The sequence below is a fragment of the Devosia equisanguinis genome (genome assembly GCF_900631955.1).
Lineage (GTDB): Bacteria > Pseudomonadota > Alphaproteobacteria > Rhizobiales > Devosiaceae > Devosia > Devosia equisanguinis.
On the sequence record NZ_UZWD01000025.1, the window covers coordinates 55,085 to 110,261 of the forward strand.

The window sequence follows — 55,177 nt, forward strand, 5'->3', positions numbered from 1 at the left end:
GGCTCGGTCGAGCTTCTGAGCCGCGAGGGCGAAATCGCCATCGCCAAGCGCATCGAGGCCGGCCGCGAGACCATGATCGAAGGTCTGTGCGAAAGCCCGCTGACCTTCCAGGCCATTATCATCTGGCGCGACCAGCTCGCCCAGGGCGAAATCCTGCTGCGCGACATCATCGACCTCGAAGCCACCTATGCCGGCCCCGATGCCAAGCAGGCGGCGCCCGAGATCCCGGTGGCTCCGGCCCGTCCCGAGCCCGAGCCGGCCAAGGAAAAGGCCAAGCCTGCGCCCAAGCGCGCCTCGAGCGGCGATGACGACGACTATGTGCCGGAAGAGCCCGAGCCGCCGCAGGATCCGGTCGAGGACGACGACGACGAATTCGACAACGCCCTGTCGCTGTCGGCCATGGAAGCCGAGCTCAAGCCGCAGGTGGTGGAGACCTTCAACCGCATCGCCGAGGCCTATGGCCAGATGCGCGAAATGCAGGATCGCCATGCCGAGGATCGCTCGGCCACCGTATCCGACGCCGAGAACGAACGCCTGGGCGCGCTGCGCGGCGAGGTGATCGCCGACGTGAAGTCGCTGTCGCTGAACACCAGCCGTATCGAAAGCCTGGTCGAGCAGCTCTACGACATCAACAAGCGCCTGGTGCGCTTCGAGGGGCGCCTGCTGCGCCTTGCCGAAAGCTATGGCGTCAAGCGCGAAAAGTTCCTCGAGAACTATTATGGCCGCGAGCTCGACCCCAGCTGGGAATGGGAAGTCGAGAATTTCGATGGCAAGGGCTGGGGCGAGTTTGCCCGCCGCGAAGTCGACACCATCAAGGAAATCCGCACCGAGATCGCCACGCTGGCGACCGAGACGGGCCTCGATATCGCCGAATATCGCCGCATCGTGCACAAGGTGCAGAAGGGCGAACGCGAAGCCGCCATCGCCAAGAAGGAGATGGTCGAGGCCAATCTGCGTCTCGTGATCTCCATCGCCAAGAAGTACACCAATCGTGGCTTGCAGTTCCTCGACCTGATCCAGGAAGGCAATATCGGGTTGATGAAGGCCGTCGATAAGTTCGAATATCGCCGCGGCTACAAGTTCTCGACCTATGCGACCTGGTGGATTCGTCAGGCGATCACCCGCTCGATCGCCGATCAGGCGCGCACCATCCGTATTCCGGTGCACATGATCGAGACGATCAACAAGATCGTTCGCACCAGCCGCCAGATGCTGCATGAAATCGGCCGCGAGCCGACGCCGGAAGAGTTGTCCGAGAAGCTGCAAATGCCGCTCGACAAGGTCCGCAAGGTGCTCAAGATCGCCAAGGAGCCGATCTCGCTTGAAACCCCGATCGGTGATGAGGAAGATTCGAACCTCGGCGATTTCATCCAGGACGTGAACGCGATCCAGCCGATCGATGCCGCGATTCAGTCGAACCTGCGTGAAACCACCACGCGCGTTCTGGCATCGCTGACCCCGCGCGAAGAGCGCGTGCTGCGCATGCGCTTCGGTATCGGCATGAATACCGACCATACGCTGGAGGAAGTCGGCCAGCAGTTCTCGGTGACGCGCGAGCGTATCCGTCAGATCGAAGCCAAGGCGCTGCGCAAGCTCAAGCATCCGAGCCGGAGCCGGAAGCTGCGGAGCTTCCTCGACAATTAGGAGCCGCCCGTGGCGGCTTCCCGTCTCAAACTCACTTCGCTTCGCACCGCTGTTCCGTTCAAGCTGGTGGTGACGTTTTCGGACGGGACGTGGGGAACGTTTAATGCGGCGCCGATGCTGGCGGAGCGGGGCGAGGGGACGGAGCCGTTGCGGGATCGGGCGTATTTCTCGCAGGTCGAACTGGTCAATGGCAAGCCGATCTGGCCGAACTACTTTGACATCTCGCCGCTTTGGCTGCAGGAGGAGATGGACAAGCGTGGTGAGCTGGAGCGACCCCGGCCCGAGCGCAAAAGCAGATATTAAGGAGGCCGCCCATGTCGTTTTTCAAGAAGCTGTTCGGTGGCGGTTCCGCCAGTGCTGAACCGGCCGGGGAAAAGACCCTCGGCGAAGAGACCTACAAGGGCTATCTGATCAAGGCCATCGAGATGAAGGTGGGCAGCGAGTATCAGCTGGCCGGCCTTATCGAGAAAGGTTTTGACGGCGAGTTGAAGACCTATCGCTACATTCGTGCCGACCGCATGAGCTCGGTGGACGACCTCGTTTCGCTGGCCCTGGGCAAGGGCCGCCAGATCATCGACGAGCAGGGCGACGGCATTTTCCGCTGATCGCCTGCACGCCTGTACGTATTGACCGCGAGCCGTCCCGGCTCGCGGTTCGCTTTTGAAAGGACCATAGAAAATGGCCAGGAAACCTACCGCGCGGACCGAGTTCGTGATGTTCGACATCGTCTATGAAGACGGCAGCCAGCGCTCGAACCGCAAGGTGGATGCGAACCTATTGGGTGGGCTCGACGGCGACGAACCCGCCAAGGCCGCCATCGAGGAACAGGACCGCGCCATCTCCGAAAAGTCCGGCGTGCCGCCGCTGGCCATCAAGTCGATCAAGCGCAGCGGGAAGTAGTCCCCGTCACCCCAGGGCCTTGTCGATTGCCGGTTTAACCACTGAGCCGTAGAGCTCGATGGACTTCATGACCTGGTCGTGCGGCAGGGTGCCGACGCTCAGCTGCAGGCCGAAGCGGTCGTGGCCGAACCATTCGTGCTGCATGAGGATCTTGTCGATGACCTCTTGCGGAGAGCCCACATAGTAGGCGCCTTCCGGCGTCGTTCCGGCATCGAACTGTGCCCGCGTTCCCGGAGGCCAGCCGCGTTCGGCGCCGATCTTGCTCATTACCGCATTGTGGGCGGGGAAGGCGGTGTCGCGTGCCTGCTGGCTGGTGGCGGCAATGAAGCCGTGGCCGGAGACGCCAAGCTTGAGCTTTGCGGCGTCGTGGCCGACCTTGGCGCCGGTCTGGCGATAGAGTTCGGTCAGCGGTTGGAACTGGCGCGGCCGTCCGCCGATGATGGCGATCATTAGCGGCAGACCGTAATAGGCGGCGCGGGCGACTGAGTTGGGGGTGCCGCCCACTGCGATCCAGAGCGGCAGGGGTTGTTGTAGCGGCTTGGGATAGATTTCCAGCCCGGGAATGGGCTTGGTGTGCTTGCTGCCAGGCCAGGCTACTTTGCCGCCTTCGCGGATTTTCAGCAGCATTTCGAGCTTTTCCTCGAACAGATCGTCATAGTCGTCGAGGTTAAGGCCGAAGAGCGGGAAGCTCTCGATGAATGAGCCGCGGCCGGCCATGATTTCGGCGCGGCCATTGCTGATGAGATCGAGCGTGGCGAATTGCTGCCAGACGCGAACCGGATCTTCCGAACTCAGCACAGTCACGGCGGTCGAAAGACGGATCGATTTGGTGCGGGCGGCGGCAGCCGCCAGAATGGTCACCGGAGCGGACGCGACATAGTCAGAGCGATGATGTTCGCCGAGGCCGTAAAAGGCCAGCCCCAGCTGGTCGGCCAGCTCGATTTCCTCGATCAGGTCCGCAAGACGCTCGGCGGGCCATTGCAGTCGATTGCCGTTGAGCGGATCGGGGGTGTTCTCGGCAAAGGAATATAGACCAAGTTCCATGAGTGTTCTCCTTGCCGGCAGATGTGGCCGCCTGGGCCCCTGGCTTCAAGAACGCACATGAGTGTTACCGCGCGGCGTGGTGTCCGCGCGGTGTCCAGGATCGATCAGACGTTGCTGGTGTCCGGTGTATAGGCAAAGGGCGAAACCGGGCTCGATGCCGGTTGCGGGGCCTTCTCGCCGGCTTGGCGATGAATTTCTGCGACCAGACCCGGGTCGAGCTTCAGCTTCACTGCCAGCGCTTCGAGATAGGCCTGTTCCGCCGATGTGTCGGCCGAGATGGCAACGAGGGAGGCGGCGTAGATCTCGGCGGCATGCTCGGGGGTGTCGGCGCGGGCCGCCACGGCGTTGATGTCGAGCGGCGAGCTCAGTTCGTCGAACACCCAGGCTTTTTCCTCGGCCGAGAGCGACATGGTCTTGAGCTTGTCGAAGATGACTTCCTTTTCGGTCGCGTCGATGCGGCCGTCGGCCTTGGCGGCGGCGATCATGGCGCGGACCAGGGTCTTGCCCAGTTCTTCATGCTCGGCGGCATTGGCGGTTGAGGGGATAAAGGCATCTTCCGAGGGCGCAGGGGCGGCGCCGGGCTGGCCCTGTTGATAGTTCTGCCAGGCCTTGTATGCGAGGCCGCCCACAGCGGCCAGCGCACCCGCCTTGACGGCAGTGCCGAGCAGCTTTCCCGGCTTGCCGCCGGAGAACAGCATGCCGGCGGCGAGGCCAGCCGCGCCGGTCATGGCGGTGCGCTGTGCATTCTTGTCGGTCTGCAGGGTCTTGATGATCTGGTCGATATTGAACATGGAAGCTCCCTTGGGTTTGGTCTGAGATGGGGTGGAGAAGGTCGTTTCGCAACGGCGCAGGCGGCCGAGAGTGGCCTCGGCCGCGAAATTTCCGGTTGTCTCGTCGGAGGGCACAAAAAAACCCCGGACTGTCCGGGGTTTTCTTTGCCTGGCGGGAGTAACCAGGGACCTATCGCTGATTAAGCGCCGGGAGCAGCGGGTTCAGCAACAGGGGCCGGGGTGGCTTCAACGCCAGCCGGCGTATCGGCGGCCGGAGCCGGAGTTTCCGTAGTCACGGCCGGAGCTTCGGTCATCGGAGCGGCGTCAACGCCGGTCGCCGGAGCTTCAGTCATGGGAGCCGGCGCGATCGCCGGGTCGGTGGTCAGCGGAGCTTCCACAGCGGGAACGCCGTTGACGTCAACAGTGGTCGTCGGGCCGGAGTTAGCCGAGAAGACCAGGTAACCAATGGCCAGCAGGGCCAGTGCAACGATGATGCCGACGAACCAGCCGGTGCCGTTGCTTTCACGGGTATAGACGGTACGGTTGCCGTCCTGGGTGTAGACGGTATCGCGTTCGGGGGTAGCCATCATTTGCTCCTTTGTTTCAACGCTGGCTAAGAAACGCGGAGTTTTGGGGTTCGTTCCCGGAACTGTGATTTGACGCTGAACTTGTGATCTGAATCGCTTTTTGCTTGCTATTACAAAAAGTTAACGCCCTAGACTAGAGGTCTGGAGCGTCGTTCTTTTGTGGCTTTTTTGAGATTTTATCGATCACGGCCAGGAAAAGTGCCGAGATGATGAAGGTCACGTGCAACACGGTGTACCAGAGAATCTGCTCATTGGTGTAACGCGGGACGTTGAGGAAGATCTGCAGGAGGTGGATCGAGGAGATGGCGACGATGGTCGAGGCCACCTTGATCTTGAGCGAGCCAGCATCGATCTGGCCCAGCCAATGCACATCGCCCTCATTGTCAAAACGCGAAACGAAGTTTTCGTAGCCCGAGATAATGACCATCACGACCAGGCTGGCGATCAGTGCGGCGTCGATCAGGCCGAGAATCTTGAGAATGGTTTCGGTCTCGTCGAGATCGAAAAGATGGCTGCCGAAATCCCAGAGCTTGATGCCGAAGGTGACCGCGTAGAGCAATAGCGCGATGCCGAGGCCGATATAGAAGACCACAAGCAGCCAGCGCGAGGCGAGGATGACGCGTTCGACAAGGATTTCGAGGTTCTTCATGGCGGCTCCGGAGCGGGACGCGCATGGATATCAAGCCTATGGCGGCGCGCAAGATGGCAAATGGCGTGCCGGCTGAGCGCAACTAAAAAAGGCCGGGCACTGGGCCCGGCCTTCTATATTCGCGGTTCGTATCAGGCGTCGATGCGCCGGATCGATCAGTTGCTGGCGACCGTGATCAGCGGGGTGATGCGGCGGATGGTGACGCGACGGTTTTCGCGTTCTGCCGCCTCGGTGCGGATCTTGAGGTAGCGCTCGCCATAGCCCTGGGTGGCCAGGTTTTCCGGCGGAATATTGTAGAAGTCGGTCAGAATGCGAGCCACCGTGGCGGCGCGCAGGTCGGACAGACGCAGGTTGGAAATGTCGGAGCCCACGGCGTCGGTATGGCCTTCGATGAGGAAGGTTTCGTTGGGGTTCCGGCTCAGCAGAGCCTGCATGGCATTGGCGACGTTGGACAGCGAAGCGACCTGATCACGGCTGATGGTTGCAGCGCCGGTATCGAAGGTCAGGTTACCGACTTCCAGCTTGCGCACGCTGTCACGGATACGGGCCGAGCGCTTGACCTCGTCGATCGAGTACAGGCGCGCAACCTGTTCCACCGGCGGCTGGCTGAAGAAGGTTTCAACCTCGCGTTCGTCGGCATAGCGGGCGTCGAGCACGTAGTCACGTACCGGGATGTTGAGACGCAGCGGCGGCAGGTCTGCACCCGGATCACGCCACTCCACCAGATTGCTGTCATAGCGATCGTCGAAGGTGGCGAGAACATATTCGCGACCATCCGGAGCAATACGCGAGCGGCGCAGAATGTCGCCATTGCGGTTGCGCACGGTCACGATCTGGGTGCCATCGGGGCGGGTGATCACTTCACGCACGCGGCCATTGCTGAGATTTTCGTAGTAAATCTCGTCCTGCTGCGGATTGTAGAAGCGGTCAGTATCCTGCCCGATGGAATTGACGATCAGCTGCGTACCAACCTGCAGGATCACCTGCGTGATGACGTCACCGGTATTGGCCTCGCGCACCGGCGTCTGCTCGATGACGGTGATGTTGTTCTGCTGGCCGATATTGTTCTGCGTGTTGTTGGTGACGTTGTTCTGGGTATTGTTGGTGGTGTTGTTGGTGACGTTGTTCGTCACGTTGTTAATATTGGTGATGTTGTTGACGTAGTTGTTGACCACCGTCTGGGTGACTGTGGTGTTGCCGGTGGCCTGGATTTCTGTGCCGGACTCGGCGGTGGCCGAAGCAACCGGTTCGGCGGCAAAGGCGCGCATCTGCTCGGACTGGGCCAAGGCGTCCGTTTCCGGTGGCGGCGGGGGCGGCTCGGTGGAGACAGCAGGCGTTGCGGTAGGCGCGACAGGCGCGGGCTGGCCGTCCTGCGTCGGGGCAACGGGGGCCACTTCCTGGTCCTTGGCGCTGTCGAGCACCGGGGCAATCTGCTCTTCGGTCACGCCGGCGGGAAGGTCCTCGATCACTTCGACGGGCTGGCCGGCGTCATTGACGACTTCGGGAGCAGCAGGAGCATCTGAAGGGCGCTGTTCCACCGGCTGCGGGGCCACGGGAGGCTGTTCGGCAGGCTGCTGCTCAGCAGGCGCGGCAGGCTGGACTGCGGCCGGCACTTCGGGCAACGACAGGCCATATTGAGCGAGACAGGCGTTGACATCGCCTAGCCCTGCCTCGGCACACAGGCGCTCGATTTCGGCGCGGGCGGCGGCCATGCGGTTCTGCGCATCAGTCTGGTCAGCACCACCGAGCATATCGGCAAAGGCACCATTGAACAGGTCGACCTGAGCGGCGAGGGCAGCACTGATGTCAGCCTGGGGCTGAGCGACAGGAGCCTCGGGCGCGGGCTGTTCTGCGGCTGGCTGTTCGACCTGCGCGGGCTGTTCGACGGGAGCAGGTTCCTCCACCGGCGCGGGGGCGGGCTGCTCGATAGCGGGTTCGGGCTGCGGGGCTTCGACCGGGGCAGGTGCCTCGACGGCCGGGGCGGGCGCAGGTTCCTCGACCGGTGCGGGCTCTTCAACTGCAGGGGCAGGTTCGGGCTGCGGCTCCTCAATCACCGGCTCGGGCTGGGGTTCCGGCTCGGGCTGGGGAACATCGACCGGGGCGGGTTCTGGAACGGGCTCGGGGGCAGGAGCAGGCGGTGGGGCGCTCTGGCCACCGGAGGCCGCAGCGATACATTCTTCGATGCTGGCGAAGCCATTGACGATGCAGAGCTCGGTGAGCGGGCCCTGGGCAGCGTCGATCGCAGCCTGATCACCCGAAGCCTGTGCTGCGAGATAGGCGCTGACGGCCGACTGCAAATCTGCATCCTGGGCCTGGGCGGCGATCGGGGCAAAGGCCATGAGGCCGATGCTGGTTCCGGTGAGAAGCCAGGTCTTGAGGCGCATAAGCATTATCCTTTTTGTGTTCTTGCACACGTCTTGCCGAGCATGGTGGGGCTTACCTGAACGCATTCTGAACGGTTGACGAAAGACGCTATCCCGGCCCACAGCCCCGGAACTCCCGGAACGCGGGCCTTTGCGGTTGGTTCCGAGATTTTGCCTTCGCAGACGTTCCAAGCAATTGAGACAGGAATGGGGCGAGTGGACGTCTCGCGCCAATGCGGGCCTCCCCGCCAGGGTGCGAGCATGCTAGGAGAGGAGCACATGAGACAGGTCATCGACACCATCCGCATCGAAACCAGCGGGCAACGCCTTTACGAGGTGACGCGGCATGTGCGGGCCTTCGTGCGCCAGTCGAGCATCGAAACAGGTCTCCTCACGGTCTATGTCAGGCACACGTCGTGCTCGCTGCTGATTCAGGAAAATGCCGATCCGGACGTGCAGGTCGACATGCTGGGCTTCTTTGACCGGCTGGTGCCCGAGGGGATGAGCTGGCTCGAGCATACGCTGGAAGGGCCAGACGACATGCCAGCCCATATCAAGGCGGCACTGACGCAGACGTCGATCGGCGTGCCTGTGGCGAATGGGGCGCCGGTATTCGGCACCTGGCAGGGGCTCTATCTCTTCGAGCATCGTCACCAGCGCCATGGGCGCGAACTCGTTCTGCATATCATCGGAGAATGATCTTGGATCTGGCAAGCCTGGCCGCCTACTGGCCCTTTCTACTCGGTCTATTGGCAACCGGTTTCGTGTCGGGGGTGGCAGCGGGCCTGCTGGGCATTGGCGGCGGCGCGGTGATCGTGCCAGTACTCGCCAACGCGCTGCTGCTTTTGGGCTATGATACGGATGTGGTGCAGCATGTGGCGGTGGGGTCCTCGCTCGCGATCATCATTCCCACCGGGATCATGAGCGCGCGCGCCCATTTCAAGCGCGGATCGCTGGATATGCGCATCCTCAAGCTGTGGGCGCCGCTGGTGGTCTTGGGAACACTGGTGGGCGGGTTGATCGCCGGCTGGTTCTCGGGCGATGTGCTGCGCATCATTTTTGCGGTGATGGCGTTCCTGATCGCGGCCAACATCCTTTTCGCCTGGCAAACCCGACTTATGGGGCATCTGAGCGGTTCAGCCACGACGCACCGGGTGATGGCGCTGATCGTCGGCTTTCTCTCCGCCTTCATGGGCATAGGCGGCGGATCGCTGACCGTGCCGACCTTGGTGGCCTTCGGCGAGACCATGCACAAGGCGGTGGGGACATCGGCGGCCATCGGCGTGGGCATCGCCTTGGCGGGAACGGTCGGCTATGTGGCGTCGGGCTGGTCGGTCGCCGGCCTGCCGCCGCTGAGCCTGGGCTATGTCAACTTGGTGGCACTGGTGCTGGTGGGGGGCATGGCGGCGCTTTGCGCACCCCTCGGGGCGGCATTGGCGCATCGGATGAGCCAGCAGACGCTGAAGTATGTGTTCGCCGCGTTCCTGGTGGCCGTCGGGCTCAACATGCTTTGGAAGGTGCTGGCGGGGTAAAGAGGGGTTGGTGGGGACGGGTGACTACGGTGGACCGTCCCCACCGCCCAAGCCCCCTCTGAGAGGGGAATCGGGGAGCTTCGGGCGACGGGGCCAAGATGGCGCCCCGAAGCGATGGGTCTGCATTGGCGCGACGGGTTTGTCCGAAAAGTGGCAAACCCGCCTTAATCCACTGCTTTACTTATCGGTGTTGCCCAATTCCCACTGCACATTCACCGTGACCGCGAAGGTCAGCTCGCCCGCTTCGACAGGAACGTCGGCGCCGGACTGCAGTTCCGCCCTGGCATACATGGCATAGGGCTGCGGGCTGCCGAAGTCCTGGGTTTCGCGAATGGAATCGAGGTCGCCCAGCTCGGCGCCGGCGACGCCGGCATAAAGCTCGGCCTTGGCGCGAGCATCGGCGAAAGCGGCCTTGCGGGCTTCGTTGAGCAGTTCGGACGGATCGGAAACCGAGAAGCTGACGCCATTGACGGTGTTGGCGCCGACGGTCACCGACTTGTCGAGAATGGAGCCGAGGTCTTCAAGATCGCGCACCACTACGGTGACGGAATTGGCGACCTGATAGCCGTTGATCTTGGGCGGAAGGGTATAGCCGAGATCGTCGCGGGCGTCGGAATAGACATAGTTCGGATTGACCGAGAAGCCGGACGTCTGGATGTCGCGAGCTTCGATGCCGGCTTCCTTGAGGGCGGCGATCAGGTCCGCCATGGCGGCGGTATTGGCGTCGAGCGCTTCGCGGGCGGTGGCACCCTGGGTGGTCACCCCGGACATGACGGTGGCCATGTCGGGCGCCGCGCGCACTTCACCACGCCCATCAATAGCAATCGTGCCGGCATAGGCGGGCAGGGCGGTGGCGAGGAGGGCGAAGGGAACGAGGACGCTGCGGATGCGCATGGCAAACTCCTGATAAACATGCTGCTCGGATAAGGGAGGTTTCCCGAGCCAATGCGTCCTTAATGCGGCGCAGATGAACCGAAGTTGAACAAGCCTGTTAGGTTAGGGTGGAAAGGAGCCAAGCATGTGGGAACTCGCCAGCTATGTGGTGACGGTGATCGGCCTGCCCATGGCCATCATGTTCTATATTCTCGACCGGCTGAAGCAACGGGCGCAGGAGGAGGAAGAGACCTATCTGCATCTCAGCGACGAATATGTGGGCTTCATGAAGCTGGCGCTGGAGCATGCGGATCTGCGCCTGCTCGATCCCAAGGCGACCGTTGGCCTCGACGAGGAACAGCGTACGCGCAAATCGGTGCTCTTCGGCATTCTGATCTCGCTGTTCGAGCGCGCCTATATCCTGACCTATACCCAACAGATGCGCGGCGCCGATCTCAGGCGCTGGCGCTCGTGGGAGGACTGGATGCGCGAATGGTGCCGCCGGGAGGATTTTCGCAGTGCCATGGCCGTGCATTTGGCCGGGGAGGATCCCGAATTCACGCTGTACCTCGAAGCGCTGGCCAAAGACGAGGAGGAGGCTGTGCGGACCCAAGCCAGTAAAGTATGATTTATTCGCGATCTGCGCTTGCACTGCCTGGCGCGGCTGGGTTAGTCACAGCCTGACATTTTACTCTGGCCGGCGGAGATGAACGTGAACCACATTCCTCAAGGTGTTCTGATCGGCCGCGCCAAGGTGCCCGGCATCGCCCACCCGGTCGTGGTGACGGTGCGCGACGAGCAACTCGTCGATATCACGGCGCCGGGCCTTGCCACGGTGCGCGACTACGCCGAAAGCGCCGACCCTGCCGGTCTCGTTTCCAAGGCCAAAGGCCGGGTGATCGGCGACGCGCAGGCAATCCTTGCCAATTCGGTTGCTGGCGCCAGCAAGGCCGATCTGCCCACACTGCTGGCTCCCATCGACCTGCAGGCAATCAAGGCTTCAGGCGTGACCTTCGTGGTGTCGCTGCTGGAGCGGGTGATCGAGGAGCAGGCGCGGGGCGACAAATCGCGCGCCGATGCGCTGCGCACTGAAATCCTCGACCTCATCGGCACCGATCTAAGCCAGCTGGTGCCCGGCTCGGATGCGGCGATGAAGGTCAAGGCTGCGCTGATCGAAAAGGGCGTGTGGAGCCAGTATCTGGAAGTGGGCATTGGCCCGGACGCCGAGATTTTCACCAAGGGCCAGCCGATGAGTGCGGTTGGCTATGGCGCCGAGGTGGGTCTGCACCCGATTTCGAGCTGGAACAATCCCGAGCCGGAAGTGGCGCTCCTGGTCACCAGCGAGGGCAAGATCATCGGTGCGACGCTGGGCAATGACGTCAACCTGCGCGACGTCGAAGGCAGGTCGGCCCTGCTGCTGGGCAAGGCCAAGGACAATAATGCATCCGCTTCGCTGGGGCCGTTCGTGCGTCTGTTCGACGGGGATTTCACGCTGGAGACAGTCGAGAACGCCGATATCAGCCTGCGCGTGGAAGGCCAGGACGGTTTCGTGCTCGAAGGCGGTTCCAACATGGCGCAGATTTCGCGCACTCCGGCCTCCCTGGTGGCGGCGACCATCGGCGATCATCACCAATATCCCGACGGGCTGGTGCTGTATCTCGGAACCATGTTCGCGCCGGTGAAGGATCGCGACGGCGCCGGCAAGGGTTTTACCCACAAGGTGGGCGACATTGTCTCGATTTCGACACCGAGCCTGGGTACGCTCTCGAACCGCGTCAACCTCTCGACCAAATGCCCGCCTTGGACTTATGGCACAAGCCATCTCCTGCGCGACCTCAGCCGCGCCGGGCTGCTCTGACATTCCCAATCCTGCCCGGCTGAAGTCGGGCCCGTCCGTTTTTCGAAAGGCTCTTCCATGACCGAACTGCACAAAAACCTCATCGATGGCGAATGGGTGGGCAGCGATGGCGTTGAGAATATCAACCCGTCCAATATCAATGAAGTGGTGGGCGTCTATGCCCGCGCCACTGCCGAGGAAACCAAGCAGGCGATCGCCGCCGCCAAGGCCGCGTTCCCGGCCTGGTCGCGCTCGGGCATTCTCGAGCGCCATGCCATCCTCTCCAAGGCCAGCCAGGAAATCCTGGCGCGCAAGCAGGAACTGGGCGAGCTGTTGAGCCGCGAAGAGGGCAAGACCCTGCCCGAAGGCATTGGCGAAGTGACCCGCGCCGCGCAGATCTTTGACTTCTTCGCCGGCGAAACGCTGCGCCTGGCCGGGGAAATTCTACCCAGCGCGCGTCCGGGACTGACGGTCGAAATCACCCGCGAGCCGGTTGGCGTCATCGGCATCATCACGCCGTGGAACTTCCCTATCGCCATTCCGGCCTGGAAGATGGCGCCCGCCCTGGCCTATGGCAATACCGTGGTCATCAAGCCGGCCGATTTGGTTCCGGGTTCGACCTGGGCCATCGTCGATATCCTGGTGCGGGCGGGCCTGCCCAAGGGCGTGGTCAACCTGGTGATGGGCAAGGGCTCGGTCGTGGGCCAGACCATGCTCGACAGCCCCGATGTCGCTGCGATCTCGTTCACCGGCTCGGTGGGCACCGGCAAGCGCGTGGCCGAGGCCTCGATCAAGGTGGGTCGCAAGTTCCAGCTCGAAATGGGCGGCAAGAACCCGACCATCGTGCTCGATGACGCCGATCTCAAGGTGGCCGTGGAGAGCGTGGCGCAGTCCGCCTTCTTCTCGACCGGCCAGCGCTGCACGGCCTCGAGCCGCGTCATCGTCACCGAAGGCATCCACGACAAGTTCGTGGCCGCTCTGGCCGAGCGCACCAGCAATCTGCGCGTCGGCGACGCGCTGGACAAGAACACCGAGATCGGCCCGGTTGTCGATCCGAGCCAGCTCAAGCAGGACACCGACTATATCGAGATCGGCAAGGGCGAGGGCGCCACGCTGGCCGCTGGTGGCGATCGCGTGAAGAAGGATACCGAGGGCTATTTCCTGCAGCCGACGCTGTTTACCGGCGCGACCAATCAGATGCGCATTGCCCGCGAGGAAATCTTCGGGCCGGTAGCCGCCGTCATCAAGGTGAAGGATTACGAGGAGGCCCTCGCCACGGCCAACGATACCGAGTTCGGCCTGTCGGCCGGTATCGTCACCACCTCGCTGAAATATGCGACGCACTTCAAGCGCAATTCGGAAGCCGGCATGGTCATGGTCAATGTGCCGACCGCGGGTGTCGACTTCCACGTGCCCTTCGGCGGTCGCAAGGGCTCGAGCTACGGCCCGCGCGAGCAGGGCAAGTATGCGGCGGAATTCTTCACCATCGTCAAGACGGCTTACACGTCCGCGGGCTAAGACTGACGGATTGGATTTATGAACGGGGCCCCTGGTGGGCCCCGTTTTTGTTTGCTGCAGTGCGGTGGGGGGAGGCGCCTGTGCGTCTCTGACGGATTACCCCACCTGCATCCTGGGCTGGGTGGCCTTGGCGATCAGGGTGCAGAGCTTGTAGATGCCGATTTCGATCTGCGCGGCGTCGCAGAGCGAGAAGCTCAGGCGCATGGTGTTGCGGCCGGTGCCGTCGGCATGGAAAGCCCCGCCGGGCACGAAGGCCACGTCCTGGGCGATGGCGAGCGGCAGCAGCGCGGCCGCGTCGATCCCCTCGGGCAGGGTGACCCAGATGAACAGGCCGCCATCCGGACGGGTCCATGACACGCCAGGCGGCGCGTGGCGCTCGAGTGCGGACAGCATGGCGTCGCGACGGGTCCTGTAGGTCTGGCGGGCGCGGGCGACGGTGGTGTCGAAACCGGCGACGGCCGCGTGATGGATGACGCGCTGGTTGAACGTGGCGGTGTGCAGGTCGGCGCCTTGCTTCAGCAGCGCCAGCTTGTGGATCAGCGCGGCCGGACCGCAAATCCAGCCAATGCGCATGCCGGGGGACAGCGTCTTGGAGAAGGTGCCGCAGTAAAGCGTGCGCGATGCGTCGATGCCGCCGCAGCGAGCGATGTCGAGCGCGGCGATGGGGGCGATATTCTCGCCCTCATAGCGCAGGTCGGTATAGGCGGCATCCTCGATGACCAGGGCATCGAGCGCCTCGGCCCGGTCGAGCGCCGCCAGTCGCTCGCGCTCGCTCATGGTGTCGCCGCTGGGATTGGCGAAATCGGGGATGAGATAGATCAGCTTGGGTGTAACGCCGTCCATGGCGAGCGGCGCATCCTGCTGGGCGAAGCGGGCACCATGGGCGGTGAGGCATTGCAGGGCCCCCAGATAGGTGGGACGCGAGACGAGGACGGTGTCGCCGGGGTCGAGCATCAGCCGGCCGATCAGGTCCAGCCCCTGCTGCGAGCCGGAGGTGATGAGGATATTGTCGAGCCCAGCCGGGATGCCCTTCCGGGCCATGGATTCGGCGATCCACTGCCGGAGCGGCGCAAAACCCTCGGTGGTCGAATATTGCAGCGCCTCGCGAGCACTGGCCGGACCGGAGAAAATCTCGCGCACTGCAGCATCCACCAGATCGACGCCAAGGAGCGAAGGATCGGGAATGCCGCCAGCAAAGGAAATCATCGAGGGCTTGCCCACCAGCTTGAGCAGCTCGCGGATTTCAGAGGCCTTTGCGGCCTTGGCGCGGGCAGACAGGCGGAAACCGGACGACGACATTTTTCTCGCTCCATGATCGGGGTGGGGCGATGCAATCAGCTTGGCCGATATATGTCAATAGTGCTGACCTAAATTGTGCCCGTCCGCCTACTTGCTGCGCTGCGTCATGGCCACGCCGCCGAGAATGAGTGCGACGCCCAGAGCGCTGGCCCAGAAGGTGGTGGGAGCGCCGCGCGCCAAATCGAAAATCACCCCCGAAACCATCTGCCCGCCAATGACCAGGAGCGCGCTGTTGACGGCGCCGATCCGTGGAATGAGCCAGGATCCAGCGGTGACGAAGATCACGCCCAGGGGGCCGCCGAGATAGACCCACCAGGGGGCGTCCGCGGCGCCTGGGCCGATGAGATTGCCGAAGACAAGGCCGATGGCGGTGAGAAAGACGAAGCCGATAATGTGGTTGAAGAAGGAGGCGATGAGCGGCGAGGTCGAGAGCGCCAGCCGACCATTGAGCTGGCGGCTGAGCCCGACCAGGACGCCCGCCGTTATGGCGTAGAAAACGAAGAGGGTCATGCCGCGCCACCCATGCCGAAGAAGATGATGATGAGGCTACCAGCTGTGATCAGCACCACTGCACCGGCATCGCGCACGGTGAGGCGCCGGCTTGGCAGGCCGAAGAGGCCCCATTTGTCTGCAGCGAGGCTGAACGCGACCTGTCCCGCGAGGCCGAGCGCCAGAGTGCCGGCAAGGGCCAGGGGTGTGTTGACGGCGGTTGAGGTCAGCATGACCGTCGCCGCGCCGGAAATGCCGCCGAGATAGGCCCAGAGCGGGGCCTTGTTGCGCACTGCTGTTACGGCCGCCTTGTCGCGAAACCACAAAAGGCCCAGCACGATGACGGCCGCGACGGTGCCGGTGCCATGCGCCAGCCACGACGAGTACAGCGCGCCGCCATAGCGCCCGGCCTCGGCATTGATGAACACGGCGAAGGTAAGCAGACCGCCAGAGGCAAAGGCAGCCAGCAGATGCAGCGGCTTGGGGCGCTGAGGGGAGAGGGAAGACATGGACACCGACTCGTACAGGAACGGCAAAGGCTAACATGGCATGTCACGTCATGCGCAACAGGGCATTAGCCCCTGCCATGCTGAGCCTTGTGTCGCACTGCGGCGGTTAGTTCCAGAGTTGGCAGAAGATGGCGGCGCCGAGGGTAAAGCCGTTGTCGTGAATGTTGGTCCCGGTTTGGCCGTCCAGATGACCATCCGAGAAGCTCACGCTGTCGCCATTGATAAGGAACGTGCCTTCGGTGCGGTCGTCCAGATCGCTATAGGTGCCGGCATCGTGGATGTTCAGGCCCATGCCGAGCAGAATGGTCGAGCCCGAATAGCAGGCATATTCGCCGGCTGGCAGTGTTGTTTCCGTGGGTGTCACCGGCGCGGTGCCGTCCGCCGATATCAGCATCGAGGCGCTCCATACGTCGGTGAGGGTTTGCGGATCGCCATCCTTGTGGATGGTGCAGGCGCTGCCGTCTATGGCGACGACGGTGGCGAGCGCGCCTGCCGGCGTCTTCACCTTCTGCCCCAGCTGGCAGGCCTGCAAGGCCTGGGCATCAGCGGGAAACACGGTGACGGAGGCGAGCAAGGCGGCAAACAGGGCGGCGACGGCGACAGATTTCATTTGCAAATATCCTGATCCTGGCCTGGACGAATTGGCCCCCCGCGCCACCAACCTAGCGCTATATGCTCAGTGGTTCAATAAAAACTTGCTTGGTCTGACAGGGCTGCTGCGCGTCGGCACGGCCCTGCGGAAAGGTGGCCATTGGGCGCCGAGGCCTTGGCACCAATCGCGCCCCGGTGCGTTGTCGTGGGCTGTTAGATGGGAAAGTGGAGCCATGCCGAAAGCGTCGCGACGGATTGCTATCGTGGGGGGAGGGCCCTCGGCGGTCTATATCGTCAGAAATTTGCTGCAAAAGGCAGGGCGTTTCCACATCACCGTTTTCGAGGCCGGGCAGGCAGTGGGCAGCGGTATTCCCTATGCCGAGGATCAGAACGGGCCGCAGATGATGGCCAATATCACCTCGGTGGAAATCCCCCCGGTGCTGGTGTCGCTGGCGGATTGGTTGCGCGCCGGCGATGGCGACGTGCTGCGCCGGTTTGGCTTGAAGCGTGATGACATTGGAGAGCGCGACTTTTATCCGCGCATCCTCATCGGCGCCTACTATGTCGATCAGTTGAACCGGCTGAAACAGGCTGGAGAGGTGGCTGGCCACCGCGTTATCCTAGAAGCCGGGGTGTCTGTGCACGACATTGAGCCCCGCCCGGATGGCTTTGCGCTCACGGTACAGCAGAATGGCCGGACCGCCCGCCAGGCATTCGATGCCGTGTTCATGGCCACCGGGCATTTGACCGAGATGAAAAAGCCCAAGCGCGTGAGCGGGCTTTATCGTTCGCCCTATCCCACCCAGGCCCTCGAACTTGGGCCCGACAGGGCGGCGCTGGTATTGGGCAGTTCGCTCAGCGCCATCGATGCCGTGATTGCCCTAGCTACACGCTATGGCAGTTTTCGCGGCGATGGTGACGTCGTGGACTATGTGGCGCGGTCGGACCGCCCACTGCGTCTGGTCATGGCCTCGCGCAAGGGCATTTTGCCCGAGGCTGATTTCTACTATCCCATCCCCGAAGAGCCCCTGTTCATTTTCTCGCCGGCCCGCTTGGCGGCGATGACGGCAGAGGGCCGGAGCGGCCTGCTGTCCCGCGCCATGGCGCTGTTCCGGCAACAGCTCGTCGCTGATGATCCGGAATTTGTCGAGCGGCTGGGTATCACCAGGTTTACCCCTGAAAATTTCGCACGGGCCTATTTCAACCTGCGCCAGGCGCGCCACGGTTTTAGTCCGGTATCCGCAAATCTGGCGGAAGCGAAGGCCAACCACGGTCGCAAGCACGTGGTGATGTGGCGCTATACGTTGATGCGCGCGCATGAGGCATTTTCCGGCATAGTGCCCTTTCTCGACCGCGACGATCTCAAGCGCTTCCGGGCGCATATGGCGCCGGTGTTCAGCGACGCCTATGGCTGCGTGCCGCATATATCCATAGAGCGGCTCTTGGCCCTGCACCGCGCTGGCTGTCTCGAGATCGTGGCTTTGGGCGATGGCGGTTCGATCCGCTATGGAAAGGGAAGGTTTGCGCTCGCCGGCTGCGGCCGGGACCAGGATTTTGGGGTGTTGATCGATGCGCGCGGGCAACAGGCAGAGACCATGGCCAGCCTCGGTTTCGCCAAGCTGGATCAGGCGCTTGAAAGGACCGACTTCTTCAGGCGCAGCGGTGCTGGGGGCGAAGAGGATCAGTTCCGGCTGCCCCTCGATCCCCCGCTCAGCCGCGATATTTTCTGCCTCTCGATCCCGCTGATGATGCATCGCTATCCATTCGCCCAGGGGCTGGTGGCCTGTGCGGAAGCGGCGGAAGTCGCTGCCGGCGCGTTATAGGGGCGTTGCTGGCAGCGGATCGCCACCGCCTCAAACACTTTCGCGCAAGGCCGGAACATTTTCACCGGCGCTACCGTTGGCCTGACGACATATCGTCTTGACGCCAGCGAGGAGAATTTCCATGGCGAACCAATCGGTGGGCCTGCATGTCGAAGATAGTGGCGGCACTGGCCGGCCAGTCGTCCTGATCCATGGCTGGCCGTTATCCGGCAAGGCCTGGGAGCATCAGGTGCCTGCCCTGTCGGCGGCGGGGTTTCGTGTGATCACTTATGATCGCAGGGGCTTTGGAGCCTCCGAAAAGCCCGACAGCGGCTTTGATTATTCGACCCTCGCCAATGACCTGGCCGATGTCATCGCCGCCAAGGGGCTCGATGACGTGACGCTGGTGGGCTTTTCCATGGGTGGCGGGGAAGTGGCGCGCTATGTGGCTGAGCATGGCGACAGCAAGCTGCATTCTGTGGTCTTCGCCGCTGCGGTACCGCCCTACATGATGAAAACGCCAGACAATCCCGAAGGGCCGCTGACCGAAGACAAGGCCAAGGAGATGGAGGCCGGAATCAAGGCCGACCGCGCTGCGTTTTTCGAGCAATTCACCAAGGACTTCTTCTCCGCCAATGGCGAATTGAAGGTGTCCGAAGAGGAACGGCAGAAGGCCATTGCGCTCTGCCATCAGTCGGACCAAACGGCGGCTCTTGGCTGCATGGAGGCCTTCGGCACCACCGATTTCCGAGACGACCTAAGGGCTGTCAGCGTGCCGGCGCTCATCATCCACGGCGACGCCGATGGTATCGTGCCGCTGGAGGGTTCCGGCGCCAGGACGCATGCGGCTATTCCAAGCAGTGAATTGGTCGTGGTCCCCGGCGCGCCGCATGGCTTCAATGTCAGCCATGCCGAGGACTTCAACCGCCACCTCATCGCGTTTCTGCGCAAGTAGGACGCGTCGCGAGGCAAGCAAAAAGGGCCCGCTTCTTGCGGGCCTTTTTATTGCGCTGCGCTGGGCGGATCGGCGGCGGGGACAACCCACACCTGTTCGGGCGGTGTGGAGGGAAAGACCCATTTGGTCCAGTTTTCCATAAGCCATTTGCAGCTCACGGCGCCGGTTGGTCCTGCGTCCGGGGGAAGGACTTGCGGAATGCGGCCGGCCTTGTATCCGGTAGCGACCAGCAGGGCATTCTCCTGGTCGGGGATAACGACAAGCATGAATTCAACCCAATCCTCATAGGGCAGGATTGCGGGAAATCTCAGGCGCATGCCAGTGTAGATCATGCTGTCGGGCCAGTCGGCCAGGCGTATGAGAGACATGGGATTTCACATTGTAGGCGAGAGGGGCGAGGCCGCGATAGTAGCAGGCCCGTTGCCTCCTGGCATAGGTGAGCTGAATGGGTAGACACGTGCCAATTTGGATGATGGCGCTGGCCTTTGCGCTGCTGTCCAGCCCCTCATCGGGGCAGGACAGTATCGAGGGGGATCTGCCGGCGGGGGCGCCATTCGACGGGATGAGCGACCACGCAAGCATGTTCGATCTCTACCAGATGGCCCGCATTGCTCTGGACGTGCGCGGCAGGCAGGCGGAGGTCGACACAGCCGGGCTAGCTGCGGCATTGGAGGATGCGCTGGCGGCGAATGGATATGGTGGCTCGCGCATTGTGGTTGGGCCAATTACGGCGGACATGTGCTCGGCCGATGGCGTGATCGAAACGCGGGTCGATCCCGAGGCTGGTGGAGAAGAGCTGTCCGTTGCGGTGGCTAGCGCGGTGTGGATTTCGCAGCTGACGGCAGGCCATGCCGGCGTTGCGGATGACATGGAGTTCGCGCAGGCCTGCCAGGCCGCACCGAATTAGCCTTTGAAAGGTCTGTCGTCGTCGTCCGAGGCGCTCGGCCGAGGCCGAGCGACCGTCCCGCCTAGACGTGTCGGTAACTAGACGAACGCCTCACGCCACCTGCGCGAAGCGTTCGTCGAAGGCGTAGCCGGCGCCGCGGACGGTGCGGATGGGGTCGGCTTCCTTGCCGCGGTTGATGGCGCGGCGGAGGCGGCCAATATGCACGTCGACGGTGCGTTCATCGACATAGACGTCATTGCCCCAGACGCCGTCGAGCAGCTGTTCGCGGGAATAGACGCGGCCGGGATGGCGCATGAGATATTCGAGCAGGCGATATTCGGTGGGGCCGAGATGGACGTCGCGATTGGCGCGGCGGACGCGGTGGGTGGTGCGGTCGAGCTCGAGATCGCCGACCTTGAGTGCGGCCGTGACGAGATTGGGATTGGCGCGGCGCAACAGGGCGTGGATGCGCGCCACTAGTTCCGGCACGGAGAAGGGCTTGACCACATAGTCGTCGGCGCCTGTGGAGAGGCCGCGAACGCGCTCTTCCTCTTCGCCGCGGGCGGTCAGCATGATGATGGGGACGCGGGCGGTTTCATCACGGGCGCGCAGGCGCCGACACAGCTCGATGCCGGAGATTTCGGGCAGCATCCAGTCGAGCAGGATAAGGTCCGGCAGCTTTTCCTGGATGGCATGCTGCGCCTCGTCGCCCGTTTCGGCGGTGACGACACGAAATCCCTCGGCTTCGAGGTTGTAGCGCAGCAGGATGGCGATGTCGCTTTCGTCTTCGACGATGAGGATGGTCGCGGGCATATGGATGTGCTCCGTCGGTCGGCACCATATGGTGCCGTGTATGTGGTTATATCCCGCCATTCGAGCACAGCTCTCATGGCCTTAGCTGCTTGAAAGGCTCCACCGGAGCCTTTCATCTGCTGAGCAGACCGCTCGCTAAGCCTTGATCTGCTGGCGCTGCAATTGCTGTTCTTCGGCGGTCAGCTGCTTGCCGGTGGCCAGATAATAGGCGCGTTCGGCGATATTTGTCGCATGGTCGCCGATACGCTCGAGGTTCTTGGCGCAGAACAGCAGATGCGTGCAGGTGGTGATGTTGCGCGGATCTTCGAGCATATAGGTGAGGAGTTCGCGGAAGAGCGAGGTGTGCATGGCGTCGACTTCGTCGTCGCGGTTGCAGACTTCCACCGCTTCCTTGGCCTCGCGATTGGCGTAGGCGTCGAGCGCATCCTTGACCTGGCGCAGAACCAGCGCGGTCATGTTCTTGACGCCGTTGTAGAAGGTCGGCTGCAAATTGATGCCTTCGAGCTTCAATGAACGGCGGGCCAGCTGCTTGGCCATGTCACCGATGCGTTCGAGGTCGTTGGCAACGTGAATGGCTGTGATGATCGAACGCAGGTCTGATGCCATGGGCTGGCGGCGGGCAATCATCGAGACGGCCATGTCATCGATCTTGCGCTGCATGTCATCGATGCGCTGATCGGCGATGATGGTGACATCGGCGAGTTCGCGGTCGAGCTTGAGCAAGGCGCGGGTGCCGTTCTCGATGGCAACCTCGACCTGGCCGCCCATTTCGGCGATGGCCTGGGCGAGCGTGGCAAGCTCTTCATTATAGGAGGTGACGATGTGTTCGGCGCCGGTATTTGGCATGTCTGTGTCCTTTCCCGCGCTTAGCCGATGCGGCCCATGATGTAGTCCTGGGTCTGCTTGTTCACCGGGTTGGTGAATATCTCTTCAGTGTCGCCCTGTTCGATGAGATTGCCCAGATGGAAGAAGGCGGTTTTCTGGGAGACGCGGGCGGCCTGCTGCATCGAGTGGGTCACGATGACGATGGTATAGTTGGCGCGCAGCTCGTCGATCAGCTCTTCGATGATCGCGGTGGCGATCGGGTCGAGGGCCGAGCAGGGCTCGTCCATGAGGATGACTTCTGGGCCGACGGCGATGGCGCGGGCAATGCACAGGCGCTGCTGCTGGCCACCGGAGAGGCCGGTGCCGGGCTCCTGCAGGCGGTCCTTCACTTCTTCGAACAGGCCGGCCTTGCGGAGCGAGGAGGTGACGATTTCGTCGAGGTCGGTCTTGCTGCGCGCAAGGCCATGGATGCGCGGGCCGTAGGCGACGTTGTCATAGATCGACTTGGGGAAGGGATTGGGCTTCTGGAACACCATGCCGACGCGGGCGCGCAGTTCGACCACGTCCAGGTCCTGGGCGTAGATGTCCTGCCCGTCGAGTTCGATCTTGCCACCGACCTTGGCGCCTTCGATGGTGTCGTTCATGCGATTGATGCAGCGCAGGAAGGTCGACTTGCCGCAGCCCGACGGCCCGATGAAGGCGGTGACGGCGCGGTCGGGGATGTCGATCGAGATGCCGTGCAAGGCCTGCTTGGCGCCGTAATGGACGGTCACGTCGCGGGCGGTAAGACGAATATTGGGCTCGATCATATCCATGGGGTCCAGTTTGGCGCTGAGGCTCTTGGCAGCGGTCGGCTTAACTTTTCCAGCAAGCAAATCCATTTTGAGGCTCCTTCGCGGATTGTAGTCCTGCGGACTTCAATCCGCTCGTTGTTTCTTTGGCATGTCCTGGTCGAAAAACCGGCGACCACTTTTTCGGGACAAGCCCCTAAGCGCGCTTTTCAAGGCGGGATCGCAGGAAGATTGCGATGGCATTGAGGGTGATCATGAAAGCCAGCAGCACCATGATGGCGGCGGATGTGCGCGGCTCGAAGAAGTTGCGGTTCTCATTGCCCTGCCAGAGATAGATCTGGACGGGCAGGGCCGTGGCCTGCTCGATGGGCGTGGCGGGCACGGCGGCGACGAAGGCATTCATGCCGATGAGCAGCAGCGGCGCGGTCTCGCCCATGGCCTGCGCCACACCGATGATGGTGGCGGTGAGGATGGACGGGAAGGTGACCGGCAAGACGTGGTGGAACACCATCTGTGTCTTGCTGGCACCCATGCCGAGCGCGGCCTGGCGCAGGGCCGGGGAAACGCCCTTCAAGGCGGCGCGGGTGGCGATGATGATGGTGGGCAGGGTCATCAGGGTCAGCACCAGACCACCGGCCAGCGGGGCGGAAAGCGGCAGGCGGAACCAGTTGATGAAGACGGCGGCGCCGAGCAGGCCGAAGACGATGGAGGGCACGGCGGCGAGGTTGTTGATGTTGACCTCGATAAGATCGGTAAGGCGCGACTTGGGCGCAAACTCTTCGAGATAGATGGCGCTGCCGACCCCGAGCGGAACGGCGAGCACGATGACGATCAGCATCATCCAGAAGGTGCCCATCAGCGCGCCGAGAAGACCGGCGGATGCCGGGGCGGAGCGGCTGTCGACATTGGTGAACAGCGACCAGGCAAAGCCCTGGGTGATGATGCCGTTGGCTTCGAACGTATCGATCAGGCTGCGAGCGGCGGGGGGAAGCTGCTGCTGGGTGTCGCCCAGGTCACGGTTGATATTGCCCTTGACCCAGTTGTCGGCATTGGCCGAGGCCAGCAGGTCGACTTCGGCGGTCTTGCCGAGCAGGTCGGGATTTTCGACGAAGAGCTGGCGCACGCGGTGGCGGGCGTCGGTTTCGACGACGGTCAGCAGCTGGCGGCTATCGATCTCAAGATCCGCCGGCGCGGCTTTGCGCAAGGCAGCCTCGATGACATTGTTCCAGTTCAGCATCGCCACCTGGCGTTCCCAGGCGAGGCGGGCAGAGCGGAAATCGGCATCGGACTGGCCCGCAACGCGCACCGGGGCGGGCTCGACCTTGATCAGTTCGGGATCGAAGCTGACCTCGAGATGAATGTTGGACTGGGTAAAGGCGGGGATGCCCTTGCGCAGCACGTCGGTGAACAAGAGGGCCACGAAACCCAGCGCCAGGCAGATGGCAATAATGCCGAAGGCGCGGAAGAGACGTTCGCCCGCATGGCGACGGTTGAGGCCGTCACGCACCAGTTTGCGGCGTTCGGCGGCGGAAGCGAGCGTGGTGTCGGTCATTCGTACTGCTCCCGGAAGCGGCGGACGATGTAGAGGGCGACGATGTTGAGGCAGAGCGTCATGATGAAGAGGGTGAGGCCCAGCGCAAAGGCGACGAGCGATTGCGGGCCGGTAAAGTCGGTATCGCCGGTCAGCTGGTTCACGATCGAGACGGTGATGGTGGATACCGGTTCCAGCGGATTGCCGCGCAGGATCGGGGCGTTGCCGGCGGCGAGCACCACGATCATGGTTTCGCCGATGGCGCGGCTGACGGCGAGCAGGAAGGCACCGACAATGCCGGGCAGGGCCGCAGGCAGCAGCACGTTGCGGATGGTTTCCGACTGGGTGGCGCCCAGGCCATAGGCGCCATCGCGGAGCGAGCGCGGCACCTGGTTGAGAATGTCGTCGGAGAGCGAGGAGATGAAGGGGATGATCATCACGCCCATGACGAGGCCCGCAGTGAGCGCCGAGGTGGCGCTGATCGGCAGGCCGATGGCATTGCCGAAATCACGCAGAAAAGGACCGACCGTCACCAGGGCGAAGAAGCCGTAGACGATGGTGGGGATGCCGGCGAGGATTTCGATGATCGGCTTGACGATCTTGCGCACATTGGCGTGGGCATATTGATTGAGGTAGATGGCGGCCATCAGCCCGACCGGCACGGCCACCAGCATGGCGATGGCCGAGATCATCAACGTGCCCGAGAGCAGCGGCAGCAAGCCATACTGGCCGGCATCACCGGCACCCGTGGAGCTGAACTTGGGGGCCCAGACGGTGCCGAAGAAGAAGTCCAGCGGGTTGATGAAGGTAAAGAAGCGGAAGGCTTCGGTGACCAGCGAGGCGACGATGCCCAGCGTGGTCAGGATCGCGACGCCGGAACAGGCGATGAGCAGCCAGGAAATGAAGCGCTCGACCTCGTTGCGGGCCCGCAGCCGCGGGGTGATGCGGCGCTGCGCATAGAGCAGGCCGAGAACGCCCAGCCCGGCGGCAGAGGCGATCATGATGAGGAAGGAGAGGAGCTGGAAGCGGGCGAGGTTCTCGCCGGCAGCCTGCTCGAAGGGGCGGAGTTCACCGGTGACGCCAAAGCCGGAGGCCAGGTCGCGGATGCGCTGCATCTGCTGGTTGAGGCCAGTCTGGTCGAGGCTCTGCAGCACGTCGCTGGGGATCTGCGAGACGGTGTACCAATGGGTGACGCCGGGCGAGAAAAAGGCCCAGATCGCCAGCACCAGCAGGGCAGGAACCAGGGTCCAGAGCACAACCAGTGTGCCGTGATACTGGCCGCGGGAATGGACGCGCACGCCGTTGGGCGTGGCCAGCGATCGGCTTTTGGACCAACCGAGCTGATAGGCAAAGCCCAGCAGCACGAGGAGAAGTCCGGCGACGATGATTGTGTTCACTTTGACGCTTTCCTGGCTGGCCCGGAAGAGAAGCGGGCCGCCGGGTGATCCGGCGGCCCCTCAGAGCGATTACTTGGCGGCCTGGAAGGCGGCCAGGACTTCGGCGGTCTTTTCAGCCGGCTGCGGGATCAGACCGGCGGATTCAAGAATGCCGCCCTGGCCCGAAACGGCGTCGGACAGGAAGTATTCGGTGTATTCGGCAAGGCCCGGAATGGTGCCGATATGCTGACCCTTGACGTAGAAGTACAGCGGACGGCTGACCGGATATTCGCCCGAGGCGACGGTGTCGAGCGACGGGGTGACGCCGTCGATGGTGGCGACCTTGAGGGTGTCCTTGTTCTGCTCGAAGAAGGACAGGCCGAACACGCCAACAGTGTTGGGGTTGGAGGTCAGGCGAGCCAGGGTCTCGGTGTAGTCACCCGAGATCTCGACCACGACGTCCTGGCGGAAGGTGGTTTCGACGGCTTCGAGTTCTTCCTTGGACAGGCCTTCCGGCAGACCGGCAGCTTCGGCGCCCTTCTTGACGACCTTCTCCTGGAACACTTCACGGGTGCCGTGGTTGGAGCCCGGGATGGCAAGAGCGATCGGCTGGGCCGGCAGGGACGCGTCGATCTGGTCCCAGGTGGTGTAGGGATTGTCGACGAGCTGGCCGTCGACCGGCACCTTGGCAGCAATGGCCTTGAACACCTGGACCGGGGTCAGGGCGAAATCGGCGCCTGAAGCGGCGGAGGCGAAGACGATGCCGTCGAAGCCGAACTGGACTTCGCGGATGTCGGTCACGCCATTGGCGGTGCAGGCTTCGCGCTCGCTGTCCTTGATCGGACGGCTGGCATTGGCGATGTCGATGGTGTTTTCGCCGACGCCTTCACAAAACTGGCGGAAGCCGCCGCCGGTGCCGCCCGAACCCACGACCGGGGTCTTAAACTCGGGGAAGGTGGCGCCGAACTCTTCGGCCACGATCGAGGCGAAGGGGAGGACGGTGGACGAGCCGGCGATCTGGATGGTGTCGCGCGACTGGGCAAAAGCCGGGGTGCCGAAGGCGGCGAGCGCGATCACGGCGGCGCTGGCGAAAAGTGCGGTTTTCATTGAAAGTTCCCTTTCGGAATTCGGTTTCCAACATGGCCAGCCGAAGGATCGGGCCGCCTTGTGACGCGGCAGACCATAGGAGTGCTCGGCGACAGTTTTATTGCGGTTGCGTGACTGGTTTGTGACGGTGCAAGATATTGAAAATATGGATGTTTTTCCGCGCTCCGCATTGCGTATCCGCGTTTTGTGACATGTTGTCACCAGCGCTTTGAGGGGGGACTCTGACGCAGGCTTGCCGTGGCGGTGGGCGTGGGAGGTTCTGCCTGCTCTAGCGCAGCAGCGGGCGCAGGTCGGCCTGAAGCTTGCGCATCAAGGGCAGGAAATGGGCGATCATGCGTGAGGTCGGGGCGCGGGCAGTCTGGGCGCCGATATTGAGGGCGGCGACCACCGCCCCACCGGCATTGAACAGCGGCACGGCGATGGAGCAGAGGCCCAGCTCCAGTTCCTGGTCGATCACCGCAAAGCCCTGGGCGGCGATGACTTCCAGCTCGGTGACAATATCAACGAGATTGGCCTTGGTGTGGGTCGTGTAGGCCACGATATCCGAGCGGGCGAGGATGGATTGTGCTTCGCCCGGAGGCAGTGCGGCCAGCAGGATGCGGCCCATCGAGGTGCAATAGGCCGGCAGCCGCGCGCCGGGCGCCAGATTGATCGACATGACGCGGCGGGTCGAGGCACGGGCGACATAGAGGGTATCGGTGCCGTCGAGCACCGCCGCCGAAGTGCTCTCATTGGTCGCGCGGGACAATTCTTCGAGAAAGGGCTGGATCAGCCGGGGCAGCGAGGTGGTCGCGAGATAGGAGTGGCCCAGATGCAGCACCCGCGGCGTCAGTTCGAAGAATTTGCCGTCATAGGTGGCATAACCGAGATGGGCGAGCGTAAGGAGGCACCGCCTCGCCGTGGCCCGCTCGAGCCCGGTGCGCTGCGCGACCTCGGTGATCGACATGCGCGCATGTTCCTCATCGAAGGATTCGATGACGGCGAGGCCCTTGATCAGGCCATTGATGAGGTCACCCTGGCGCATGCGTTCGCTTTTCGACATTTGTGCGAATGGCGCACAGTCTAGTGGTGGGCAGCCGGGATGGGAAGGCTTGGCGCGGCTGGGTCTTATGGTGCGCTATGGCTTCTTGGCGGAAGGTATCACACCCCCTTTGACAGCCGCCCCGACCCTGCTATGAGGCACAGCAAGGGCCTATAGCTCAATGGTTAGAGCCGACCGCTCATAACGGTCTGGTTCCAGGTTCGAGTCCTGGTGGGCCCACCAGGTATAGCGGCGGTTTCCGAGGAATCGGGAGCCGCCGCTTTTGTTTTCGGGTCAGTCGGCGGCGAGGGCCTGGCAGTCGACTTCGATGGCGGCGCCGAGCGGGATGGCCGGGACCACGAGGGTGGAACGGGTTGGCGGGCTGGTGGGGAAGACCTCGCGGAACACTTCGTTCATCGGGGCGAAATCATCGACGCTGGTGACGAGGACCATGCACTTGACCGTCTGGTCGAGTGTGGTGCCGGCCTGTTCGAGAATGGTTTTCACATGGGCGAAGGCCTGGCGTGCTTCGGCCTGGATGCCGCCGGGGACCAGTTCTGACTTGCCGGGAACCGTGCCCAGCACGCCGCCGACATAGACCATGTCGCCGGCGCGGACAGCACCGGAATAGGGCAGGCCATCGACCACCGGCGATGGGTAGGCGATGCGCTCGCCGGCCTGCGCCAGAGGTGCGGCGGCGAAGGAAAGGGCAACAGCGGCAGCGAGGCCGAGCATCTTTAGTTTGTGCATGGTAGTCTCCTCATTGGGTCAGGTTGCAGTCCGGTCGGCCAGGTCGGCGTCATGCAGGCGCCGTTGCCAGAAGGGGTGGCTCGTAAAGCGCCGTTCGCGGGCATAGGTGCTGCGGCGTTCGCCGAGATAGTGTTCGACGCCGAGGCGGAGGCGGGTCGCATAGTCGGCTAGAGCGTCGTGGTCGCCGCCCAGTGCCTTTGCGGCAGCCTTTGCCGCTTCCACACCGGTCCAGAGCGCGGTGGTCATGCCATGGGCCGAGAGCGGGTCGAAGGAAATGGCGGCGTCGCCAACCGCCAGCCAGTCGGCACCGGCCGTCTGCTCAAGCCAGACTGTGCCGGCGCTGGCGAGCCCCGGAGGGCCGGACAGCGCGTAGCCGGCGCTTTCGACCCATTGGCAGATGTAGCGCGTGTCGGCCACGAGCGTCTGCCACAGGTCGGGGCCTTGGCCGATGCGGCGCGGCAAGAGGTCCGGATCGGAGTAGAAATTCAGCGCCAGCCGGCGATCAGCGAGGAGTGTGGCGTACCACCAGCCGCCCGAAACGGCCTCGATGATGGTGGCCGGGGTCGGGTCGATGTCGGTTTCGACCTGTGAGAGAAAGGCATAGGCGGCAACGAGGCGATCGACGCGCTTCTGTCGAACCTGCGCGCGGCCCGACAGGCTTTTGCGGCCCGTGGCATCGATGACGAGATCGGCGGATAAAGTAGCGCCGCTGACGGTGGATAGAGTCCAGGCGCCGGGCTGGCGTTGCACGGTTAGGACAGTGTCGCGGAGGCGGGTGATTTCGGCAAACGCGGCTGTCTCGGCTATCAGGCTCGCTTCGAAGCGTGGCCGGTCGATGACATGACCGAGGCCGCCGGGCTGGGCGGCGGCATGGCGTTCGAGCAGGGCATCGCTGCCCCAGGACGTGTAGCTGGCCTGGGATTGCCGATGGGCGGGATCGGCGAGAAGAGGCGCGAGTCCCAATTCGTCGAGCAAAGGCAGCGCGGCCGCGGCGAGGCTTTCGCCCGGCTTGTCACCGACCGCAGTTTCGGGCGCGATCCATGCGACCTCAATGCCGAGCTGCGCCAACTTCAGAACAGCGGCGCAGCCGGCAATGCCGCCGCCGATAACGGCGACGGGCCAGTGGGATCGTGGCGGCGTTGGCATGGTCGCGATGCCGCGAGTCAGCCCATGTCGCCGTCGTCGGCGACCCAATCAAAACGCTGCTCCATAGAGCCGCGACCGACTTCCACGAACAGCTGTTGCGGGATGGCTTCGGGGCGGTCCGGATCGGTCGGGCCGGGGCGCTGCACCACGAAGCCCATCTGTTGCCAGACGGCGATCATGTTGCGGATGCCGTCCCAATAGCTGGCATTGGCGTGATAGCCGATGCCCGGCACGCCGCGGGCCCACCAGACGCGGTTTTCGAAGAATTTCACCCGCTGCTCGGCGCTGAGATCGGTGCGCATCAGCTGGTTGTAGTGCTCCTCGGGCAGCACATCGACCGGCAGCAGGGCCGGCCACCAGACCGGCACCGGGAAATCGGTCTGCATGGCGACGCGCTGGCAGCTGAAGGCGTCGGGTTGCCAGGGCAGACCCATCCAGCGGGTGAGATCGCCGGCCATTTGCGGGCCGATCGGGGCGTCCTCACCGGTCGTGGCGTTGGTGAAATCCAGGATGCGGCCGACATTCTGCACCAGCGAGGCGCGATTGCCACGGGCGATGCGGAAGGCTTCGGCCTCGGGGTCGGCAGCACGGGCATAGAGCGCGGGCAGGCGCAGATAGTAGGAGAGCTCGACGCCGGGATGGAAGGCGCCCCCGGAGCAGGGCTCGAGCGCTGCTTCGGTCAGGGCATGCGGGCGCTGCTCGACCGGCAGCTGATCAAGGTCGGTGACCTGGTCGAGCGCCGCATCGGCAAAGTCGTTGTCGAAGGCACCTTCTGCCCAGAGGCGCAGGCGTTCATATTGCAGTTTCGGGAACTGGAACCACTGCAGCGGGCTGCCATTGTGGTCGACGCCGTCGCCCGGCATGAGCGGGATCTTGAAGTGTTCTTCCTTATAGGCGTTGGGGCCCATATTGTAGGGGTCGCGGAAGGCAGAAAACACCTTTTGGCGGAAGGCCTTGTTGGCTTCGCTGGGGTCGGCGAGCTGGGCCAGATAGGCCTCGCTCGAGAAGTCGCCGACATCCAGCCAGCCCTGGCGCAGATTGGAAGCCGCGGACACCCATTCCATCAGTGCCAGGCGCCGGAAGGTGGGATAGATGTGCTGGCGGAAAGAGAGTGGCGTGGCCGGCGGCTCGACCCACTTCTGCTCCCAGTTCATGTTCTCGATCACGTCGTAAAGCGTGCTGATCGAGGGGATTTCCGGGGCGAAATCGGGGCCGACACAGGCGATCCAGGCGCCGTCGGCATCGAGGACCTGACCGTCGGGCAGGGTGACCTTGGCGTCGACCGGGCCATCGCACCAGTCGTCGTGCCAGCCGTCATTGTCGGCAAAATTGGTGATGGCGGTGCCGCGCGGCGAGCGGGAGATACCATCGGCGGGAACCACCAGCAGGCGGCCGTCGGCATCGGTGCGCACCTGGCCCAGGCCGACATCGACGCTGTCCCAGAAGCGGCCCTTCATGGCATAGGCCTCGTCCTCGCCACTCCAGTTGACCTCGGTGCCTGAGATCGTCACCGCGCCGGGATCGATGACCAGCATCTTTTCGCGCTGCTCATTGCTGGCGAAATACTGATTGCGCATGCGGGTCGGCATGCCGGGCGCATTGGCGCCGTTGTCGTGGGCGTTGACGAAGCCGTACCAGGCGGCCTTGGTGTTGGCGACATGGACGCGCCACTCGATCTTGGCATCGGCAGCGGTCAGTTCCTTGATCACCCGGCCCTCGGCGTCGAAGGCAAAAACGCGGAAGCGCTGCACCTGCTTCTTGATCAGCGAACTGCCATCCTTGAAACCGCCTTCGGGATTGGCGGGGACGCCGGGCAGTTCGGGGGCGTAAAACCATTTCTGGCTGCCTCCGACGCGGCTGATGCCGAGGGCGGGATAGATGCCGACACGGGCGATGGCGGCGCCTTCGGACGCGGCTTCGATCGCTGGCGTCGCTGCGACGGCCAGCTTGGGGACGAAGGGCAGGCCGAAAGCCGCCATGCCCGTTACCCCGGCAATGCCCGCCAGGAAATCGCGCCGCCGAATCGTCTTGGTATCAACCATCTGTCCCTCCTCAAAAATCACAATTTCTTAGGCCCGAGAGATTTGCCAATGTGTAAACGGCAGCCTGCGGTCCCTATCGATGTGCCATGACGACGAGACGAAGGCAGCGGCAATTGGACCCTTGCCGAGGGCCATGCGGTTCGGGCACATGGGGCTCAGCGCCGCATTTTTGCTTCGTTCATCGCCGTCCTGCGGATGGCATTGGGGTTCGCCGAACCCAGACTGCCGGATAGACCATGACCACCATTCTTCGGGCCGAGATCGAGACATTTGCTGTCGCGGGGCGCTTTACCATTGCGCGGGGCAGCCGCACCGAGCAGCGCGTGGTGCGGGTAGAGCTCGAACGGAACGGCGTGGTGGCGCTGGGCGAATGCGTGCCCTATGCACGTTACGGCGAAACGCCGGAAGAGACGCTGGCGACCATTTTGGCGCTGGGGCCACAGATCGCCGCCGGCCTGGATCGGACGCAATTGCAATCGGCATTGCCGCCGGGCGCGGCCCGCAACGGCATCGACTGCGCCTTCTGGTCGCTGGAAGCGCGGCTGGCGGGGGCCGATATTGGGCATCTGGCGGGCCTCGACTGGCCAGAGACCATGACCACCGCCTTCACCATCAGCCTCGATACGCCGGAGGCCATGGCTGTGGCGGCGCAGAAGGCGGCGCATATGCCGCTGCTGAAACTCAAGCTGGGCGCAGCGGGCGATCTGGAGCGGTTGGCGGCGGTGCGTGCTGCCGTGCCGAAGGCGCGGCTGGTGGTCGATGCCAATGAAGGCTGGGCCGTGGCGGATCTGCCGGCACTTCTGGCCGCCTGTGCCGACGCCGGGGTGGAACTGGTGGAGCAGCCGCTGCCGGCGAGCGACGATGCAGCCCTGGGCGATATTGAACATGCGGTGCCGATCTGCGCCGATGAGAGCGCTCATGCGCTCAAGGGGTTGGAGGCGCTGGTGGGCCGTTATGACGCCATCAACGTCAAGCTCGACAAGACCGGCGGCTTGACCGAGGCGCTGGCGGTGGCGCGGCGGGCCGAGGCCCTGGGGCTGTCGATCATGGTGGGCTGCATGCTCAGCACCTCGCTGTCCATGCTGCCCGCCTCGGTGCTGGCCGGTTTCGCCCGCTGGGTCGATCTCGATGGCCCGCTGCTGCTGGCCCATGACCGGCCAGGCGGCCTGCGCTTTGCCGAAGGGGTGATCGATCGCTCGGGCGCAACGCTCTGGGGATAGTGTGCATCCCTATTTCGGGTGGGTGACGTCGCGCGTCTTTTGCAACGCGTCGACGGTTTGCTCGTAGCGCAGATGCGCGACGCCGAGGAACAGGCAGTCGACAATGGCCAATTGGGCAATGCGGCTGACCATGGCGCCGGCGCGCAATCGGCTTTCGCGCGCATGGCTGATCAGCCGTTCATCGGCGGCCTGGGCCAGGGGCGAATCGGCTGCGCCGGTGATGGCGATGGTGAGCGCCCCGGCCTGGCGGGCGATTTCGAGATAGCGCACGGTATCGGCAGTGTTCCCGGAATGGGAAAAGCCGATGGCAATGGTTCCCGGCGGCGACAGCAGCGCCGCGGACCACGCCTCATGCGGATCGGCCATCAGGAAGGCGTTGCGGCCGACGCGGAACAGCTTGTGGTGCAGGTCCTGGGCCACAAACTGGCTGGCGCCGATGCCGAAGAGCAGGATGCGCTGGGCGGTGTCGAGGGCGGCGACCACGCGTTCCAGCGCGGTGAAATCGAGGCTGGAGACGGTTTCGTCAATGGCCAGCATTTCCAGCGTTGCGACCTTGGAGGCCATTTCCTGCAGCGTGTCGGAGCGGGCGATCTCCGCGCCCAGCGTCAGGCCGGGCCCATATTGTGCCGCCTCGCGCCCCAACTCGGTGGCCAGCGACATGCGCAATTGCGCATAACCGGAAAGGCCCAGCGTCCGGCAGAAGCGCACAATTGTGGCAACCGAGGTTTTGCAGGCGGTGGCGAGATCGGAAATGGTCTTGTCGAGCACCACGCCGGGATTGTCGCGGATGACCGAGGCCACCCGTTGCATGGCGGGGGTGAACTTGTCGGCGGATGCCTCGATGGTCGACTGAATGCCCACTCTTTTCGTCCCCGCTCTCTCCCAGGCGTCGCGGGCCGGGCAGGGCGACGCGAACGGGCGGAACAGTACAGAAATTTCCGGCGCTGTGAAACAAAAGTTCAGACTTGTTGGAAAGTCTGAAAATCATTGACAGGCAGGCTCCAGACTTCCTAGGCTTCATCCCGAGGTCACGCTCGCCCTCGGCCTCTGCGGCCGGTCGGTTGCGGGAGAGGGAGGGGTGGCCAGGACAGCATTTGCACTCCGCTTCAGGGCGGAACGCTATCCAAAGGAGGGATACGACAATGCAATGGACCACGCCGCGCAAGCTGATCGCCGGACTTGCCATCGCCACCGCGCTTTCGACCTCGGTCTTTGCCCTGCCGGTGCAGGCTGCAAGCCTGCGCATGGCCTGGTCGCAGGACGCCACCGGTCTAGACCCGCACAAGCAGACGGCCTTCTCGTCGCTGCGCCTGCTCGAACTCATCTATGAGCCGCTGGTGCGCCTCGATGCCGAGCTGAACGTCGTTCCCGCCATCGCCACGAGCTGGGAATTCGCCTCCGACGCCAAGACGCTGACCTTCAAGCTCGACCCCAACGCCAAGTTCACCAATGGCGCGCAGGTCACTTCGGCAGACGTGAAGGCCTCGTTTGAGCGTATCCTCGACGAAGCCACCTCCGCCGCTGCCCGCTCCAACTTCCTGTCTATCGCCAGCATCGATACACCCGATGCCGAGACGGTGGTGTTCAACCTCTCCACTGCTGACGTGCCGATCCTGGTCGCCATGGCCACGATCAATGCCGCCATTCTGCCGGCCAGCGAAATCACCGCCGGTAGCGTCGGCACCACGGCTTTGGGTTCGGGCCCGTTCAAGCTCGATTCCTGGGAGCCCAATGCCAAGGAAGTGCTGAGCGCCAATGCCGACTGGGCCGGTGGCGACCTTGCCATCGATGGCATCACCATCTCCGTGCTGCCGGACGAAACCGCGATCCTCGCCTCGCTGCGCGCCGGCCAGACCGATTTCGCTCTGCTGAACGACCCGCTGGTCGCCACCATGGTGCCGAACGAGCCGAACCTCGAGCTCAACCGCGTCGGCGTGCTGGCCTACAACGTGCTCCAGCTCAACCCGTCGCGGGCGCCGATGGACAATCTCCTCGTGCGTCAGGCCATGTCCTGCGCCATCAACCGCCAGGAAATCATCGATGCGGCGCTGGCCGGCGAAGGCAAGGTGACTGGCCCCCTGACCATGCCGGCCTTCGCCCAGGATCCGAGCACGCTGTTCTGCTATGAGCAGGACGTCGAGAAGGCCAAGGCGCTGATGGCCGAGGCTGGTGTCGATGGCTTCACCGCCAAGGTGATCGCCGCTACCGGCGAGCCGCCGGTTGCCGCATCCGAAGCCCAGGTGCTGCAGGCCCAGCTGGCCGAGATCGGCATCAATCTCGAAATCGAGATCATGGAACTCAACGTCTACGTCGACACCTGGCTCAAGGGTGATTTCGACATGGCCGTGGCCCAGAATGGTGGCCGTCCGGACCCGTTCCCGATGTATAACCGCTATTTCACCAAGGACGGCAATCTGGTGAAGGTCTCGAACTTCACCGATGACGAGCTCGATAGCCTGATGAAGCAGGGCCAGGCCGAAACCGATCCGGCCAAGCGCGTCGAAATCTTCCACACCTTCGAAAGCCGCCTGGCCGAGCTTTCGCCCTGGCTGTGGCTCTCGACCGGCTACAGCTACACGGCTCAGCTCAAGACCGTCACCGGCTTTGAATCCTCGCCGACAGGCACGCTGTTCGGCCTGACCAAGGTGTCGATCCAGTAAGATCAGCCTTTTCCGAATTGCTCCTCCCCTCTTCACGGAGGGGAGGGGTTTGGCCTTCCTGGCCAGCCACTCCTGAACGGGAGGCGGCGAGGTGGCTTTGCTGCCCGATTGTGTTTGAATGAAGCAGGTACGGAGAACGACTTGCCATGAACTATGTGGCGCAGCGCCTGCTGACATTCCCCTTCATCCTCCTGGGCGTGTCGATCCTGGTCTTTGTGTCGATCCGGCTGATCCCGGGCGATGCGATCATCGCCATGCTCGGCACCGAGGCCGGCATGATGACCCCGGCGCAGCGCGCGGCGCTGGCGGCCTATTTCGGCATCGACCAGCCGGTGTGGATCCAATATTGGCGCTGGCTGTCCGGTCTGTTCCAGGGCGATCTGGGCATTTCCTCGATCTATGCCAAGCCGGTGCTCTCGGTCATTCTCGAGCGCTTTCCGCTGACCCTGCAGCTGGCGCTGATGTCCATGGTCATCGCGCTCAGCGTCGGCGTGCCGCTTGGCGTTCTGGCCGCGACGCGCAATGAAAAGCCCACCGATCTCGTGGTGCGCATCCTGGCCATGCTTGGCCAGTCGACGCCGGCCTTCGTCATCGGCATTCTCATCATCTATGTGCTCTCGGTCTATTTCGGCATGGTGCCGGCCATGGGTACGTTCACCCCGCTTTTCGTCGATCCGCTGGCCAGTATCGGGCAATTGTTCTTCCCGGCGGTGACGCTGGGCTTTGCCTTCGCGGCCTCGGTCATGCGCATTTCGCGCTCGGCCATGCTCGATGTCTTGAGCGACGACTATATCCGTACCGCCCGTTCCAAGGGCGCCTCGTCAATGAGCGTGGTGTGGCGCCATGCGCTGCCCAATGCGCTCATTCCGGTGGTGACGCTGTCGGGGGTGGAGTTCGGCTATCTCCTGGGCGGCGCCGTCATCGTCGAACAGATTTTCGCGCTGCCGGGCCTCGGCCGGCTGGTGCTCGATGCCATTACGCAGCGCGACTATGCGCTGGTGCAGGGAACCGTCTTGTTCATCGCCTTCAATTTCCTTGTCGTGAACCTTCTTGTCGATCTGGCCTATGTGGCGCTCGACCCGCGCATTCGGTTGGGAGGTCGCTGATGGGCAAGGTGTTTTCCGCGCTGATCCGGCATCCGTCCGGACGTATCGGCGTCTTCATCATCGGCCTCTATCTGATCGCCGCCCTTCTGGGCGCGCTGGGACTGACACCCAACAATGCGCTGAAGCAGTTCATGCTCGACCGGCTGAAGCCGCCCAGCGCCAGCTTCTGGATGGGCACGGACCTGCTTGGTCGCGACACGTTCAGCCGGCTGATGGTCGGTATCGGGCAGTCGATGATCATCGCCTTCCTCTCGGTGGCGGTGGCAACCATTGCCGGAACCATTATCGGGCTGCTCGCGGCCTGGTGGGGTTCGCTCTGGGACGGCATCTTGATGCGCATCATGGATGTGCTGCTGGCCTTTCCGGCAATCCTTCTGGCGCTCTTGATCATCGCCATTGTCGGTCCCGGCACCTTCACCAGCGTCGCCGCCATCGGCATCGTCTATACGCCGATCTTTGCCCGCGTGGTGCGCGGGCCGGCGCTGTCGCTGAAACAGCGTGATTTCGTTGATGCCGCCCGCACCTTCGGCAGCTCGCAGCCCTATATTCTCACACGGCATCTTTTGCTGAACCTGGTCGCGCCGCTGGCGGTGCAGGTGACCCTGGCACTGGCGTGGGCCCTGCTGACCGAGGCGGGCCTCTCCTTCCTCGGGCTGGGCACGCAGCCGCCGACCCCCTCGCTCGGCCTCATGCTATCGGAAAGCAAGAACCTGATGCAGCAGGCGCCCTGGCTGATGATCTTCCCGGCGCTGACCATCATGCTCGGCATTTTGGGGTTCAACCTCACCGGCGATGCCCTGCGCGATATTCTCGATCCGCGCACCCAGAGGAGGACGGCATGAGCACGCTGCTTTCCGTTCGCGATCTGCGCGTCGGCTTCGGCCGCGACCCCAAGGCCAATGAAGTGGTGCGCGGGGTCAGCTTCGACCTCGACCGGGGCCAGACGCTCGCCATTGTCGGCGAGTCCGGTTCGGGCAAGTCGGTGACGGCGCTGTCGATCAATCGCCTTGTCGATTTCGGCGGCGGCATGGTCACCGGCGGCTCCATTCTCCTCACCCGGGAAGACGGCAGCGTGCTCGACGTGGCCAAGGCCAAGGAAAAGACCCTGCGCCACATTCGCGGCAGCGAAGTCGGGATGATCTTCCAGGAGCCGATGACTTCGCTCAATCCGGTGCACACGATCGGGGCGCAGATCGAAGAGGCGTTCAAGCTCAATCGCGGCCTTGTGGGGGCTGCGGCCAAGCAGGCGGCGCTCGATGTGCTCGATCGCGTGCGCATTCCTGACGCCAGGACACGGCTCGGCTATTATCCGCACCAACTCTCGGGCGGCATGCGCCAGCGCGTCATGATCGCCATGGCGCTGGCCAGTGCGCCCCGCCTGCTGATTGCCGACGAGCCGACCACCGCGCTCGACGTGACGGTGCAGGCCCAGATCATGGCGCTGCTCGCCGAATTGCGCGCCGAGACCGACATGGCGATGATCTTCATCACCCACGATATCGGCCTTGTGGCCGGTATTGCCGACCGCATCATGGTGATGCAGCAAGGCGTGGCGGTGGAGCAGAACGATACCGGCGCGGTGCTCGATCATCCGCAGCACGACTATACCAGGCATCTGCTACAGGCCGTGCCGCATTTCACCGCCGGGCAGTCGGTGCGCGACGATGGCGCCCGCACCGAAACCCGGCAGCCGGTGGTGGCAGTGGACGATCTGGTGGTGCGGTTTGCTGTCGGCAAGGGGCTGTTCAAGCCAAAATCCGCCGTGCATGCCGTCGATGGCGTCAGCTTCGAATTGATGCCGGGCGAGACCCTGGCCATTGTGGGCGAGTCCGGCTCGGGCAAGTCGACCACGGCCAAGGCGCTGCTCGGCCTGGTGAGCCGGCAGCGCGGTGAGATCGCAACGGCGGCGGGGCGGTCGAAGCGTCCGATCCAGATGGTGTTCCAGGACCCGTTCGCTTCGCTCAATCCCCGGCTCAATGTCGAGGCGCTCTTGGCCGAGCCGGCCATCGCCAAAGGCCAGAAGCTGGACGACACGCTGCGCAAGCGCATGGCCTTTCTGCTCGAACGCGTCGGCCTGCCACAGGACGCGCTGGTGCGCTTTCCGCACCAATTCTCCGGTGGTCAGCGCCAACGTCTCTGCATCGCGCGGGCGCTGATGCTCAATCCCGACGTGGTGGTGCTGGACGAAGCCGTGTCGGCGCTCGACGTGTCGGTGCAGGCCAAGGTGCTGGACCTGCTGGTCGATCTGCAGCGCGAATTCGGGCTGGCCTATCTCTTCATCTCCCACGACATGGCGGTGGTGGAGCGCATCGCGCACCGGATCGCGGTCATGTATGCCGGGCAGGTGGTCGAGATCGGCGACGCACGCGCTGTGCTCTCCGACCCGCAACACAGTTATACCAAGCGACTGATCTCGGCTGTTCCGGCAGTGGAACGGCGCAAGCAGCATTTTGCCGTCGATGTGACGCAGGTGCCCTCGCTGGTGCGCCCGGCCGGCTATGAGCCGCCCCCGGCAGCCTGGCGCGATGCCGGCGCCGATCATCGCGTGCGGCTGGAGGATGGACGATGAGCGCTGTGCACGATCAACTCGAGCGCGCCTTTGTGCCGCTGGACGCTGCCGTTGAGGCGGGCCGTATTCCCGGTGGCGTCTTGGGCGTTGTGGATGCATCCGGCAATCGCGCCGTGCGCGCCATCGGTTTTGCCGAGATCGTGCCGGAGCGCCGGCCGATGCGGGAGGACACCTGGTTCGATCTCGCCTCGATCAGCAAGGTGGCGTTCACCACCGACCGCATCATCGCACTGGCGGCGGAAGGACGGATCGATCTCGATGCGCCGCTGACCACTGTTTTGCCCGACTATCGGCACTACAATCTCGACAATTGGGAACGCCGGGTGACCTTCCGGCAGTGCCTCGGGCACCAGACACCGTTTCCGGCGGTATTTCCGCTCTATACCTATGGCCGCGATCCCGACTTGTTGCGTACCTTCCTGTTGCAGCACGAATTCGCGGCGGGGCCATCGGTCTATTCCGACATCAACTACATCCTGCTCGGCCTGGCGCTGGAGCGCATCGAGGGCAAATGGATCCGCGATATGGACCCCGGTCCCGGCTTTGCCTGGTCGGCCGATCCGGCCAATGCGGCGGCGACCGAGGACTGCTACTGGCGCCACCGCGTGCTGGTGGGCGAGGTGCATGACGACAATTGCTCGGCGCTGCAGGGCGCCGGCCATGCCGGGCTCTTCGGCACGGTGGCCTCGATGCTCGATTTCGCCGCCGACAAGCTGGCCAATGCCGGTTCGGACGCGCTCATCCGCACGCCGCTTTCGGCGCGTCGCACCCATGGCTGGGAACGGCCCTATGACGGCTGGTCGGGCGGCGAATTGTGCACACCCCAAACCATCGGCCATACCGGCTTTACCGGCACCGGCATCTGGATCGATTTCGCCCGTGGCCAGGCCTGGACCCTGCTGACCAACCGGGTGCACCCCACGCGCCATTTCGACAGCGGCATCTTTGCGCTGCGCCGGGCCGTGGGTGACCTGATCAACGCTGAATAGGAGAGGGCGATGCAGCCGACCTGGGCCATTGGGCTGATGACGGGGACCGTTCTGGACGGAAATATTGACGTGGCCCTGCTGCGCAGCGATGGCGAAAGCGTCGACAGTTTTGGCGCCTATACGCTGGCGCCCTATCCGCAATCGATCCGCGACCTGCTCGAGGAAACCCTGGCACAAGCCCGCGTGTGGAATTTCGAGGGCCCCGAGCCTGCTATCTTCGCTGAAGCCGAGGATGCGCTGACCCGCGCGCAGTCCGCGGCAGTGCTGGATCTGGTCAAGCAGGCCGGCCTCATGCCTCAAGACATCGGCATCATCGGCTTCCATGGCCAGTCCGTGCTGCATCGCGCTCCGCAGCCGGAACGCATCGGCGCGACGCGGCAATTGGGCAATGGCGCGCTCATGCATGAGCTCACCGGCATCAAGGTCGCCTATGATTTCCGCTCCGCCGATGTGCGTGCGGGCGGGCAGGGGGCGCCTTTGGCGGCGCTCTATCATCAGGCGCTGCTCAGGAAGATTGGCGCCACGGATGGCAAGACGGCTGTGCTCAATCTGGGTGGTGTCGCCAATGTCACCTTCTGGGATGGCAAGGACATATTGGTGGCCTTCGATACCGGCCCGGCCAATGCGCCGATCAATGATTTCATCAAGGGCCTGGGCCTGGGCGACATGGACCGTGATGGCGCGCGCGCCTTGCGTGGGACAGTGGACGAAGCGCGGCTCAAAACGCTGCTGACACACCCCTATCTCAGTGCGCCTTATCCCAAGTCGCTCGATCGTTTCGACTTCCTCTCCACCATGGCCGATGGGCTCAATGCCGATGATGGTGCCGCAACGCTCACCGCGTTCACCACCGGCGCCGTGGGCAAGGCGCTCGACCTCTTGCCGCAGCGGCCGGAAAAGCTCGTCGTCTGCGGCGGCGGCCGGCACAATCCGGCGATTATGAAAATGCTGCCCGACCGGGCCGGGGTCGTGGCGGTTCCGGCGGAGGCCGTGGGTTGGCGCGGTGATGCCATCGAGGCGGAATGTTTCGCTTTCCTCGCGGTGCGCGTGCTGCGCGGCCTGCCCATCAGCTTCCCCACCACCACCGGCGCGCCGCATCCGCTGACCGGCGGCGTGCTGGCCGCCTGACGCCATGGATGCGCCGCTTCTGGAGCTGACTGAAACGCCTGATGCGGCCGATCTGGCAGCACTGGGCGCGAACCTCACGGCGTTCAACGATGCCGATGCCGGTCCCTCGGATCGGCGGCCGCTGGCGGTCTTCGTGCGCGGTGAGAATGGGCTGGTGGCGGGTCTGTCCGGCTATACGGGCTGGGGCTGGCTCTATGTGCAATGGCTCTGGGTCGATGAGAGCCAGCGCGGGCGGGGCATGGCCGGACAGCTGCTGGCAAAAGCCGAGGCAGAGGCCAGGCAGCGCGGCTGCCACGGCGCCTATATCGACACGTTTAATCCCCATGGCCTTCACGTCTACCTGAAGGCGGGCTATCAGGTCTTCGGAGAGCTGCCCGATTTTCCCAAGGGCCGCACCCGCACTTTCCTGTCCAAGAGCCTTTCATGAACCAGAGCACAAAAGGCGTCCTGCTGAGCGCCGGCGGCATTGCCATCATGTGCAGCATGGATGCCGTAGCCAAGGCGCTGGGTGCGCAGGTGTCCACCTTCCAGATCGTCTTCGTGCGCTTTCTCGGCGCCGCGATCTGGCTGGCTTTGTGGATCGTGTTGACGCGAGGGCAATGGCCAAAGCTCACGGATCTGGGACGGCAGGCCCTGCGCGGAGCACTGCTGGTGGCGACCGCCACGATGTTCTTCTACGCCGTCGGCCGCCTGCCGTTGGCGGTGGTGGCGGCGCTCGGCATGACGGCGCCGCTCTATGTGACCCTGCTCGGGGCCGTGGTGTTCAAGGAAAGGCTCAACGGGCCGGCTTGGCTGGCCTTGCTGCTCGGCGCGGTGGGTGCGGGGATCATCATTCTGGGTGGCGATGGTGCCGAGTTCGGCGCGGGTGCCGGTGAGCCGCTGGCCTGGGCCGCGGCGCTGCTGGCGCCATTCACCTATGCGCTGGTGCTGGCACTGCTGAAACATCACTCGAGCAGCGAGCAGCCGGCGGCGATGACGCTGGGTCAGTCGCTGGTGGCGGCCCTGCTGGTGCTGCCGCTGGCCTTTGGCCCATTGCCGGAGCTGACGCCGCCGACACTGGGTCTGATGGGGCTGATCGGTTTTCTCGGCGCCGCCGGCTTTGTACTGGTCATAAACGGGCTGCGGCTGATCCCCGTCTCGGTATTCGCGGTGATCGACTATACGGCTTTGCTGTGGGCGGCGGTGCTGGGCTTCGTCTTTTTCGGCGAAATTCCGCAACTGGCTTTCTGGGCCGGCGCCATTCTCATCGTCGGCGCCTGCGTGATCAATACCAGGCGCTCCGCACGGGCAGCGGCGGCCGAATAAGGCGCCGCCGGGCGTCTCAGCCGTATTTGTCTTCGTCCGGCTTTTCGATGGCGCCGCGGCTCTGCAGCTGGAAGGCGACCATGCTCCACAGCAAGGCCCAAGCGGCCCCCAGGCACCAGCCCGCCAGAATATCGCTGGGAAAATGCACGCCCATATAGAGACGGCTTAGCCCGACGATGAGGGTGAGGAAGACCGCGAGCGAGAAGATGAAGATGCGCTGCTGCCGCGTCGGCGCGAAACGCGAGAGCACGGCGCCCAGGGTCAGATAGGTTACCGCCGAAATCAGCGAATGGCCGCTCGGAAAGCTGGAGGTGAACTGGTGCGACATCACCTCGAGCTCGGGGCGGGGGCGATTGTAGCTCATCTTCAGCACGGTGCTGAGAATGGTACCGGTGACGACCGACACGGCCACCACCGCCGCCTCGATGCGCTTGTGGGCCAGCAGCAGGTAGGAGCATACCCCGATAACGATCAGCCCCAGCAGCGCAAAACTGCCCAGGGAGGTGATATCGCGCACCATTTCGTGCATCCAGGTGGGGCCGATCACCTGATTGGGGTTGGCCGGGTCGCGGAACAGCATGAGGATGGAGCGGTCGAAGGCCTCGACCTCGCCTTCGATCATCAGGTCGGCGATGAAGAGAAAGGTCAGCACCAGCCCCGAAACCAGGCCGATGGAGATCAGCAGCCTTGTCTCGTTGGTAACGAACTGGCGCAGTTTCTGGACGAGGGGGGAGCGATTGAGCGTGTCGAACATCTGCTTCTCGGTTTGCCACTGGCAACGCCTGGTGCCACCAGACGTTCCGCGCTGCCCGATCAGGCGCGGCGCGTCGCCGATCTTGTGCTGATCTCGGCGCTCGAAAGCAAGTCATCGATAAAGGCCGGGCGATGGAACAGAAAGCCCTGGCCATAGCTGATGCCGGTATGGTCCTGGAGATAGAGCAGCTCGTTCTCGGTCTCGATTCCCTCTGCCACCACGCTGACATTGAGCGCCTTGCCCAATGACTCGATGGCCCGCAGGATCGATTGGTGGTCACCGCGATTGTCGATATCCTTGATGAAGGAGCGATCGATCTTGATCTCGTCGGCAGTGATATTGGCCAAGAGCGAAAGCGAGGAATAGCCAGTGCCGAAATCATCGATGGATATGCCGATGCCGGCGCTGCGCAAATGCGGCAGAACCTGAGACTGGAAGGCCTCGGCCTTGAGGAAGGATTCCTCGGTGAGTTCGAAGGTGAAACGCTCCGCCCGGCCCGAATTGGTCAATTGGCGGATGATCTGCTTCATGAAGCCGGGGCGCGAGGCCTGGTCGGCGGAGACGTTGAAGCTGTATTTGACACTGTCGCCGAAGCGGGCGTCGAGCGCCGGCAGACGGCCCAAAAGCTCTTCGAGTTGCATGCTGGCAATGCCGTCGAGCAGGCCCAGTTCACTCGCCGGCTGCAGGAAAGTGCCGGGGGCGTGGATGTGGCCGCGTTCGTCCACCCAGCGCACCAGTACCTCAAAGCCGAGGATCTGGCGGGTGCGGGTATCGAACTTGCCCTGCAGCACGCATTTGAACCGCTGATTTTCAAAGGCCTCGCGCAGGCGCTGTTCCAGACGCAGCCGATCCGACATGGCGCGGCCCAGCGAACGGCTGAAGAATTCGGTGCCGCCCTTGGACACGGATTTGGCGCGATACATGGCGGCGTCGGCATTGCGGCGCAGCGCCTCGTAACTGGCGCCGTGGGTGGGATAGAGTGCCACCCCGATCGAACCCGAGGTCTTGATCTGCGTGCCTTCGATGTCGAAGGGCCGTTCGAGCAGCTTGTGGATGCGCGCCATCAGTGCCGAGACGTCGCGCCGTTCCTCATAGGGGTCGAGCACGACGACGAATTCGTCGCCGCTGATGCGGCCGAGAATGTCGGATTTGCGGATCTGGGAGCGAATGCGGTTGGCAACGCCGGTAAGCAGGGCATCGCCCTTGGTGTGGCCGTAGAGGTCGTTGACGCGCTTGAAGTCGTCGAGATCGATGAAGGCGAGCGCCAACTTCTCGCCCTCCGCCTTCTGGGCGAGACGGCTGTCGACCAATTCCTCGATATGGGTGCGGTTGGAAAGGCCCGTCAGCTGGTCGTGGTTGGCACGGAAGGCGAGCGTTTCCTGGCTTTCGGTGAGCTGATGCGTCAGCTGCTTGAGCCGCTGGCTTTCCACCTCGCTGCGCTGGGCGTTGCGCGCGGCGAGAGCGTGTGATGCGAGCAGGGAGAACTTGCCGGCAAGCGCCACATGCGCGCGGTCGAAGCCCGGCTCGCCTTCTTTGCGCAGCAGGATCAGCAGACCCCTGCGCCCGCGCTGACCCAGCGGCAGATACAGCGCCGGCTGATTGCTGGCGAGCCTGCCATCGCCCGACAGCCGGCAGGCATTGAGTTCGTGGCTGGACAGCGTGGTGACGATCCGCCCGCTCAGCACTTTGTTGATGCGGCTATCGGGCCGCCAACGCGATCCGGTGAGGCTGGGATCATTGGATGCCACGCAGTCGAGAATGTCCTCGCTGGGCGAGGCCTGCTCCAGCACGATGGCCAGTTGTGCCTCGAACATGGGCAGCAAGGCGTCGAAGACACTGGCAAAGGGGTCGTCGCCCCCGGGAACCACCAGCAGGGCATCGAGCGCATTGAGCAGGGTGGTGGCGTGCCCCTTTTCGCGGCGCAGCACATCGATCTCTCGCTGCATCGAGACGATGGTTTCCCGCAATTCCTCCGAATTGGCCATGTCAGCGCCCAAACGCAATTGCCGAGATCATGAGATTGCCATGGGCATTGTGTCCAAGCACCTGCCCTTGTTCGCCAAAGGTAAAGCAGCCGATAAAGGGACTGCCGTCAAAACTCTCGGCAATGGTGGTGGCGACCTCGTCCATCTGGTCGTCCACGGCCAGGCGGCAGCCGGCGCAGTAAACGACGAGACCGCCCGCAAGACTTTCAGGACCGCCCGGCAGGCCGTTGGCGGCGGCGGTGGCAACCTTGCCGGCGCGTTCGACCAGCCTGGTCTTGTCACCGCGCATGCTGAACAGGGTTGTGCCCTCGGCGATATCGGCAAAGGTGCAGAGCGAACCATCGGCCAGCACCTGGTCGGGATGGACGACGAGATAATGCGGCACATCGCCAATCTTGCCCACGTCGATACCCAATGGATGCATGGTGGTTTCCATCAGGATATTGCCACCGCCCAGCTTCTCGGCCACCGCGCCCTGGGTCCAGCGATTGTAGACCTGGGCTGCAGGCTCGCCGTCGATGGAGACGATGGTGCGACCGCGGGCGCTGGTGACGACCCCCGAACTGCCGAGCGGTTCATAGGCGACCTTGGTGACGACGCCGCTGGGGCCGGCCGGCTCGTAACCGCCCTGAAAGGCAAAGCTGATGCCGCCCGAGGAGAACAGTACCGCCACCACCAGTCCATGAGCCATGGGACCATCGGGGCCGAGTTGCCTCCAGCGTCCGGCCACGGTGTTGTCGGCAGAACTGCCGCCAATGATGGGGCAGCGGTCGCCGACGACGCGGCGCAGGCCCTCGATCACCAGCTCTTCCTGGCCGGGGGCCTGATACACCCAGACCAGTTCGGGCAGCTCGCCAGGGCAACTGGCATTCGCGAGGGCACGGTGCAGCGTCGCTTCGGCCACGCTGGCAATGTCGCCCTGCAATGAGGCAGTGGCGACGCCGTATTCTCCGTTCGGATCGATGACGGCGAGCAGGCCGATGGAGCCCTCGCCGCCCAGCCCCTGGGCGCTCATGGCGCCGCCGCATGAGGTGCCGCCGATGACGGGCACACCGGCGAAATGGTCTTCGAGAAAGGCGTGGATCAGGCGGTCGTCATGGCGTTCATCGTAGAAGATGCAGGCGAAGGATACCTGATCCCGCAGCCCGGCGCATTGCACCGACAACGATTTCAATGCCTGATCTGTCTCCTCGGCGGCTGCGACAAATGACTGAACCGAAACCATGACTTTGTGCCTTCTGGCGCTGTTATTGGTGTTCGAACAAGCGAATGCCCCAAGGCTATGGGGTCAAAGGTCAACATATACTTATGACACTTGCCTGCTCGCAGACTTCGCGCCGGAAAGGTGAATGATCTGTTTGCCTGCGCTCCTGTGTTTGTCCGCTGGCGCACGGCGCGCTTGGCCGCGATCGGGACTCTCCGCTATAGGATGAGACCGGAAAGGGCCAAGGTATGACCGAAGACAACCATGGTGCATCCTCGCAACGGCGCCAGCGCGTCACGTTGCGCACCATTGCTGAAGCCACCGGGCTCAGCCTCTCCACCGTGTCGCTGGCTTTGCGCGGCGGCTCAACTCTCAAGCAAGACACGCGCGACAAGGTCACAGAGACCGCCCGGCAGCTGGGTTATGTGCCCGATCGCGCCGGCGTGCGACTGCGCACCGGCAAGACCAATATGATTGCCCTGGTCATGGACGGAACCGAGGACTCTGTGGATTTCGCCCGGCAGATGATCCAGGGCATCGGCCAGGCGCTGAAGGGCACGGCCTATCACCTGACGGTGACGCCCGAATTCGACCGCCAGCAATCCACCGACACCATCCGGCACATCCTGCACAACCGCAATGCAGACGGCGTCATCATCACCCATACGGGCCGGCAGGACAGGCGAGTGCAACTGATGATCGAGGCGGGCTTTCCCTTTGTCAGCCATGGCCGCACCGCCTTTCAGGCGCGCCATCCCTATTACGATCTCCATGCGGAGAATTTTGCGGCGCTGGCCGTGGCGCGGCTGGCTGAAAAAGGCTGTCGGCGCGTTGCGCTGATCATTGGCGATAACACCACCATGAACTACCACAACATCGTCGGCAGTTTTCGCGACAGCACGGTCCGGCTGGGGCTCGTGGGCGAGGTGCTGGAGGGCGTGCACACGCCCGCCGACCTGCGCCAATTGGGGCTGGGTTTTGCGCAGGCGGCGCCGGATGCGCGACCGGACGGCATTATCTGCGACAGCGAAATGCGCACCATCGCGTTGATCGGCGGCTTGCAGGATGGTGGCCTGCCGCCGGGTCGCGGGATCGAGCTGATCTACAAGCAGACCTCCGGCATCCTGCCGGCGCTGTCCCCCCATCTCGATGCCATCGGCGAGGATATTCTGGGTGCCGGAGAGGCGCTGACGCGCCTGCTGCTCAGACGCATCGAGGGCGCGCTGGTAACCGAGTTGCAAGTGCTGGCCGAGCCTGTTCCGAACTGGGTCTAGTCTCTAACGCACCAACGCACCGAGCAGTCCATTGAGATCGTCGAGCACCACATCGGCGCCAAAGGTTTCCACCGGTTCGGTGACATAGCCGCCGCGTACCACGATGGCGAAGATGCCGGCGCGGCGGGCGGAGTCGATGTCAGCGGCGCTGTCGCCGACCATGGCGGCATCTTTCGGCGAGACGCCGAGACGCTCACAGGCAGCCAGCAGCATATCGGGCGCTGGCTTGAGGGTGAGACCTGCGCCATCGCCGATAATGGTGCCGAAATAGGGTCGCCAGGCGAAATGGTCGACAATGGTTTCGGTGGCAGTCAGCAGCTTATTGGTCACCAGTGCCATGGGCATGGCCTCTGCGTGCAATTGCTTCAGCACTGCCATGGCGCCCGGCATCGGCACGGTGGCACCGGTAAGATAACGGCCGTAGATTTCGTGCATGTCATTGAGCCGGGTGACCAGGCTTTGCGGGGTGAACTGACGCGCCGTATAAGCGCGCTGGACCAGCACATTGACGCCCCGGCCGATCATGCGGCGCACCTCATCGACCGAAAAGGGCGGCAGCTCGTCGAGACCCATCAGTTCGTTGAGAGCGCCGGCAATATCAGGCACGGAATCGATCAGGGTGCCGTCGAGATCGAACAGCACGGCGCGGCGACCGGAATGGCTCATAGGAATAGGCGTCCTTGCTATAGGCGGAGGGATCAGGGCGAGGCGGGCATGTGGCCGCCCAGCGCCGTGGTGATGGCGGCGGCGGTGTCGATCACCAATGCGCCGATTTCGGGGAGACGGTCGGGCGTCACGCGCGACGCCAGCCCGCTGATGGAAATGGCGCAGAAGGCTTCGCCGCGTGCATTGAACACCGGCGCGGCCACGCAGCGCAGGCCGGTGAGGAATTCCTCGTCATCGAGCGCATAGCCGCTTTGGCGCACGGTGTTGAGCGCGGCCATGAATTCGGCCTGGCCGGGCAGGGTGTGGGCGGTCAGCCGTCGCCAGGGGCCCTTGGGGAGGATTGGCGGCACCGCATCCTCGGGATAGGTGGCCAGAATGGCCTTGCCCATGCCGGTGGCATAGATGGGCGAGCGGCCGCCGACGGTGGAGGTGGCGCGCATGATCTCGCGGCTTTCCACCTGCGCCAGGGTCACCAGCTCGCCCTCTTCGATAATCCCGAGATTGGCGGTTTCACGCGTCCGATCACGCAGGGTCTTGAGGAAGGGAATGGCCACGGCGACGAAATTGCGGTGGCGGGTGAAGGCGGCGCCGACCGCAAAGGCCTGCCGCCCCACATGCCAGAGCCCGTCGCTGCGGTCGAACTCGACGAAACGCCGCTTTTGCAGCGTCGTCAGCAGGCGATGGGCGGTGGAGGCGGACAATTGGCAGCGTTCCGCCAGATCGGTGAGCCGCAATCCATCTTCGTCCTGGCCCAGCGCTTCCAGCAGGCTCAAGGCCCGTTCCACCGACTGGACCGATCCGTCGCGCTTCTCGGTCGGGGCTTTGGCTTGGGTGCTCATGAGGCGATGCTACACTGTTTTCAAAAGCACATTCCACCATGCGGAAAAGAAAAATGCCGCCAATCGACTGACCGAACGGCCAATCCTATGGCTTGAGCTGACGCATTTTGGAAGCGATGGAGCTGGCTGCCATGTCCTCTTATGTCGATCGTTCTGGCCTCAAGGTCGATGCCGGTCTCGCCACATTCGTGGAGAACGAGGCGCTGCCGGGGACCGGGGTCAATGCGGGGCAGTTCTGGGGCGGCTACGCGGCATTGCTGCGCGAGCTCGCGCCCCGCAACAAGGCGCTGCTCGAGACGCGCGACCGGTTGCAAAGCCAGATCGATGACTGGCATTGCCAGAATGGCGGCCAGGCTCTCGACCCCGCCGGTTACCGCGCCTTTCTCACCCAGATCGGCTATCTCGTGCCACAGGGTCCGAACTTCACTATAGGCACCGGCAAGGTCGATGCCGAGATCGCCACTCTGGCGGGGCCGCAACTGGTGGTGCCGGTAATGAATGCCCGCTTCGCGCTCAATGCCGCCAATGCGCGCTGGGGCAGCCTCTATGACGCGCTCTATGGCTCGGATGCCATCGAGCAATCCGGCGATCTCTTGCCGGGCAAGGGCTATAATCCGGCGCGCGGCGCGGCCGTGGTGACGCGGGCGGCGCAGTTTCTGGACCAGGCCGTTCCGCTGTCCGGCGGCAGCCATGCGGGTGCCCGTAGCTATGCCGTGATCGATGGCGCGGTGCGCGTCACGCTCGCTGACGGCACCGAGACCGGTCTCGACGATCCCAGCGCCTTTGTCGGCACGGCCGGGCAGGGCGCCACGCAGTCGCTGCTGTTCCGCCATCACCAATTGCACCTCGAACTGCAGTTCGATCCCGAGAGCCCGATCGGCAAGCTCAGCCCTTCCGGCCTCAAGGACGTGGTGGTCGAGGCGGCGCTGACGGCCATCCAGGACTGCGAGGATTCCGTCGCGGCGGTGGATGCCGAGGACAAGGTGGTGGCCTATCGCAACTGGCTGGGCCTGATGACGGGCGACCTGACCGAGAGTTTCGAAAAGGGCGGCAAGTCTATGACGCGCCGGCTCAATCCGGACCGCAGCTTCGTCGCGCCGGACGGCAAGGCGTTGACGCTGCCAGGGCGCAGTCTGCTGCTGGTGCGCAATGTCGGGCATCTGATGACCACCGATGCGGTGCTGCTGGACGGCGCTGAAACCCCCGAAGGCATTCTCGATGGCATGGTGACGAGCCTCTGCGCCATGCATGACCTGGCCAAGACCTCCGGCCCGCGCAATAGCCGCGCCGGCAGCGTCTACATCGTCAAGCCCAAGATGCATGGGCCCGAGGAAGCCGCCTTCGCCAATGATCTCTTCGACCGCATCGAGGATGTGCTGGGCCTGGCCCGCAACACGCTCAAGATCGGGGTCATGGACGAGGAGCGCCGTACCTCGGCCAATCTCAAGGAGACCATCCGCGCCGTGAAGGACCGTCTGGTGTTCATCAATACCGGCTTCCTCGACCGCACGGGTGACGAAATCCATACCTCGATGCAGGCCGGACCGGTGCTGCCCAAGAACGACATGAAGGGCTCCGCCTGGCTCTCTGCCTACGAGGACAACAATGTCGATGTGGGCCTGGCGGCCGGCCTCTCCGGTCATGCGCAGATCGGCAAGGGCATGTGGGCCAAGCCCGACGCCATGGCGGAAATGCTCGCCACCAAGGCCGGTCATCCCAAGGCCGGGGCCAACACCGCCTGGGTGCCCTCGCCAACCGCCGCCACTTTGCATGCGCTGCATTATCACGAGGTCGACGTACCCAAGGTGCAGGCGGAGCTCCGCCATCGCACGCCGGCAGACCTCGGCAAGATCCTGACCCCGCCGCTGCTTGCGGGCCGCAATCTCTCCGAAGAGGAGGTGCGGCGCGAGCTCGACAATTCCTGCCAGTCGATCCTGGGCTATGTGGTGCGCTGGATCGACCAGGGCATTGGCTGCTCCAAGGTGCCCGACATCAATGACGTGGCGCTGATGGAAGACCGCGCCACCTTGCGCATTTCAGCCCAACACCTGGCCAATTGGCTGTTGCACGGCGTCACCACGCGCGAAGCGGTCGAGGCGGCGTTCCGGCGCATGGCCGTGGCGGTGGATCAGCAGAATGAAGGCGACCCGCTCTACCAGCCCATGGCCCCGGCTTATGAGGGCATCGCCTTCAATGCGGCGCGCGAACTGGTGTTCGAAGGCGTCTCGCAACCCTCGGGCTATACCGAGCCCATCCTCCACCGCCGCCGCCGGCAAGCCAAGGCAGCGCAGCGGGGGTGACCCGGAAAGGCCCCGTGATCAGGCCTTCTTGGAGATGCGCTGGTAGGCGACCTTGGAGACGATGTTGCCCATGCCGATGGCTTCGTTGGTCTTGATGGAGTTCAGCGAATTGGCCACGGCGGCGAATTGCTGGAACCGCTCGTAGCCCGCCTTGCGGCGTTCGCGCCAGACCTGCATCTGCTCGTACGAGGACATCTGGGACATTTTGCTTACACTTGCCATGCCAAAAAGGCTGACAAGAAAAGGTTAGCAAATCCTGAACTGGCCCTAATGCTGGAAGATCACGAGGCCGGCGGCGCCTGCCATCATCGCGCCGGCGGTCTTGTTGAGGCGGCCGAGCGCCCGTTCGCTGCGGAACAGTTCGCGCGCCGCCGAAGCCAGCCAGGCATAGCCGCAGGCAATCACCAGCAGCACCACGACCACGATGGTGGTGAGTTCGATGAAGGCAACGGGGTTCATCTCGCCCAGCGGCACCACCGAGGGCAGGATGGCGAGGTAGAAGACGATGGTCTTGGGATTGCCCATGGTCAGCGAAAAGCCGGCAAGGAAGGTCTTCCAAGGGTCTTCGTTCTTGGGCTTCATCTGTTCGGAGCCGGGGCGGGCGGTCCAGAATTTGTAAGCGATATAAAGGAGATAAGCGGCACCCGCCCAGCGCACCACGGTGAAGACCGGGCCGAACCAAGTGGCGATGGCGGCAAGGCCGAAGACGGCGAACAGGAAATAGACGAGGTCGCCCGCCAGAATGCCCAGCACCATGGGGAAGGCGCCCTTGAAGCCGCCGCCCAGCGCCCGCGCCACCACGGCGGCCACGCCCGGCCCCGGAACCAGCACCGCAATGGCATAGGCAATGGTGAAGGTGGTGAGGGTGAAAACGTCCATCTGCCGGCATCCCGAAATTAGCGGGCGGACCCTACTCCCCGGCTCGCCGATTTGCCAGAGCGCTTGACGTTGCCTTTTCACGCATTATGTTCTGCGCATCGCAACCCGACCGGACGGTACGCAATGGATCGCATCCTCAACGCAAAGCCCACCTGCATTGCCCTTGAGGAAATCTCGATCCATGCCTTTTTCCATTACCCTGTCGCGGTTGACCTATAGCGGTCCTGATAGCCGCACTCTCTTTTCCAATCTTGATCTCAGCTTCGGTGCCGGGCGCACTGGCCTTGTCGGCCGCAATGGCGTCGGCAAGACCACGCTTCTGCGCCTGATCTCAGGCGAGCTCACCCCCACCTCCGGCAGCATAGCGGTGAGCGGGCGCCTTGGCGTTTTGCGTCAGGAGGTGCAGCCGGGTCCCGAGGACACCATTGCCGATCTGTTCGGCGTACGGGCGGGTCTGGAGCTGCTCGAACGCGCGATGGCGGGCGAGGCCGATGCCGAGGCGCTGGCCGAGGTGGACTGGACGCTCGATGCGCGGCTGGCTGAAGCGCTGGCCGGATTGCAGCTCGATGTGTCTGCACAGACATTGCTCTCGACGCTCTCGGGCGGGCAGCGCACGCGCGCGGCACTGGCGGCTTTGGTGTTCGACGCGCCCGACATAATCCTCCTCGATGAGCCGACCAATAATCTCGATGCCGAGGGCCGGCTGGCAGTGGCCAGGATGCTGAAGTCCTGGCGCGGCGCGGCCGTGGTCATCAGCCACGACCGCACGCTGCTCGACACCATGGATGCCATTGTCGAGCTCACCAGCCTCGGCGCCAGCACTTATGGCGGCAATTACACGCTCTATCGCGAGCGCAAGGCGCTGGAGCTGGCTTCGGCGCAGCACGATTTCGATGTTGCCGACCGGCAGGTCCGGGATGCGGCACGGGCGGCACAGGAGGCCCGCGAGCGGCAGGAAAAACGCAATGCCTCGGGCAAGCGGACGGCCGCCAAGGGCGGCATACCGCGCATCCTGCTCGGCGGGCTCAAGCGCCGGGCCGAGGAAACGACCGGCGGTCTCGACCGGCTGGCCGAAAGGCAGACCGACGCCGCCCGGGCGGAGGCGGAGACGGCGCGGGCCCGTATCGAGGTGTTGGCGCCCTTCGCGGTAAAACTGCCGTCGAGCGGACTACATGCGGGCAAGCTGGTGCTGCGCGCCACCGATCTCAGCGGCGGCTATGACACCGAGCATCCGATCATCCGCAATGCTGCATTCGAGATCATCGGTCCGGAGCGTGTCGCCATCACCGGCCCAAACGGCGCGGGCAAGACCACGCTCCTGAAACTGCTGACCGGCCAGCTGCCGCCTAGCAGCGGCACCGTGACGCTTGGCGGCGAGATGGCGCTGCTCGACCAGCAGGTCGGCCTGCTCGACCGCAGCCAGTCCATTCTCGACAATTTCCGCCGCATCAATCCTGATAGTCCGATCAATGACTGCCGGGCGCTGCTCGCCGCCTTCAAGTTCCGCAACGATGCGGCGCTGCAAATGGTGGGCACGCTGAGCGGCGGTGAGATGCTGCGCGCCGGCCTCGCCTGTGCGCTCGGTGGCACGCGGCCGCCCATTCTGGTGGTGCTGGACGAGCCGACCAACCACCTCGATATCGAGGCCATCGAAGTGGTGGAAGCGGGCCTCCGCGCCTATGACGGCGCGCTCCTCGTCATCAGCCACGACCGGACATTTCTAAACAATATCGGGGTGGAACGGGAGGTGGTTCTGGGGTGAGGGTGGTGAGTAGACAACGCTTCAAACATTCAGGACGTCACCCTCGGGCTTGACCCGAGGGGCCTGTACTTGGCCGAGGCATCCAAAAGTTGAGAACCCTCGGCTCAAGGCCGAGGGTGACGATCGGTGGGTGTGTGACGCATCTGACCTCCCAAGGTTGGGCCGTCACTGCTGCTCTTGTGTTGGAGCGGGCGACCCTAGATCGTTTCACGTTCTGGCTGACGCGGCTCTATCGCCCCCTCCCCCCTTGAGGGGGAGGGCCGGGGTGGGGGGTGGTTCAGTGATTCACTGATGGACCCCCACCCTCAATCCCTCCCCTCAAGGGGGAGGGAGGCGAAAGCGCCCTGAGTCCACCTTGGTTGGAAATGGTCTAGGTTTTTGTAACTTGGCGGGGAGAGCCCTGCGCTGAGGTGCTTCCACTATTGGGAAAACGCTCCCCACTGGCACCCCACACCATGCCGCCCTCGGGCTTGACCCGAGGGCCAGTTGCGGAGCCAAAGGCCCCTTGAACCCTAGACGGCGGTGAGGGGCGTCCGGGGTCCGAGCGCAGACCAACGGGGCATTCAAAACACGCCCGGCAATCACCCCTTGCGCCGCTTGGCCTTTTTCGCCGCGGCCTTGGCGCGGTTTTCCGCCACGCGCGCCTCGACGATCCTGGTGATCAACGCATCCGGTGGCAGCGCGTCGGGTGGGAATTGCAGTGTGCCCTTGGAGGTGCGCCAGGGAGCTATTTCTGCTTCCATGCCAAGGAACACGGCATTGCCCATCGGAAACAGCGAGCAGTGCTTCTTGAAGGCGCAATAGGCGACCAGGGCCCCATCAAGAGCGATGCCGGGCATGGCATAGGTGATGACTTCCTCGGCCTGTGGCGCCGCAGTGCGGATCAC

At 63.8% G+C, this 55,177-nt stretch carries 54 protein-coding genes and 1 tRNA gene (2 of these 55 cut by a window edge); 25 read left to right on the forward strand and 30 right to left on the reverse strand.

Annotated elements, in window-relative coordinates; translation table 11 throughout:
- The 4 genes from rpoD to DEVEQU_RS09760 form a co-directional block, all read left to right on the forward strand.
- Positions 1-1,644, forward strand: the 3' portion of a protein-coding gene (gene rpoD / locus DEVEQU_RS09745) for an RNA polymerase sigma factor RpoD (protein ID WP_126150381.1). 411 nt of this gene lie to the left of the window's left edge; only the last 1,644 of its 2,055 coding nucleotides appear in the window; its start codon lies beyond the left edge, outside the window; the stop codon is at positions 1,642-1,644.
- Between the two features lie 9 nt (positions 1,645-1,653).
- The gene (locus DEVEQU_RS09750; protein ID WP_126150382.1) at positions 1,654-1,947 is read left to right on the forward strand and encodes a DUF2442 domain-containing protein; all 294 of its coding nucleotides are present in this window, start codon (positions 1,654-1,656) and stop codon (positions 1,945-1,947) included.
- Positions 1,948-1,958: 11 nt separating this feature from the next.
- Positions 1,959-2,249 carry an HlyU family transcriptional regulator gene (locus DEVEQU_RS09755; RefSeq protein WP_126150383.1) on the forward strand — a complete coding sequence of 97 codons (291 nt, stop codon included), beginning with the start codon at positions 1,959-1,961 and terminating at the stop codon, positions 2,247-2,249.
- Positions 2,250-2,322: 73 nt separating this feature from the next.
- On the forward strand, positions 2,323-2,544 hold the full coding sequence (locus DEVEQU_RS09760) for a hypothetical protein (protein ID WP_126150384.1): 222 nt from the start codon (positions 2,323-2,325) through the stop codon (positions 2,542-2,544).
- Positions 2,545-2,550: 6 nt separating this feature from the next.
- Here the strand turns inward: DEVEQU_RS09760 and DEVEQU_RS09765 are convergent, their stop codons facing one another.
- From DEVEQU_RS09765 to DEVEQU_RS20010, 5 genes are all read right to left on the reverse strand, one after another.
- On the reverse strand, positions 2,551-3,588 hold the full coding sequence (locus DEVEQU_RS09765; protein ID WP_126150385.1) for an LLM class flavin-dependent oxidoreductase: 1,038 nt from the start codon (positions 3,586-3,588) through the stop codon (positions 2,551-2,553).
- Positions 3,589-3,692: 104 nt separating this feature from the next.
- Positions 3,693-4,379, reverse strand: a complete 687-nt coding sequence (locus DEVEQU_RS09770) for a tellurite resistance TerB family protein (RefSeq protein WP_126150386.1) — start codon at positions 4,377-4,379, stop codon at positions 3,693-3,695.
- 179 nt (positions 4,380-4,558) lie between these two features.
- A complete protein-coding gene (locus tag DEVEQU_RS09775) occupies positions 4,559-4,945 on the reverse strand; it encodes a hypothetical protein (protein WP_126150387.1) in 387 nt (128 codons plus the stop codon).
- Between the two features lie 133 nt (positions 4,946-5,078).
- On the reverse strand, positions 5,079-5,594 hold the full coding sequence (locus tag DEVEQU_RS09780; RefSeq protein ID WP_126150388.1) for a TIGR00645 family protein: 516 nt from the start codon (positions 5,592-5,594) through the stop codon (positions 5,079-5,081).
- Positions 5,595-5,749: 155 nt separating this feature from the next.
- Positions 5,750-7,978 (reverse strand): OmpA family protein, encoded by a 2,229-nt coding sequence (locus tag DEVEQU_RS20010; protein WP_223214164.1) that lies wholly within the window; start codon positions 7,976-7,978, stop codon positions 5,750-5,752.
- Between the two features lie 258 nt (positions 7,979-8,236).
- On the opposite strand from DEVEQU_RS20010, the gene DEVEQU_RS09790 reads away from it, so the two are divergent.
- Both DEVEQU_RS09790 and DEVEQU_RS09795 read left to right on the forward strand, forming a co-directional pair.
- Entirely contained in the window at positions 8,237-8,656 is a 420-nt protein-coding gene (locus DEVEQU_RS09790; protein ID WP_126150389.1) for a secondary thiamine-phosphate synthase enzyme YjbQ, read from the forward strand.
- Between the two features lie 2 nt (positions 8,657-8,658).
- Positions 8,659-9,489, forward strand: a complete 831-nt coding sequence (locus DEVEQU_RS09795; protein WP_164550337.1) for a sulfite exporter TauE/SafE family protein — start codon at positions 8,659-8,661, stop codon at positions 9,487-9,489.
- 177 nt (positions 9,490-9,666) lie between these two features.
- On the opposite strand, the gene DEVEQU_RS09800 is transcribed toward DEVEQU_RS09795, so the two are convergent.
- Complete coding sequence (locus DEVEQU_RS09800; RefSeq protein WP_126150391.1) at positions 9,667-10,383, reverse strand: SIMPL domain-containing protein; 717 nt, start codon at positions 10,381-10,383, stop codon at positions 9,667-9,669.
- Between the two features lie 124 nt (positions 10,384-10,507).
- Here DEVEQU_RS09800 and DEVEQU_RS09805 point away from each other — a divergent pair, with 124 nt between their 5' ends.
- The 3 genes from DEVEQU_RS09805 (at position 10,508) to DEVEQU_RS09815 (ending at position 13,717) form a co-directional block, all read left to right on the forward strand.
- Positions 10,508-10,990, forward strand: a complete 483-nt coding sequence (locus DEVEQU_RS09805) for a hypothetical protein (RefSeq protein WP_126150392.1) — start codon at positions 10,508-10,510, stop codon at positions 10,988-10,990.
- A gap of 78 nt (positions 10,991-11,068) precedes the next feature.
- On the forward strand, positions 11,069-12,220 hold the full coding sequence (locus tag DEVEQU_RS09810) for a fumarylacetoacetate hydrolase family protein (protein WP_126150393.1): 1,152 nt from the start codon (positions 11,069-11,071) through the stop codon (positions 12,218-12,220).
- Between the two features lie 57 nt (positions 12,221-12,277).
- Positions 12,278-13,717, forward strand: coding sequence for an aldehyde dehydrogenase family protein (locus tag DEVEQU_RS09815; RefSeq protein ID WP_126150394.1), 1,440 nt, complete (start codon positions 12,278-12,280; stop codon positions 13,715-13,717).
- Positions 13,718-13,813: 96 nt separating this feature from the next.
- Here DEVEQU_RS09815 and DEVEQU_RS09820 read toward each other — a convergent pair whose 3' ends face one another.
- The 4 genes from DEVEQU_RS09820 to DEVEQU_RS19890 form a co-directional block, all read right to left on the reverse strand.
- Complete coding sequence (locus tag DEVEQU_RS09820) at positions 13,814-15,016, reverse strand: aminotransferase-like domain-containing protein (protein ID WP_126150395.1); 1,203 nt, start codon at positions 15,014-15,016, stop codon at positions 13,814-13,816.
- An 87-nt stretch (positions 15,017-15,103) separates the two neighbouring features.
- Positions 15,104-15,526 (reverse strand): DMT family transporter, encoded by a 423-nt coding sequence (locus DEVEQU_RS09825; protein WP_126150396.1) that lies wholly within the window; start codon positions 15,524-15,526, stop codon positions 15,104-15,106.
- Positions 15,523-16,014, reverse strand: a complete 492-nt coding sequence (locus tag DEVEQU_RS09830) for a DMT family transporter (RefSeq protein ID WP_126150397.1) — start codon at positions 16,012-16,014, stop codon at positions 15,523-15,525. Before DEVEQU_RS09830 ends, DEVEQU_RS09825 begins: the two co-directional genes overlap by 4 nt.
- A gap of 106 nt (positions 16,015-16,120) precedes the next feature.
- Complete coding sequence (locus DEVEQU_RS19890) at positions 16,121-16,624, reverse strand: hypothetical protein (protein WP_164550338.1); 504 nt, start codon at positions 16,622-16,624, stop codon at positions 16,121-16,123.
- A gap of 214 nt (positions 16,625-16,838) precedes the next feature.
- Between DEVEQU_RS19890 and DEVEQU_RS09840 the strand changes: the two genes are divergently transcribed.
- Both DEVEQU_RS09840 and DEVEQU_RS09845 read left to right on the forward strand, forming a co-directional pair.
- On the forward strand, positions 16,839-18,428 hold the full coding sequence (locus tag DEVEQU_RS09840; protein ID WP_164550339.1) for an FAD/NAD(P)-binding protein: 1,590 nt from the start codon (positions 16,839-16,841) through the stop codon (positions 18,426-18,428).
- Positions 18,429-18,549: 121 nt separating this feature from the next.
- Complete coding sequence (locus tag DEVEQU_RS09845) at positions 18,550-19,362, forward strand: alpha/beta fold hydrolase (protein WP_126150400.1); 813 nt, start codon at positions 18,550-18,552, stop codon at positions 19,360-19,362.
- Between the two features lie 47 nt (positions 19,363-19,409).
- Here the strand turns inward: DEVEQU_RS09845 and imm45 are convergent, their stop codons facing one another.
- Positions 19,410-19,730 carry an Imm45 family immunity protein gene (gene imm45 / locus DEVEQU_RS09850; RefSeq protein WP_126150401.1) on the reverse strand — a complete coding sequence of 107 codons (321 nt, stop codon included), beginning with the start codon at positions 19,728-19,730 and terminating at the stop codon, positions 19,410-19,412.
- Between the two features lie 77 nt (positions 19,731-19,807).
- Here imm45 and DEVEQU_RS09855 point away from each other — a divergent pair, with 77 nt between their 5' ends.
- Positions 19,808-20,269 carry a hypothetical protein gene (locus DEVEQU_RS09855; protein WP_126150402.1) on the forward strand — a complete coding sequence of 154 codons (462 nt, stop codon included), beginning with the start codon at positions 19,808-19,810 and terminating at the stop codon, positions 20,267-20,269.
- A 90-nt stretch (positions 20,270-20,359) separates the two neighbouring features.
- Here DEVEQU_RS09855 and phoB read toward each other — a convergent pair whose 3' ends face one another.
- The 7 genes from phoB to DEVEQU_RS09890 all read right to left on the reverse strand — a co-directional run bounded on the left by phoB (position 20,360) and on the right by DEVEQU_RS09890 (position 27,715).
- Entirely contained in the window at positions 20,360-21,061 is a 702-nt protein-coding gene (gene phoB, locus DEVEQU_RS09860; protein ID WP_126150403.1) for a phosphate regulon transcriptional regulator PhoB, read from the reverse strand.
- 135 nt (positions 21,062-21,196) lie between these two features.
- A complete protein-coding gene (gene phoU / locus DEVEQU_RS09865; protein WP_126150404.1) occupies positions 21,197-21,907 on the reverse strand; it encodes a phosphate signaling complex protein PhoU in 711 nt (236 codons plus the stop codon).
- Between the two features lie 20 nt (positions 21,908-21,927).
- Positions 21,928-22,701 carry a phosphate ABC transporter ATP-binding protein PstB gene (pstB, locus tag DEVEQU_RS09870; RefSeq protein ID WP_223214179.1) on the reverse strand — a complete coding sequence of 258 codons (774 nt, stop codon included), beginning with the start codon at positions 22,699-22,701 and terminating at the stop codon, positions 21,928-21,930.
- Between the two features lie 172 nt (positions 22,702-22,873).
- On the reverse strand, positions 22,874-24,229 hold the full coding sequence (gene pstA, locus DEVEQU_RS09875; RefSeq protein WP_126150406.1) for a phosphate ABC transporter permease PstA: 1,356 nt from the start codon (positions 24,227-24,229) through the stop codon (positions 22,874-22,876).
- Entirely contained in the window at positions 24,226-25,605 is a 1,380-nt protein-coding gene (pstC, locus tag DEVEQU_RS09880; RefSeq protein ID WP_126150407.1) for a phosphate ABC transporter permease subunit PstC, read from the reverse strand. The genes pstA and pstC overlap by 4 nt, the downstream gene beginning before the upstream one ends.
- A gap of 69 nt (positions 25,606-25,674) precedes the next feature.
- Complete coding sequence (locus DEVEQU_RS09885) at positions 25,675-26,691, reverse strand: substrate-binding domain-containing protein (protein ID WP_126150408.1); 1,017 nt, start codon at positions 26,689-26,691, stop codon at positions 25,675-25,677.
- A gap of 268 nt (positions 26,692-26,959) precedes the next feature.
- Positions 26,960-27,715 carry an IclR family transcriptional regulator domain-containing protein gene (locus DEVEQU_RS09890; protein WP_126150545.1) on the reverse strand — a complete coding sequence of 252 codons (756 nt, stop codon included), beginning with the start codon at positions 27,713-27,715 and terminating at the stop codon, positions 26,960-26,962.
- A 164-nt stretch (positions 27,716-27,879) separates the two neighbouring features.
- Here DEVEQU_RS09890 and DEVEQU_RS09895 point away from each other — a divergent pair.
- Positions 27,880-27,955, forward strand: a tRNA-Ile gene (locus DEVEQU_RS09895).
- 51 nt (positions 27,956-28,006) lie between these two features.
- Here DEVEQU_RS09895 and DEVEQU_RS09900 read toward each other — a convergent pair.
- Genes DEVEQU_RS09900 through goxA form a run of 3 tightly spaced genes read right to left on the reverse strand, consistent with a single transcriptional unit; the run spans position 28,007 to position 31,650 of the window.
- Positions 28,007-28,462 carry a RidA family protein gene (locus tag DEVEQU_RS09900; protein WP_126150409.1) on the reverse strand — a complete coding sequence of 152 codons (456 nt, stop codon included), beginning with the start codon at positions 28,460-28,462 and terminating at the stop codon, positions 28,007-28,009.
- Positions 28,463-28,480: 18 nt separating this feature from the next.
- Entirely contained in the window at positions 28,481-29,608 is a 1,128-nt protein-coding gene (gene goxB, locus DEVEQU_RS09905) for a glycine oxidase maturase GoxB (protein WP_126150410.1), read from the reverse strand.
- 17 nt (positions 29,609-29,625) lie between these two features.
- Entirely contained in the window at positions 29,626-31,650 is a 2,025-nt protein-coding gene (gene goxA, locus DEVEQU_RS09910; protein WP_223214165.1) for a CTQ-dependent glycine oxidase GoxA, read from the reverse strand.
- Positions 31,651-31,886: 236 nt separating this feature from the next.
- On the opposite strand from goxA, the gene dgcA reads away from it, so the two are divergent.
- Complete coding sequence (gene dgcA / locus DEVEQU_RS09915) at positions 31,887-32,870, forward strand: N-acetyl-D-Glu racemase DgcA (protein WP_126150411.1); 984 nt, start codon at positions 31,887-31,889, stop codon at positions 32,868-32,870.
- 9 nt (positions 32,871-32,879) lie between these two features.
- On the opposite strand, the gene DEVEQU_RS20270 is transcribed toward dgcA, so the two are convergent.
- Positions 32,880-33,731 (reverse strand): MurR/RpiR family transcriptional regulator, encoded by an 852-nt coding sequence (locus DEVEQU_RS20270; protein WP_126150412.1) that lies wholly within the window; start codon positions 33,729-33,731, stop codon positions 32,880-32,882.
- Positions 33,732-34,012: 281 nt separating this feature from the next.
- On the opposite strand from DEVEQU_RS20270, the gene DEVEQU_RS09925 reads away from it, so the two are divergent.
- From DEVEQU_RS09925 to DEVEQU_RS09960, 8 genes are all read left to right on the forward strand, one after another.
- Complete coding sequence (locus DEVEQU_RS09925; RefSeq protein WP_126150413.1) at positions 34,013-35,530, forward strand: ABC transporter substrate-binding protein; 1,518 nt, start codon at positions 34,013-34,015, stop codon at positions 35,528-35,530.
- Positions 35,531-35,676: 146 nt separating this feature from the next.
- Positions 35,677-36,636, forward strand: a complete 960-nt coding sequence (locus DEVEQU_RS09930; RefSeq protein ID WP_126150414.1) for an ABC transporter permease — start codon at positions 35,677-35,679, stop codon at positions 36,634-36,636.
- Entirely contained in the window at positions 36,636-37,478 is an 843-nt protein-coding gene (locus tag DEVEQU_RS09935; protein ID WP_126150415.1) for an ABC transporter permease, read from the forward strand. The genes DEVEQU_RS09930 and DEVEQU_RS09935 overlap by 1 nt, the downstream gene beginning before the upstream one ends.
- Complete coding sequence (locus DEVEQU_RS09940; protein ID WP_126150416.1) at positions 37,475-39,205, forward strand: ABC transporter ATP-binding protein; 1,731 nt, start codon at positions 37,475-37,477, stop codon at positions 39,203-39,205. The genes DEVEQU_RS09935 and DEVEQU_RS09940 overlap by 4 nt, the downstream gene beginning before the upstream one ends.
- Complete coding sequence (locus tag DEVEQU_RS09945) at positions 39,202-40,194, forward strand: serine hydrolase domain-containing protein (protein WP_126150417.1); 993 nt, start codon at positions 39,202-39,204, stop codon at positions 40,192-40,194. The genes DEVEQU_RS09940 and DEVEQU_RS09945 overlap by 4 nt, the downstream gene beginning before the upstream one ends.
- 9 nt (positions 40,195-40,203) lie before the next feature.
- Positions 40,204-41,322 (forward strand): anhydro-N-acetylmuramic acid kinase, encoded by a 1,119-nt coding sequence (locus DEVEQU_RS09950; protein ID WP_126150418.1) that lies wholly within the window; start codon positions 40,204-40,206, stop codon positions 41,320-41,322.
- Between the two features lie 4 nt (positions 41,323-41,326).
- Entirely contained in the window at positions 41,327-41,749 is a 423-nt protein-coding gene (locus DEVEQU_RS09955) for a GNAT family N-acetyltransferase (protein WP_126150419.1), read from the forward strand.
- On the forward strand, positions 41,746-42,627 hold the full coding sequence (locus DEVEQU_RS09960; protein ID WP_126150420.1) for a DMT family transporter: 882 nt from the start codon (positions 41,746-41,748) through the stop codon (positions 42,625-42,627). The genes DEVEQU_RS09955 and DEVEQU_RS09960 overlap by 4 nt, the downstream gene beginning before the upstream one ends.
- A 16-nt stretch (positions 42,628-42,643) precedes the next feature.
- Here the strand turns inward: DEVEQU_RS09960 and DEVEQU_RS09965 are convergent, their stop codons facing one another.
- From DEVEQU_RS09965 to DEVEQU_RS09975, 3 genes are read right to left on the reverse strand one after another with little or no spacing between them, the layout of a single operon-like run.
- Complete coding sequence (locus DEVEQU_RS09965; RefSeq protein WP_126150421.1) at positions 42,644-43,381, reverse strand: phosphatase PAP2 family protein; 738 nt, start codon at positions 43,379-43,381, stop codon at positions 42,644-42,646.
- A gap of 59 nt (positions 43,382-43,440) precedes the next feature.
- Positions 43,441-45,366 (reverse strand): putative bifunctional diguanylate cyclase/phosphodiesterase, encoded by a 1,926-nt coding sequence (locus DEVEQU_RS09970; RefSeq protein ID WP_126150422.1) that lies wholly within the window; start codon positions 45,364-45,366, stop codon positions 43,441-43,443.
- Position 45,367: 1 nt separating this feature from the next.
- Complete coding sequence (locus DEVEQU_RS09975; protein WP_223214166.1) at positions 45,368-46,540, reverse strand: FIST signal transduction protein; 1,173 nt, start codon at positions 46,538-46,540, stop codon at positions 45,368-45,370.
- Positions 46,541-46,818: 278 nt separating this feature from the next.
- Between DEVEQU_RS09975 and DEVEQU_RS09980 the strand changes: the two genes are divergently transcribed.
- Positions 46,819-47,844, forward strand: a complete 1,026-nt coding sequence (locus tag DEVEQU_RS09980) for a LacI family transcriptional regulator (RefSeq protein WP_126150424.1) — start codon at positions 46,819-46,821, stop codon at positions 47,842-47,844.
- A gap of 3 nt (positions 47,845-47,847) precedes the next feature.
- On the opposite strand, the gene DEVEQU_RS09985 is transcribed toward DEVEQU_RS09980, so the two are convergent.
- A complete protein-coding gene (locus DEVEQU_RS09985; RefSeq protein WP_126150425.1) occupies positions 47,848-48,510 on the reverse strand; it encodes an HAD-IA family hydrolase in 663 nt (220 codons plus the stop codon).
- A gap of 32 nt (positions 48,511-48,542) precedes the next feature.
- Positions 48,543-49,349, reverse strand: coding sequence for an IclR family transcriptional regulator (locus DEVEQU_RS09990; RefSeq protein WP_126150426.1), 807 nt, complete (start codon positions 49,347-49,349; stop codon positions 48,543-48,545).
- A 131-nt stretch (positions 49,350-49,480) separates the two neighbouring features.
- On the opposite strand from DEVEQU_RS09990, the gene DEVEQU_RS09995 reads away from it, so the two are divergent.
- The gene (locus DEVEQU_RS09995) at positions 49,481-51,649 is read left to right on the forward strand and encodes a malate synthase G (protein WP_126150427.1); all 2,169 of its coding nucleotides are present in this window, start codon (positions 49,481-49,483) and stop codon (positions 51,647-51,649) included.
- 18 nt (positions 51,650-51,667) lie between these two features.
- Here the strand turns inward: DEVEQU_RS09995 and DEVEQU_RS10000 are convergent, their stop codons facing one another.
- Entirely contained in the window at positions 51,668-51,853 is a 186-nt protein-coding gene (locus tag DEVEQU_RS10000; RefSeq protein ID WP_126150428.1) for a hypothetical protein, read from the reverse strand.
- Positions 51,854-51,916: 63 nt separating this feature from the next.
- Positions 51,917-52,528: a LysE family translocator gene (locus DEVEQU_RS10005; protein ID WP_126150429.1), complete on the reverse strand. Its 612-nt coding sequence runs from the start codon at positions 52,526-52,528 to the stop codon at positions 51,917-51,919.
- A 181-nt stretch (positions 52,529-52,709) separates the two neighbouring features.
- Here DEVEQU_RS10005 and DEVEQU_RS10010 point away from each other — a divergent pair, with 181 nt between their 5' ends.
- Positions 52,710-54,290: an ABC-F family ATP-binding cassette domain-containing protein gene (locus DEVEQU_RS10010; protein ID WP_126150430.1), complete on the forward strand. Its 1,581-nt coding sequence runs from the start codon at positions 52,710-52,712 to the stop codon at positions 54,288-54,290.
- A 581-nt stretch (positions 54,291-54,871) separates the two neighbouring features.
- Here DEVEQU_RS10010 and DEVEQU_RS10015 read toward each other — a convergent pair.
- Positions 54,872-55,177, reverse strand: the 3' portion of a protein-coding gene (locus tag DEVEQU_RS10015; RefSeq protein ID WP_126150431.1) for an iron chaperone. 93 nt of this gene lie beyond the right edge of the window; only the last 306 of its 399 coding nucleotides appear in the window; its start codon lies beyond the right edge, outside the window; the stop codon is at positions 54,872-54,874.

Coding starts and splice junctions, on each gene's coding strand:
- DEVEQU_RS09990 (WP_126150426.1), bottom strand. CDS start 49,349: ATGAGCACCCAAGCCAAAGCCCCGACCGAGAAGCGCGACGGATCGGTC.
- DEVEQU_RS09970 (WP_126150422.1), bottom strand. CDS start 45,366: ATGGCCAATTCGGAGGAATTGCGGGAAACCATCGTCTCGATGCAGCGA.
- DEVEQU_RS09980 (WP_126150424.1), top strand. CDS start 46,819: ATGACCGAAGACAACCATGGTGCATCCTCGCAACGGCGCCAGCGCGTC.
- DEVEQU_RS09775 (WP_126150387.1), bottom strand. CDS start 4,945: ATGGCTACCCCCGAACGCGATACCGTCTACACCCAGGACGGCAACCGT.
- DEVEQU_RS09925 (WP_126150413.1), top strand. CDS start 34,013: ATGCAATGGACCACGCCGCGCAAGCTGATCGCCGGACTTGCCATCGCC.
- DEVEQU_RS09940 (WP_126150416.1), top strand. CDS start 37,475: ATGAGCACGCTGCTTTCCGTTCGCGATCTGCGCGTCGGCTTCGGCCGC.
- DEVEQU_RS09830 (WP_126150397.1), bottom strand. CDS start 16,014: ATGTCTTCCCTCTCCCCTCAGCGCCCCAAGCCGCTGCATCTGCTGGCT.
- imm45 (WP_126150401.1), bottom strand. CDS start 19,730: ATGTCTCTCATACGCCTGGCCGACTGGCCCGACAGCATGATCTACACT.
- DEVEQU_RS09955 (WP_126150419.1), top strand. CDS start 41,327: ATGGATGCGCCGCTTCTGGAGCTGACTGAAACGCCTGATGCGGCCGAT.
- DEVEQU_RS09820 (WP_126150395.1), bottom strand. CDS start 15,016: ATGTCGTCGTCCGGTTTCCGCCTGTCTGCCCGCGCCAAGGCCGCAAAG.
- DEVEQU_RS09855 (WP_126150402.1), top strand. CDS start 19,808: ATGGGTAGACACGTGCCAATTTGGATGATGGCGCTGGCCTTTGCGCTG.
- DEVEQU_RS09950 (WP_126150418.1), top strand. CDS start 40,204: ATGCAGCCGACCTGGGCCATTGGGCTGATGACGGGGACCGTTCTGGAC.
- DEVEQU_RS09760 (WP_126150384.1), top strand. CDS start 2,323: ATGGCCAGGAAACCTACCGCGCGGACCGAGTTCGTGATGTTCGACATC.
- DEVEQU_RS09755 (WP_126150383.1), top strand. CDS start 1,959: ATGTCGTTTTTCAAGAAGCTGTTCGGTGGCGGTTCCGCCAGTGCTGAA.
- DEVEQU_RS10010 (WP_126150430.1), top strand. CDS start 52,710: ATGCCTTTTTCCATTACCCTGTCGCGGTTGACCTATAGCGGTCCTGAT.
- DEVEQU_RS09810 (WP_126150393.1), top strand. CDS start 11,069: ATGAACGTGAACCACATTCCTCAAGGTGTTCTGATCGGCCGCGCCAAG.
- DEVEQU_RS09885 (WP_126150408.1), bottom strand. CDS start 26,691: ATGAAAACCGCACTTTTCGCCAGCGCCGCCGTGATCGCGCTCGCCGCC.
- DEVEQU_RS09945 (WP_126150417.1), top strand. CDS start 39,202: ATGAGCGCTGTGCACGATCAACTCGAGCGCGCCTTTGTGCCGCTGGAC.
- DEVEQU_RS19890 (WP_164550338.1), bottom strand. CDS start 16,624: ATGAAATCTGTCGCCGTCGCCGCCCTGTTTGCCGCCTTGCTCGCCTCC.
- DEVEQU_RS09965 (WP_126150421.1), bottom strand. CDS start 43,381: ATGTTCGACACGCTCAATCGCTCCCCCCTCGTCCAGAAACTGCGCCAG.
- DEVEQU_RS10000 (WP_126150428.1), bottom strand. CDS start 51,853: ATGTCCCAGATGTCCTCGTACGAGCAGATGCAGGTCTGGCGCGAACGC.
- DEVEQU_RS09825 (WP_126150396.1), bottom strand. CDS start 15,526: ATGACCCTCTTCGTTTTCTACGCCATAACGGCGGGCGTCCTGGTCGGG.
- DEVEQU_RS09890 (WP_126150545.1), bottom strand. CDS start 27,715: ATGCGCCAGGGTGACCTCATCAATGGCCTGATCAAGGGCCTCGCCGTC.
- phoU (WP_126150404.1), bottom strand. CDS start 21,907: ATGCCAAATACCGGCGCCGAACACATCGTCACCTCCTATAATGAAGAG.
- DEVEQU_RS09765 (WP_126150385.1), bottom strand. CDS start 3,588: ATGGAACTTGGTCTATATTCCTTTGCCGAGAACACCCCCGATCCGCTC.
- DEVEQU_RS09790 (WP_126150389.1), top strand. CDS start 8,237: ATGAGACAGGTCATCGACACCATCCGCATCGAAACCAGCGGGCAACGC.
- goxB (WP_126150410.1), bottom strand. CDS start 29,608: ATGCCAACGCCGCCACGATCCCACTGGCCCGTCGCCGTTATCGGCGGC.
- DEVEQU_RS09985 (WP_126150425.1), bottom strand. CDS start 48,510: ATGAGCCATTCCGGTCGCCGCGCCGTGCTGTTCGATCTCGACGGCACC.
- DEVEQU_RS09935 (WP_126150415.1), top strand. CDS start 36,636: ATGGGCAAGGTGTTTTCCGCGCTGATCCGGCATCCGTCCGGACGTATC.
- DEVEQU_RS09930 (WP_126150414.1), top strand. CDS start 35,677: ATGAACTATGTGGCGCAGCGCCTGCTGACATTCCCCTTCATCCTCCTG.
- DEVEQU_RS20010 (WP_223214164.1), bottom strand. CDS start 7,978: ATGCGCCTCAAGACCTGGCTTCTCACCGGAACCAGCATCGGCCTCATG.
- DEVEQU_RS09815 (WP_126150394.1), top strand. CDS start 12,278: ATGACCGAACTGCACAAAAACCTCATCGATGGCGAATGGGTGGGCAGC.
- DEVEQU_RS09780 (WP_126150388.1), bottom strand. CDS start 5,594: ATGAAGAACCTCGAAATCCTTGTCGAACGCGTCATCCTCGCCTCGCGC.
- DEVEQU_RS09900 (WP_126150409.1), bottom strand. CDS start 28,462: ATGCACAAACTAAAGATGCTCGGCCTCGCTGCCGCTGTTGCCCTTTCC.
- DEVEQU_RS09845 (WP_126150400.1), top strand. CDS start 18,550: ATGGCGAACCAATCGGTGGGCCTGCATGTCGAAGATAGTGGCGGCACT.
- DEVEQU_RS09840 (WP_164550339.1), top strand. CDS start 16,839: ATGCCGAAAGCGTCGCGACGGATTGCTATCGTGGGGGGAGGGCCCTCG.
- pstA (WP_126150406.1), bottom strand. CDS start 24,229: ATGACCGACACCACGCTCGCTTCCGCCGCCGAACGCCGCAAACTGGTG.
- DEVEQU_RS09770 (WP_126150386.1), bottom strand. CDS start 4,379: ATGTTCAATATCGACCAGATCATCAAGACCCTGCAGACCGACAAGAAT.
- dgcA (WP_126150411.1), top strand. CDS start 31,887: ATGACCACCATTCTTCGGGCCGAGATCGAGACATTTGCTGTCGCGGGG.
- goxA (WP_223214165.1), bottom strand. CDS start 31,650: ATGGTTGATACCAAGACGATTCGGCGGCGCGATTTCCTGGCGGGCATT.
- DEVEQU_RS09800 (WP_126150391.1), bottom strand. CDS start 10,383: ATGCGCATCCGCAGCGTCCTCGTTCCCTTCGCCCTCCTCGCCACCGCC.
- DEVEQU_RS09805 (WP_126150392.1), top strand. CDS start 10,508: ATGTGGGAACTCGCCAGCTATGTGGTGACGGTGATCGGCCTGCCCATG.
- phoB (WP_126150403.1), bottom strand. CDS start 21,061: ATGCCCGCGACCATCCTCATCGTCGAAGACGAAAGCGACATCGCCATC.
- pstB (WP_223214179.1), bottom strand. CDS start 22,701: ATGGATATGATCGAGCCCAATATTCGTCTTACCGCCCGCGACGTGACC.
- DEVEQU_RS09995 (WP_126150427.1), top strand. CDS start 49,481: ATGTCCTCTTATGTCGATCGTTCTGGCCTCAAGGTCGATGCCGGTCTC.
- DEVEQU_RS09960 (WP_126150420.1), top strand. CDS start 41,746: ATGAACCAGAGCACAAAAGGCGTCCTGCTGAGCGCCGGCGGCATTGCC.
- DEVEQU_RS10005 (WP_126150429.1), bottom strand. CDS start 52,528: ATGGACGTTTTCACCCTCACCACCTTCACCATTGCCTATGCCATTGCG.